Raw genomic sequence first — 56,663 nt, 5'->3', positions numbered from 1 at the left:
CACACGGTTGATATGATGCCTGCAGAACTTTCTGGTGGCATGCGCAAACGTATCGCTTTGGCACGCACCTTAATTCTCGATCCCGAAATAATGCTGTACGATGAACCGACAACCGGGCTTGATCCCATTACCGGCAAAGAAATCGGCGAACTGATGTTGAAAATGGGTGAAAAATACAATACATCGTCCATCATTATTTCACACGACATGAATTGTATTCGCATGACAGCCGACCGTATTGTGATGCTCATTGATGGCCGCTGTTATACACAAGGCACTTACACTGAGCTGGAAAAAAATGATGATCCTTTGGTTAAACAATTTTTTGAACAATGGCAAAGCAAACAATAAACAATATTAAGCTGGGACTATTTATTATAGCTGGTTTACTTCTCGTCATCATTGGTTTATATTTGATTGGGAGAGACAGCAATCTTTTCAGCAAGAACTATGTGTTGAAAGCAAGATTTGAACATGTGCAAGGATTAACACCAGGTAATAATATTCGTTACGCAGGTATACAGGTAGGTACAGTAAAAAAAGTAGCCATCATCAATGATTCGTCTATTGAAGTAACCATGCTCATTGAAGAATCCATGAAAAAATTTATTCGCATGAATGATGTGGTAAGTATTTCAACTGATGGTTTGATGGGGAATAAGTTATTACAGATAACGCCTTCAAAAGACGGTTCCGCTTTTGCTGTAAACGGCGATGTATTGCGTACAAAAAAACTGATCAACACCGAGGAAATGCTGGAATTATTAAACCGCACTAACCAAAACGTTGCTGTTATATCTGAAGGTTTGAAAAATACAGTGCATCGAATCAACAACAGTGCGGCGCTGTGGGCTATTCTCGACAATAAGACTTTGCCGCAGAACATTCTTGCTTCCGTCAACAACATTCGCTCTGCAACTGTAAAAGCTGATGGAATGGTGAAGGATCTGCAAACCATCATTGCTGATGTTAAGCAGGGCAAAGGCTCGCTTGGAAAAATTGTAACGGATACTGCTATTGCTTTTCAATTGAACGAAGCCATTGAAAAAATAAGAATGGTGGGTAGCCATGCCGATTCACTGGCGGCCGACTTACATAAATTTACCTTGTCGGTGCAAGACGATGTAAACAATGGCAAAGGCAGCGTTCATACCTTGTTGAAAGATTCTTTACTGGTGAAAAAACTGAATAACAGTTTACAGAATATTGAAAAAGGAACAGATGGCTTTAAACAGAATATGGAGGCATTAAAACATAACTTCCTGTTTAGAGGTTATTTCAGAAGGCAAGAGAAGCAGAAAATGAAATGAATATCTTGAATACAAAAAAAATTTGCCACCTAAACCGCCCACTTGCCTTTTAGTTGCCAGGTCAGCAACAAAATCATTAACCCAATACCGAGATACACAAATTGCAGCCAGTGCGAAACTCCAATGAGAAACATTTGAACAACTGTCCATCCAATAAGCACAATACCCCCTGCAATGGTCGCATTGAAACGCAACGGATGTGATCGTAAATTAAACACAAGTGCTACAAGATTAGAACCACCGACGAGGATGCAGAGTATAAGTCCGGGGATAAGAAAACTACTAAATGGTGTTGATTTTAGTATAACGGTTGACATGTGAAACAACGAACCGTCGGGAGAAGCAACGAGCAAAGCTCCGGATACAATGGATGTAAGTGCCACAAACGCAAGGAGCAGATTTAAAAACAGTTTCATAATCAGCTTATCATTTTATTGCACGAGGTGAACCACAATCATCGTTCCAAAACACTTAATTCCACACAACAAAAGCAATGAGTTTTATCATAAACTGTATGATAGTGATCATAGGAAACTGTACTGTAGTATACTAAATTGGGAGACGATAAAAACTTGTCATATGAAAGAAGAACTTACTATCATCACAACGCTGCATCACCTGCTCGATCATGAAGCAAGTAAATTCTCAAGCGCCGAAATGCAATTAAATAACGCATTACCACAATGGATCAGCAAAGCAAATTCGGTTAAATTAAAAACAGTGTTGCAGAAATATAAAGATGACATTACTGAGCACCTGCAACAGCTTGAAGATTTTGTAAATGCTGAGCAGCTCACTTCACTACCGCTTACTAACCGCATCATGAATGCATATATACTTGACACAAACGAAAAACTTGTTGTTTGCGCCGATGCTGAAGTAACCGATGCATGCCTGTTAGCAAGCGTGCAAATGATCAATCATTACAAGATCAGCGCTTATGGAACAGCCGCAGCGTTTGCCAATACATTAGGCATGGACAATGCGGCAGGCTTTTTCCATAAAGCAGAAGTTCATGAAAAACAAATCGACGACCGCTTAACACAACTGGCACAATATGAAATAAACTTCAGGGCAAAATCTCCCATTGTACTTCCGGGATAAACTGCTCTGAGCCTGAATAATGATCCGTCTTTTGAAAATTATGTACCTGTAATGGTTACAATAAAATCGATACATATATGGAACATTATTCATCAACCCGCAACATGCACTACATATACCCTGGGGAGTACACGCCTCTGCCCGAACTTGAAGAGTTAGCTACAGAACTGAAGCTGCATAAAGAAGGCATTGCGTTACAACCGTTGGTAAATGTTTGCGACAGAGCAGAAAGCTTTACAGTTGAAGTGGCTATACCCGGCGTAAAGCAGGAAAACTTTTTAATTGAAGTGAAGGATCGTATTTTATCCATAGCCTTATTTGTAAAAAAGAATTCGGGTCATATCAGCGGAAATTTTCACCTGCACGAATTCAATTACGAATGCTTTGAGCGACGAATTTATATTCCCGACAATGTTAACCCCGAACTGGCATCCGCCTTTTACAAGGATGGCCTGTTGCAGATTTATATTCCAAAAGAAGCTATTCCGGTACAGACAGGCGCTCTACGCATTGTTGTTTATTAACTACAGCACTTATCGTTAAAGGAGAAACAGTTGGTACTATTCATGCTGTTTGGGCAACTACTGCACACCCATCACTTCGTAAAACAAAAGGTAGCAGGATGAAAAGCACAGCTTTAATCCTGCTACCTTTTTATTGAGCTCCCGTAATTAATAGTAATTGATCAACACTATTTTTTCGAATTGTTCCAGCACAGCTTCGTCCACAAATTCCACATCGCCTCCGTTTTCCAATACTTTTTCAATTACATCATCCACTGCATCTTTTATATAAGAAAACCTGTTGTAAGGTTCCTCCAATTTATCGATCTCATCAACGGAAGCTCCTTGCTGCGCTGCATACATATAATTTTTTTCCACCACCAGCAGTTGTCCTTTTTTCTGCATGGCATCGTGCCAAACACTTTTAATGCCCACTGCCAGTTTTTTTCTTCCTGCCGCTTCATCAATCTGGTTGAGCAGATTTTTTTCTTTCACTTTTTTCCAATCATTAATATAAGGCTGTAACAATTCTTTCAATTGCACAATAGAACAATCTTCGTAATTACCATGTATGATCTCCACAATGGCTTTCTCATGTCGTGTAATTTGTTTGAAATGCCCAAGCATCCTGTCAGTTGCAATTACAAACAAAGGAAGATGGTAAGCATTCAAAACAATATCAAGCGAGTGATCAATATGGTATAGAAATTTTTTTATCATCACCTGCTTTCGATCCGATATATCTGAAAAATTAGCCACCCGTTCAGGTACTTCGTTTACGTAAGCTTCTATCTGCTCGGGTCTGTCGGAAATAATACGCACAAGTTCACCACTGTTACCCAGGTACATCCTGCTTTCCTTTCCGCTCAGCAACAGTACAAGGTATTTGTGCAACTGTTTTTTACTGTACACCAAATCCCTGATCTCAAACGACTCATCAATAATTATTTTTTCTTCAACAGGCACATCGAGATATAATATTTTTTCAAACACGGGAGATACAAATAAGGCGATGCTCTTTTTGTAGGTATTAAAATTCAGATTTCTTACAATTGTTTTAAGCTTTGTCATTACAAGCGTTGCAATTTCAGCCGGATATTGCGCCTGTAGCTCCTCTTCTACTTTCTTCACTGCCATTTTAAGCGAATACATTATTTCCGCTTTTAAATTCATTTTCGGTTCAAACGGGAGTATGATTGAAACGGAAGGTCTGTAACGAAGTGCTTCCATTACTTCCCGGATTTCAGGAGCGATGTTGACATTCATATCGTTTGATTTAGATACTCAAGCTATTTCAATTGACATCAACATCCAATGACAGCTATCACGAAAGGCTTTGATGCTACTCATAAAAGCCCCTGCAAAAATGAAAGGGAAAAATTGGTGCTTAACAACGCTTTGTACACAGCCAGGCAAAATTTTACCCGCACTTATGCAACCGTAAGAACTGGCAGGTAGTTTGAGGCAACTTAGTGATAGAATAACCGTCAACTCATTAAACAAAAAAAGCATATGACTCAAATCAGCCCGTTGGCTACTGCGAGTCATTCTTTACTCCTCGCCAATCCTTGATCTTTAACCTTCAAAATCATTCATCATGAAAAAGATTCTGCTGGCATTCGACGGAACTCATTTTTCTAATGGTGCATTTGAATTTGCCCGTCAACTGAATGAGTTAGAACCCGTTTTAGTAACCGGCGCCTTTTTGCCACAGGCACAAGCCGCCAACTTATGGAGCTATGCCGATGGCATGAGCGGCCCAATGTTCGTTCCTTTAGTTGAAGAGCGTAACACGGATGTGATGAAAGAAAATATGACAAAGTTTGAAACGCTTTGTCGTAAACACAGCATGGAATACCGTGTGCACGAAGACCTGTATGATTTTGCATTGCCCGAACTGAAAGCAGAAACAAGATTTGCGGATGTATTGGTGATAGGCAGTGAAGTGTTTTATGAAAATCTCGGTGGAAAGCTGAATGAGTATCTCCAGGATGTATTGCATCGTTCAGAATGTCCTGTAGTGGTTGTGCCCGAGCAGTATAATTTTCCTAAGACAAACATTCTTTGTTACGATGGCACAGAATCATCTGTATACGCCATTAAACAGTTTGCATACCTGTTTCCTGAATTAACCAAACAACCTACACTGCTGGTGTATGTTCATGATGATGGAAAGAATGAGTTTCCGCAACAGGTAAATATTGAAGAACTCGTATCAAGACATTTCAGCGATCTCACATTGATGAAGCTCGATATGAGTCCTGAAAAACATTTCAGCACCTGGATGAATAACCGTGAAAGTGCTTTGATCGTGTCAGGTGCATTTGGACGTTCTGTTATTTCACAACTCATTAGAAGAAGTTTGGTGAAGGATGTGATTGCAGAACATAAGTTACCCGTATTTATCGCACACAGATAGATAGCAATTTGGTTGGTGATTGTTTCGGGGCCGATATCCATCGGCCCCTCTCTTTTTCTGACAACTATCACCACCTATGGCTTCACACATCATTCTTTAATTGCAGTTTGTTCTACATCTTGTAGGTGATCATTTATATCTCTCAACAAACAAACTAAACAAATGAAAAAGAATTTGGGTAATGTAGATCGCATCATCAGGCTTTGCCTTGCCGGCATTCTTGCGTTGTTGTGGTTTCAAAATATTCTCCCAAGCCCATGGGGTATTATTGCGCTATCAGTTGCAGCTGTATTTGCAGTAACCGGTTTTGTTAGCTGGTGTCCTATTTATGCGATGTTTGGTTTAAGGAGTACTGCTAAAAATCAGCCGCAATAAAAACAAAGCCTTGCTGCTTTTATTAAAACAACATCCCACTTTCACGGATGTTAAACCTGTGCGTATGAAACTCAACAAAGAATGGCATATTAAACATCCAATGCCTAAGAATCCAACGCTTGACGAGCGGATTGCCTGGCATATTGAGCACGCAAAAAATTGCCGCTGCCGGGAAATGCCCGAAAGTATTAAGATAGCGATAAGCAAAGCAAGGAAAAAGTGATCTCTGCATATTTTTCTACCGAACATTATTGAAGAAGTAAAATGAACAAAGCCGTGCCCAAAAAAATGGCAGGTTACTTGTACTGAAGAGAGTTCAAATAACTTGAAATTACCAACATTCAGTTTACTTTCACCACATAAACAACAGCATGGATTCAATTACGCACATTGCTCTGGGCGCTTGTATTGGTGAAGCATTTTTTGAAAAAGGCTTTGGTAAAAAAGCAATGCTGTGGGGCGCTTTGGCGCAAAGTATTCCTGATATCGATTTTGTTGCTTCTTTCTGGATGAGTACCGCAGATGATCTGTTGGCACATCGTGGCTTTACACATTCGCTCTTGTTCGCAATACTCATTGTACCGGTGATGGCATTGATTGCCGAACGGGTTCATCGGCCGCATGATATCTCGTACAAAAAGTGGTTCCTGTTTTTTTTAGTGGAAGTATTAATGCATTTGTTTCTTGATGCATTTAATAATTATGGCATCGGTTGGCTGATACCTTTTAACGACCACCGGTTTTCATTTAACACCTTGTATGTGGCCGATTTTTTATTTTCTATCTGGCCGGGTATTGCATTTGCAGCACTTATCATACTTAATCGCTTTCATCCTCGTCGTCCATTCTGGTGGAAGCTGGGCATATTTGTACCGATGGTGTACCTCATCTATTGTGTGTCGAACAAAGTAAGTATCGATAGTGAAGTAAAAAGAGCAATGGTTGCGCAAAACATACCTCATGAGCGATATTTCACCACACCAACTCCGCTAAATAACTGGCTATGGTATGTGGTGGCTGGCAACGATAGTGGTTATTATATTGGTTATCGCTCGGTGTTTGATAAAAAGCCCGGCATGGATTTTAATTTCTTTCCCCGCAATGATTCATTATTAAATCCTGTTGATCAGTTTGAGGACATGCAAAAACTTGTGCGATTTTCGCAACAGTTTTACACCTTGGCAAAATGGGGCGATACATTGGTGTTTAACGATCTTCGGTTCGGACAAATACTTGGCTGGCATAATCCAAAAGAAAAATTTGTGTTTCACTATTTCCTCCAATATCCAAACGAAAACAAACTGGTGGTGCAGCGGGGCCGCTTTACCGGCTGGAACAAAACCGAAATAAAAATATTGTTACGAAGAATGTGGGGTGATTAATCTCTTTGTTTGAAATAAAAGGTGAAGAGAAAAAAGATAAGTCTTATTATTTCGTAACAGAAGCGTTGCCACAGCCGCTTGATAAATGTGTTGTGACGCTCAAACTCTTTTTCTGTTATACGTATGCAATCAGTTCTCATGATCCCGTCAAGGGTTTGCTCCACGCTTTCAGCAAATTGTTTGTTTTGAATATCGATGTTCAACTCAATACTAGCATAAGCGCTTATATTATTTACGTTGTATGAACCAACGGTTACAAACTTACCGTCGCAGGTGCTCAACTTACCGTGTAATACGTTGGGCTGGTATTCATACAATTCAATTTCATTTTTCAGCAACCAGCGATACAGGTAACGTTCAGCGTGTTTCACCATAGATATATCGCTGATGCCTGCAGCAATTACTTTTATCTTTATACCTCGTCGTGCTGCCAATGTCATATTTCGCCTGAAAGCACGGCCCGGTAAAAAATAACTCGACATAATGCAGATATGTGAATTGGCTTTACGGAACATTTCCAGGTAACTCCGGCTGATCTGGTTTTTGCGGTTCACCCAATCGTTTCTACGCACACGCACTAGGCATTCTTCGCCATCATAATTTGTAACCGCTTCTCTTTTTATTCGTTGATTTTTCTTTTTACCCCAACCCGATTTATTCCACACATCTGCACATAAATTATACAGTTCGCCACTCACTTCGCCTTTGCTGTATAAGGCCCAATCGAGCCATGCTGCTGAATCGGGCATATCGTTATAGCGGTTAGAAATATTTACGCCTCCTACTAAACTATGCAAAGCATCAACCACAACAATTTTGTGATGCATTCGTCTGCCAAAATAAAAATACCGGCTTCTGAAAACCGGTTCGAACCAGCGGAACTGAACGCCGCTTTCTTTCAAATCAGTAATAAATTTATCGGGTAAGTTTTGCGAAGCATAACCATCGAGCAACAGATAAACCTTCACGCCTCTTTTTGCAGCTTTCATTAAAGCAGTAGCCACTTCGCTACCCGTTTCATCATCATCAAAAATGTAAATCTGTAAATGAACGCTGTGCTTTGCTTCTTCCAGTAACCTAAAAAGAATGGCAAAAAAATCCCGACCACCTCTAACCAGCTCCACGTGGTTGTGTGTACTATATGTAGAAGAAACTGGAAATTGTTTTCGGGGCGCCATGTATGGCAAATTACTATTAATCTTTTTTCATCCTGCTTGTTTTTTATTCATCATTATAACATGAAATGGTCTGTTTATTGATACAGGTAAGAAGGATGATGAATGTCAAATACAATATTGACTATTCTCATTGAAAAATGTATTAACAGAATGTAGCTTTAGTCATGAACAACTTCGAGTCACATATATACGGAAGTAAACCGGTGGTTGTTGATTTTTTTGCAGAATGGTGTGGACCATGCAAGTTAATGACGCCGGTGCTGCAGCAAGTAAAAGATGCTGTGGGCGACCGTGTGACGGTTCTGAAAATGGATATTGATAAAAATCCGGGTTTTACTCACCACTATGCTGTGCAGGCGGTACCTACCCTTATCATCTTTAAAGATGGCCACGTACTGTGGCGGAAAAGCGGAGTGGTTCCTGCCCATGAAATTTTAGAGCACCTCAATACAGTGATGAGCTGAATTACTTCCGAACCAAGTTGTGATGGCCGGGCTTTATGCCCGGCTTTTTTGTATGAAATATGTATCTTGACTTTATGGGAATTTCATTTGATATATGGAAGATACTTGCCGGCGTTGCTATTTTTTTGTTAGGGATGAATATGCTGGAAGAAGCATTGCAACAACTGGCTGGCCGACCATTCAAATTATTTCTCCGAAAACATACACAGCATAAATTAAAAGCCATTGGTGCCGGTGCAGTTGTTACAGCTTTATTGCAAAGCAGCAGCATTGTAAATTTGATGTTGCTTGCATTTGTAGGTAGTGGCATTATTCAAATGCAAAACGGGCTGGCCATGATGTTGGGCAGCAATATTGGCACCACTTTCACCAGCTGGATCGTTGCAACAGTGGGCTTCGAATTTAATATTGAAAATTTTGCATTGCCGGTAACCGGAATTGCAGGTATTACAATGGTACTGCTGAACAAAAACAGCAAATGGTTTCAGCTGAGTAAATTCTTTCTGGGTTTCAGCTTTTTGTTTGTTGGCTTAAATTTTATGAAAACAGCTGTTGAAGCAATGGTGCAGCAAACAGATTTAAGTCGATTCAATGATTATCCTTTGCTCTTGTTTTTATTGATCGGTATGCTCATCACTGCTTTAATACAGGCAAGTTCGGCTACCATTGCGTTGGTATTGTCGGCATTGAATGCTAATGCGATTGGCCTTGAACCCGCCATGGCCATTGTATTAGGCGCCGAAGTTGGTACCACTATTAAATTATTACTTGCATCAGCAAAAGGTATCCCGGCAAAAAAGCAAGTGGCATTGGGCAACTTCCTGATGAATGTTATTATCTCGTTGTTGCTGGTGTTTTTCCTGGGTCCGCTCTCGTGGTTTATCAATGAAATATTGGGTGTTAAAAATCATGTGCTGGCACTGGTGGTGTTTCAAACGATGGTGAACATTATCAGTATTATTATTTTCTATCCTTTTTTAAACCCTTTTGGAAAATTCTTAGCTGGCCGGTTTACTAAGGAAAGTGATGAAACCTTGTTCATCCATAAAATAAAACCCGCAGAAACAGAGCTGGCATTGCAAGCCATGCAAAAAGAAACTGATCATTTTCTGCAACTCATCATTACTTACACGAAACATATTTTTGAACTGCACACTCACCAAAAAAACGGGACCGAATTTGAAAAGAAAAACCGTGAAGAAAAATACGAGTTCATTAAACATTTGCACGGAGATATCCTTGCATTTTATGTAAAGATGCAGGCCAACCCTGCACAACCGGAAGAAGCTGCCAGGTTTCAACGCTTTATTTCCTCAGTACGTAATGGCATGTATGCTTCCAAGAGTTTGAAAGATGCCTGGCATGATGTGTTGATACTTAAAAACTCATCGAACGATAAGAAGTTTGCTTATTATGAAGAAAGCCGGAAACGTACAGAACATTTCATCAACACCATCAGTGAATTACTTAATAAGAAAGATTCTGCTACCACAACTGCGGGCAAACTAGTAAAGCTTTATCATGATGTCATCACGGGTTATACCGATGAGTTAAGTCATTTGTACAAACAAGGTACAATTGATCATTTAAATGAAACAGAAATATCAACCATCATTAATTACAACCGTGAATTATACACGGCTTACAAATCACTTATACTCGCAGCAAAAGATCTCTTACTCAGCGAAAAAGAAGCGGTTGCTTTTGAAGAGTTGCCCGGCTTTATCCGATAAATGTGAGCAGCATCAAAACAGGTGCTGATAAACATCATCGTTATTATTGTGCTATACAAATATTTTTGATAGCCGTTAATGGTTTGCCATGCTTGGTTCATTAAATACATCCGAAATTGAAGACCTGCTTTACCAATGCAATCTTGGGCGTATTGGCTGCAGTTACCATGGTAAGGTTTATGTAGTGCCGGTTAACTATATCTATGATGGCAGGTCGGTAATTGCACATTCAGTAGAAGGGTTGAAAATTCGCATCATGCGGAACAACCCTTCTGTTTGTTTTGAAGTGGATGAAGTGGAAACCAATAAGAAATGGAAAAGTGTAATTGCCCAGGGCATTTACCAGGAAATAGTTGGTGAGCGTGAACGTTACGAAGCCATGAAATTATTTGTGGATCGCATGTTGAAATTAAAAGTAAGCACCACAGCACATCCGCCCGAAATGCAACCCGATCGTTTACATCATACACATACAAGTGTAAAACCTGTTATCTATCGAATTCTGCTCCTGGAAAAATCCGGTCGTTACGAAAAAGAATAACCTACTCTCATACTCTACCATGATGCACATCATTGGAATGGCTTTGTGGAAATACTATCTTAGAAACGTTCAATTAATTATTGTTCACCTATAAATTTTTCACATGAACACATTAGCTAAGATCGCAGTTGCTGCTGGCACAGGCTTAGTAGCCGGAGCCGTTTTGGGCGTTTTGTTTGCACCCGACAAAGGAGAAAACACCCGCAAAAAAATTGCTGATAGTGGAAAAAAAATCAGCGATAATGTAAAAGAAAAAATGAGCAACCTAAAGGTTAACATTAAAGGAAAAACTGAAACTGTGAAAGAAGGAATTGAAGAATTTGTATAACCCCGAAACAGCCGGCATGGAAGATACATTTGCCAAAGCAGAACAATTGGCCGAACATGTTAGAGAGTATATCAACAACCGCATGGATGCGGTGAAGTTGAATACAGCTGAAAAAAGTTCGAAACTTGCAGCAACAGTGATTGCGTCTGTTGTTGTGGGCATATTCTTTTTCAGCTTCCTGTTCTTTGCCAGTACTGCTTTGGCATTTGTTTTTTCACGACTCACCGGTGAGTTGTGGTTAGGATTTTTAATTGTAGCGGCTATCTACTTACTGATGGGAATTATAGTTTGGCTATTGAGAGATCGTTTGCTCCAATTGCCCATTATGAATTCGTTACTGCAGCAATTATTTACTGACGAAGATGCGGACGACGATGAATAAGATCAGATCTATAAAACAATTAAAAGCCCTGCAAAAAAAACTCGAGCAGCGAAAAACAGAGCTTGAAAAAGCAATACGTTACGATTGGCGTGATGTAAAAGAAACAATGAAACCAAAGAATGTCGCAAGCCAGGTATTTGCACAATTCTTCAGTAAGCAACAGCAAGAAGAAGGTTCATCGTTAGCCAACACTTTGTCGCAATTAGCCGCTGTAGCTATCAAAATGGCAGTTGAAAAGGCAGAGGAAAAAATGACAGAATGGATGGCAAATAAAAAATAGCACAAAAATTGTGTACCATTTTTTGAAACAAATAATTCTTTAGTGGGCAGAGAAATGGTAGTTAATGACAGGCTATAATTTTTTGAAAGGATCATTTGTTGATTGCAGATTTTTAACCTCCGACGAACGTTATGTTCAAATGCGTTCATTTTCTACCAGCAGTTAAAGGGAGCACATTCCTTCTGTTAAAATGCAATAATGTCTCCCATTTATTACTGACAACTCTCACCACTTTATTTGATGCAGGTTCTTGAAATCCGACGTTGTGGAAGCTATATTTAGTATAGAAAATTATTCACTCATTATAAAACAAGGAGGTGTATATGTCAACAAGAGCGCTTTCAAAACCCGGCATGCTGCCTACGGTATTTAATGATTTTTTCAAACCCTGGAACGAATGGTTTGATAATGGCGGCACTTACACAGGCAACACAATGACAATGCCTGCAGTAAACATTGTTGAAACTAAAGAAGAATACAAAGTTTCTTTAGCAGTACCCGGCATGAAAAAAGAAGACTTCAATATTGATGTGGAAGGCAATATGCTTACCATCAGCTGCGAAAAAGAAATGAACAAAGAAGAAAAAGAACTACAATATACAAGGAGAGAGTATAGCTATTCTTCTTTCAGCCGCAGCTTTACTTTACCAGAAGAGGTAAACAAAGAAAAAATTGAAGCTAAATATGAAGAAGGTGTGTTGAAACTCATGCTTCCAAAAAGAGAGGAAGCTAAAAAGCTCGCAGCGGGCAAACATATCGCTGTAAAATAGTCCTGCCAATGGCGGGATTGTAACCCGGGCCCTGCCGCAATCGATTTGTGGCGGGGCTTTTTGTGCAGATGAGCATCGTCAGTTCGTTTTCTGATATTGGTCAGAAAGCAGCCAGCAGTCCAGTTTTAATTTGCACCCTGTTATGAACACGACTGTAAAGAACGCAGTAAAATGCTATCACTGTGGTGATGAATGCATCAACGAAACAATACAACTCGCCGACAAAAACTTTTGTTGCCAGGGTTGTAAAACCGTGTACCAGGTGCTTAACCAAAGCGATCTCTGCGATTACTATGAGTTAAATAAAAATCCCGGCACCAGCCAGCGCATTACAGTTCGTAAAGACAAGTTTTCGTTTCTGGATGACGATAAGATAGAGCAGCAGCTCATCTCCTTTCGTGATACGGAACAAACGCATGTAACATTTTATTTACCGCAGATCCATTGTAGTTCCTGCTTGTGGCTGCTGGAAAACCTGCACCGCTTAAATACAGCAGTTATTTCCTCACGTGTAAACTTTACGAGGAAAGAAGTAGCCATTGTTTTTGACCAGCAGAAAACATCGCTTCGGTCAATTGCAGAATTGCTAACCAGTATTGGTTACGAGCCCTACATCAGTTTGCAAAATCTTCAACAGGCCAAGCCAAGAATTCAACGCAGTCTTATTTATCAACTGGGTGTGGCTGGTTTTTGTTTCGCCAACATTATGCTCATGAGTTTTCCTGAGTACCTCGGTTTGGAAGGAGCAGAAAAAAGTATGCAATCGCTGTTCAGGTATTTCAACCTCATATTAGCTATTCCTGTTTTCCTGTATAGTTCTCTCCCCTTTTACAAAAGTGCATGGGGAAGTTTAAAGCATAGATATCTCAATATCGATGCGCCTATTGCCCTGGCCATCATTATGACGTTTGGCAGAAGTTTATACGAAGTGCTAAGCAATACCGGTGGTGGTTATTTCGATTCAATGAGTGGCATTGTTTTCTTTATGTTGGTTGGCCGTGTGTTGCAGGAAAAAACTTACCAGCAATTATCGTTCGAACGTGATTACACGTCCTATTTTCCTATTGCTGTAACGGTGTTAAAAGACAAACAGGAAATTCCAACTGCTTTACCCGATATCAAAAGTGGCGACACCATTCTTATTCATAATGAAGAATTAATTCCTGTTGATGGTTTACTCACAAGAGGAAAAGCATTTATTGATTATAGTTTTGTTACGGGTGAATCGCTACCTGTTTTAAAAGACATGGGCGAATTGCTGTATGCAGGTGGAAAACAAACCGGCGGAAATATCGAATTGCTGGTGATGAAAGAAGTATCACAAAGCTACCTCACCCGTTTATGGAACAACGATGATAAAGCAAAGCCACAAAAAATATCTTTTGTGGATGGACTCAGCCGTTACTTCACATGGGTTGTGTTTGCATTGGCGGCTATTGGTGCTTTATATTGGAGTTTTTATGACGGAGGCAAAGCATGGAATGTGGTAACCACGATATTGATCGTTGCCTGCCCTTGCGCTTTATTACTCAGCAACAGTTTCACGAATGGAAATGTGTTACGCATTCTTAGCAAAAACAAATTGTATTTGCGCAATGCACAAACCATTGAAGAAATGGCAAATGCAAATCACCTGGTATTTGATAAAACCGGTACACTTACCACAACAGAAGAACAGGATATTACTTACACTGGTGAAAATTTTAATGATGAAATTGCAGGAAGCATAGCAGCAGTTGCTGCGCAAAGCACCCATCCGTTAAGCAAACTGCTTGCAAGAGAATTGCGTAACGATACAGCGTACGAAGTAAGACAGTTTAGTGAAACCACAGGTCGTGGAATCAGCGGTATTGTTAACCATCGCATTATCACACTTGGCTCTGCCGAGTTTGTTACGGGCGAAGAAGTAACCGTATTCAACGGCAGTTCAGTTTACGTTTCTGTTGATGGTGTATTGCTTGGTCACTTTCATATCCGTAATCATTATCGTCCTTCCATTTTTAACCAGGTAAGACAGTTGAGCAAACAATACCGCATTTCTGTTCTTTCAGGCGATAATGAAGGTGAACGACTAAACCTGCAGCAGGAACTTGGCATGGATGTAAAATTATTTTTCAACCAACAACCACATGACAAGCTCAATTATATTAAAGAGCTGCAGGAAAAAGGTCAGAAAGTCATCATGATTGGCGATGGATTAAATGATGCAGGCGCCTTAAAACAAAGCGATGCCGGTATTGCCGTAACTGAAAGCACCAACAATTTTACCCCTGCCAGCGATGGAATACTGGAAGCCGATCGGCTCAGCCAGCTTTCAAACTATCTCCACTTTACCAAAGCCAACAAGCAAGTGGTGATCGCCAGCTTTATACTATCGATCGTTTATAATATTATCGGTCTCACATTCGCTTTACAGGGAATATTATCACCCCTGGTGGCAGCTATTTTAATGCCTTCCAGTTCATTAAGCATCATCCTGCTCACCTTTGGAGCTTCTTCGCTCTACTCACGTTTTCTCAGGCTGAATTAGAAAAAAACTGATGGCCATCATGCTGCATTTGATCAGAGTCAACCATTTGTCTGATCATGGTCAGTCCTCATCCCCTGCACTAAAAATAGTTTTACACCCGAAAATAAGAGCATATGAGTGTCATCATTTTATTATTGATCGCCAGTATATCGGTAGCCGCCATTTTTCTCGGGGCATTTTTATGGAGCGTGAAAAACGGGCAGTACGACGATGAGACTTCGCCACCCATGCGCATTTTATTTGACAATAACACACCTGCAAAATCTGAAACGCAGGCCACGCAAACAACGAACAACTCAAAACAATAGTAAACTGAAATTATGCAACTAGAAAAATTTTACTACGACAACAAGATCGTAAAATACTTTGCCAATGCAACGGCCATTTGGGGAGTAGTGGGTATGCTCGGTGGTTTGTGGGCAGCTATCCAGATCTATTATCCTGCAGCATCGCTTGATATTGCCGGAACTACATTTGGCCGTCTTCGTCCCATTCATACCAATGCTATCATTTTTGCATTTGTTGGCAACTGTATGTTTACCGGTATTTATTATTCGCTGCAACGTTTGTGTAAGGCAAGAATGTTCAGCGATAAATTAAGTTGGATACATTTCTGGGGCTGGCAATTAATTATTGTTGCCGCAGCTATCACTTTGTTTTTTGGTTTTACTACAGGTAAAGAATATGCCGAACTCGAGTGGCCCATTGATATTATGATCACGTTGGTGTGGGTTGTGTTTGGTGTAAATATGTTCGGTACCATTTTTAAAAGAAGAGAAAGTCATTTATATGTTGCCATCTGGTTTTACATCGCCACATGGATAACAGTTGCCATGCTACATATTGTAAACTCATTTGAAATTCCGGTTTCAATGTTTAAAAGTTACAGTTGGTATGCAGGTGTGCAGGATGCGTTAGTGCAATGGTGGTATGGTCATAATGCCGTTGCGTTCTTTTTAACAACGCCCATTCTTGGTTTGATGTATTACTTTCTTCCTAAAGCTGCAAACAGACCCGTTTACTCATATCGTTTATCCATTATCCACTTCTGGGCGCTCATTTTTATTTACATCTGGGCGGGCCCTCACCATTTGCTGTATACCGCCCTGCCAGACTGGGCACAATCATTAGGTGTTGTGTTTAGTGTTATGTTGATTGCTCCTAGTTGGGGCGGTATGCTCAATGGTTTATTTACTTTAAGAGGTGCATGGGATAAAGTGCGTGAAGAACCGGTGCTGAAATTCTTTGTTGTGGCTGTTACCTGTTATGGTATGGCAACTTTTGAAGGCCCTATGCTGAGTTTAAAAAGTGTGAACGCTATTGCACACTTTACCGATTGGATCGTTGGTCACGTGCATATTGGTGGTTTAGGCTGGAATGGTTTTATGGCCTTTGGTATGCTTTACTGGCTTGTTCCAAAAATGTGGGGCACTAATCTTTACTCAAAAAAATTAGCCAACAACCATTTCTGGTTAGGCACTATCGGTATTGTTATTTACGCAGTGCCTTTATACTGGGCAGGTTTTGCACAGGCAGAAATGTGGAAGACGTTTACTGAATCAGGTCAGTTGAAATTTCAGTTCCTTGAAACTGTTACCAACATTATTCCCATGTACATCACACGGAGCGTAGGTGGATCAATTTACCTCGTTGGTGCAATCATGATGGTGTACAACTTATACAAAACGGCAAAGCAAGGTTCATTCATTGCAAATGAAGAAGCAGAAGCAGCTCCATTAGTAAAACATACATCACATACAAAAGAACACTGGCATCGTTGGATCGAAAGAAGACCAGCAACATTATTAGTATTTAGTTTGATTGTTGTGGCTATTGGTGGTATTCTTGAAATTGTTCCAACATTCCTTATTAAATCAAACGTGCCCACTATCACCAGTGTAAAACCTTACACTGCATTGGAATTGCAAGGCCGTGATATTTACATACGTGAAGGTTGCTATACCTGTCACTCTCAAATGGTGCGTCCTTTCCGTGATGAAGTAGCACGTTATGGTGAATATTCAAAAGCAGGTGAATTTATATACGACCATCCATTCCAGTGGGGAAGTAAACGTACGGGACCAGATCTTGCACGTGTGGGCGGAAAGTATCCTGATAGCTGGCATTACAATCACATGATGGAGCCATCATTGATGTCGCCTGGTTCTATTATGCCACGTTATAGTTGGTTACTTGATAACAATCTTGATACAGCTTCAACACCTGCTAAGATCAGAGCCATGCAAACTTTGGGTGTTCCTTATCCTAAAGGTTACGATCAACAGGCAAATAAAGATCTTATGACCCAGGCCAACAGTATTCGCATCAGTTTAAAAATGGATAAGATTGAAACGCCTGCAAACAAAGAGATTGTTGCTCTAATATCTTACCTGCAACGGTTAGGAAAAGATATTAAAGCAGAGAAGAAAACTGAAACAGCATCAGCTGAATAACTCAAACACGTAAAGACAGTAAAATGAAATTTATCAACTACCTCGAAAAAATCAGCAACGTAAGTTTTTACGGGTTGACCTCTTTTCTCATCTTCTTCATTTTTTTCTGCGCCGTATTTATTTATGTAGTTCGTGCAAGCAAAAAAGATATGAATGAATGCAGTCGAATTCCATTAGACTAACTACAAAACTTAAAGCCATGTTCACATACAGATCAACTAATATTCCATCATTTCTACGAAAGCTGCTGTTAATGCTGCCGCTGCTGGCAACAACTATTGCTGCAACAGCGCAAACAACAAGCAGCGCTCCTGCTCCTTCTATTTGGGATAACCCTCTTGCATTAACTATGCTGGCCATCATCTTTGTTTTACTATTGGTGATTGCTTTATTGGCAAATGTGATGTTAGGAACCGCCCGTCTTTTCCTAGATAAACAAAAGAAGAAAAATAATGCGGCGCAAACTATAACTGCTCTTGCCTTATTCCTGTTGCCTATGATGGCAACAGCGCAGGAAACAGCAGAAGCTGCCGCACCTGCAGGGCCAACATCAATTGGCGGTTTGTCTGCAACAACGTTTTGGTTACTCTCCACAGTTATTACAGTAGAATTATTGGTGATTATTGTGATGGGTTTATTTGTAAAACGTTTCCTGGCGAAAGAAAAAGTAATGCAGGTTGTTACTGAAGAAACTGTTGCTGCAAAACCATCATCAATTAAAGTTTGGTGGGATAAGCTTAACAGCTTTAAGCCCATTGAAAAGGAAACGGATATTATGCTCGATCATAATTACGATGGTATACGTGAGCTTGATAACCGTATGCCGCCATGGTGGCTCTATGGTTTTTATGTTACCATTATTGTTGCCGGAGTTTATATATGGCGATACCATATTGCAGAAACAGCTCCGCTCAGCAAACAGGAATTTGAAATCGCTATGCAACATGCTGAAGAAGAAAAAGCAGCTTATTTGGCAAAAGCAGCAAATAATATTGATGAAAACACAGTAACCCTCATTACAGAGGCAGCGGCTATTGAGGCGGGAAAAAATTCATTTGTCCAAATGTGTGCAGCCTGTCATGGTAAAGCAGGTGAAGGGCTTGTAGGACCAAACCTTACAGATGAATACTGGTTACATGGCGGCGGTGTAAAAGATATTTTCAAAACAATCAAATACGGCTGGCCTGAAAAAGGTATGAAAGCATGGCAGGATGATTTTTCACCTGTACAAATTGCCCAGATCAGCAGCTATATTAAATCGTTAAGCGGAACAAATCCTCCTAACGCAAAAGAAAAACAAGGCGATCTCTATAAAGAAAATGCTGCTCCGGCGCAGGATACAGCAACAGCGAAGAAAGATGTAGCAACCAATTGATGAAAAACATACATGAACACAGGTATCAACATACAAACACAATCAAACAAAGAATCTTTTCGTGATAGCCTTGCAACAGTAGATGCACAGGGAAAACGGAAATGGATCTTTGCGCAAAAGCCAAAAGGTAAATTCTACAACGTCCGTACTTATGTAAGTTTCTTTTTCTTTTTGCTGTTTGTTGCTCTACCGTTTATTAAAATGAACGGCAGACCATTGTTCCTGTTCAATATTCTGGAAGCAAAATTTATCCTGTTTGGAAAAGTTTTCTGGCCACAGGATTTTTTCATCTTTGGTATTATCATGATCACATTTATTGTGTTCATTATCTTGTTTACCTCTGCTTTTGGCCGTTTGTTCTGTGGCTGGGTGTGTCCACAAACCATTTTCATGGAAATGTTGTTCCGCAAACTGGAATACGCTATTGAGGGAAGTGCCTCACATCAAAAGTTATTAGCTGCCGGTTCGTGGACCACTGAAAAAATCGTTCGCAAAACAAGCAAGCATGTAGTGTTTTATTTACTGGCTTTTGTCATTGCTAATTTCTTTCTTGCTTACATCATTGGTGTAGATGAGTTGTGGGCCATGATGAAACATCCTGCAGAGAATGTGGGCACGCTCGCAGCACTGATTGTTTTCGCTTCAGTATTCTACGCCGTATATGCATTTTTTCGTGAGCAGGCTTGCACAGTGGTTTGTCCTTACGGTCGATTGCAGGGTGTGCTGCTTGATAAGAACTCGATGGTGGTAGCTTATGATTACAAACGTGGCGAAGAGCGGAAGAAATTTAATAAGAAAGAAGAACGCACTGCAGGTGATTGTATTGATTGTTTTCAATGTGTAAAGGTTTGCCCTACTGGTATTGACATTCGCAATGGTACCCAAATGGAATGTGTGGGTTGCACAGCTTGTATTGATGCATGCGATCATATGATGGAAAGCGTTGGCTTTAAAAAAGGACTGATCCGTTATGCGAGTGAAAATGGAATTGCCAATCATGAAAAGCTGCATTACACACGCCGGATGAAAATGTATACAGGTCTGCTGGCGGTATTGATCATTTTGCTCACTACCCTACTCGTATCGCAAAAAGATGTGAAAGCAACAGTAATGCGCACACCGGGTTTGTTGTACCAGGAGAAAGGACAAGACAGTGTATCGAACCTGTACAATATTAAAGTAGTAAACAAAACCATGAATGATATTCCGCTTACCGTAAAACTGGAAGATGGCAACGGCAGCGTGCAGGTGGTAGGCAAAAATATTCATGTAGAAAAAGAAGGACAAGGTTCAGGATCCTTTTTTATTACTATTCCCAAGTCAAGAATTCAGCAACGTAAAACGGTATTGAATGTTGGCTTGTATCATGGTAACGAAAAGATATCGGTTGTAAAAACAAGTTTCCTCGGACCACTTTATTCAAACAATTAAACTAACAATAATGACACTTAATTGGGGACATAAATTAACACTCGCCTTTTGCGCTTTTGTTGTGTTCATGTTTGTGATGGTATACAAAAGCATGAAAACAGATTTCCAGTTGGTGACAAAAGAATATTATAAAGAAGAACTGGCTTATCAACAAGTGATCGATGGCACCAACAGGGCAAACAACCTGGCAAGCGCTGTAGAGGTAAAGCAAGCCAATAACGAACTTGTTATTCAATTGCCAACAGAAATGAAAGGCAAAACAGTTAGCGGCAACATCTGGCTTTATTGTTCGTCTGATGATAAAAAAGATCGCAGGCTTGAGTTAACTGTTGATGAAAACGGAAAACAGGTAATCAACGGTAACAACATTCTACCGGCAAACTATGTAGTGAAGATCAACTGGAAGGCCGATGAACTGAATTATTATAACGAACAGCGCATTACAATAAAATGATAACAGAAGCAATTACAGGTGGTTTGATTTTAGGCGCATTCAGCAGCCTGCACTGCATTGGCATGTGTGGACCGCTGGCTCTTGCCCTGCCTGTACAACATTTACCATTGTGGCAACAACGTGTTGCCGCATTGATGTATAATGTTGGCCGTATCGTTACCTATTCGATGTTTGGTTTGTTGTTCGGTATTGCAGGACGCAGTTTGTACCTCGCAGGATTTCAGCAATGGTTATCCATCATCAGTGGTGTAGTTATCCTTGCCTTTATTATTAATTATTATTTGTTGAAAAAAGCATGGCAGCCCAAATGGACACTCCGTTTGCATACTGCGGTGCAACAACTCATGATCAAAGCACTACGTACCGATCGTAAAGAAGCTTATCTTTTTTTAGGAATGATCAATGGATTACTTCCTTGCGGTATGGTGTATGTAGCGTTGGCCGCAGCGTTAAATTTTAGTGAGGTGCAGCAGAGTGTATTATTCATGAGTGGATTTGGAGCAGGCACTATTCCGTTAATGTTATTGTTAAGCATAGCAGGGAGCAGTTTTTCTTTTTCAATACGTGCACGTATTAAAAGAGTTGTTCCTTATTTAATGACCGTGATGGCGGTATTGTTAATAGCACGTGGTATGAACCTTGGCATTCCGTTTATAAGCCCGGTAATGGCAAGCGAACCAGCTGCTGCAATACCTTGCCACTAAATGCCCAACCGAATGATTTGTATCAGCAGGCCAATTGATAGCAGTTATTTACAAGGGCGGAGGCAAAAATTAGCTTTGCTAAACAGTGTAACTCAATTGTTCACTTTGAAATACAATGATCACAATCGTTATGACGCATAATAAAAAATTCACCCAGTTCCGGCACGAGAGTGATACGTGGAAACGGTACCTGCAATTTATTCAGCAGGAGAATAATCATTTAAAGACCCGCCTTTCGCAGGTTCTTCAACATGATACTGATGAACAGTTTCTTGAACGTGCTGAATATTTTCAAAGCAAATTCATTGCAGAAGATGACACAGTAAATATGTTGCGCCAGGATATTCATGAGCTTGACAATATGCTCTCGAAAGATATTCCGGAAGATGCAAACACCGTAAAAGAATTGCAAAAGAAATTAAAGAAGATGCATAAGGATATGGAAATTGTTGAGCGCCAATTCAGCAAACTGAAATCAGATTTCAATCTTTATCTTACCGAAAGTTTGTAGCAAGCAATAACAAACTAAAACAGCATCTGCTGCATTATGCAACCAGATGCTGTTTCGTTTTATAGACTCTCTAAACTATTAATTGATCAGGTTCTCTAATTTCTTTTCATTCAGTATCACAATATTTCCTTCTTTGATCTCAATGAGTTTCTCCGAACGGAAATCGCCTAATGTACGAATGAGTGATTCAGTTGCAGTGCCTGCTATACTTGCCAGGTTTTCACGACTAATATTAATGGAGAAATGTCCTTCGCCTGATTGGTATTTTTTCTGCAGGCTGATCAATGCATCAGCTACTTTTTTACGCAATGAATTATAAGCAAGCCCCAGCAGGTGTTCTTCTTTATCGGCCACATTTCTTGCAAGCAGCTGAATAAATTTTTGCGCCACCTGGCTGTTACTGTTCATCAATTCATCAAAATCAGCTTTGGGAATAATCGCCAGCTCACTGTCTTCCATTGCTTCAGCAGTTTCTTTGTATGATCCACCTTCGAGCAATGCTACATATCCCACAAAATCACCTTCATTATATAAACCAACTACCAGCTCTTTGCCATCGTCGTTGGTTTTAAATGTCTTTACTTTTCCTTTCACGATATAGAACAAACGTGCAGCACGGTTGCCTTCGTTATAAACTGTTTGTTTCTTTTTGTATTTGTTAATGTCACGGTCTGTGGTAAGTGAATCGAGTGCATCTTTTGATCCCGAAGCAGCCAACAGTTTGTTTACGCCTTCAAGTCCTGATGAATATTCTTCTTTCAGTAAATCCGCTTTTTTCAAACGTCCTTCAATCGCATTCAGCAATTCAGTTCCGCTGAAAGGTTTGGTGATATAATCATCAGCTCCCAGTTCCATTCCCCGACGCAGATCACTGCGTTCGGTTTTTGCCGTTAAGAAGATGAAGGGAATATTTTTTACCGTTTCGTTTTTATGCAAAGCATGTAACACGCCATAGCCATCAAGCACAGGCATCATAATATCGCAAACAATGAGGTCGGGTTGTTCTGCCAATGCAGTTTCAATACCTAGTTTACCGTTGGCTGCCGTAACCACTTTGTAATTGGCGAGCTCAAGTATTTCGGCCGTATTCTCCCTGATGTCGTCATTGTCTTCAATTAACAGAATTTTCTTCATCTGTAGCATGTATTAGTAATTAAGTTTTCGATGCAGTGACGTTAACTTGGTTTTTGAAAGGTAATTGTAAATTCAGTGCCCTGGTCGGTTTCGCTTTTGCATCTGATGTATCCGTTCATTAATTCCGCATATTTCGATACGATATGCAAACCTAAACCTGTGCCTTGTATATTAATGGCATTCGCTGCCCTGAAAAAACGTTCAAACAAATGTTCCTGGTCTTCTTTTGAAATACCAATACCACTGTCTTTAATCTTCATTTCAATTTCAGCAGGAGTAACTGTTGTACTGATCGATATCACCGAATTTTCAGGTGAAAACTTTATAGCGTTCGACAGCAAATTTAAACTGATATGTTTAAACATGCCAGGGTCAAGTTCAACTTGTGTGCTGCCGGTATGCTGGTAGGCTATTTGCTGACCTTTCTTACATACGTTCTGCATCTCCGCAATTGTTTCAGTAATATTCTTTTCAATATCAAACAAACTGAAACGTGCCTGTATGCGTCCCTCTTCTATTTTGCCAACATTCAAAAAATCATTGAGAATATCTGTAAGGAGGTTTACCGAAGAAATTATACGTTGAATATGCTTTTCTCTTTTTGGTTGCTCTTCTGTATGGGTGTATTTCTGTAAAAGGTAAACGCTTGAAAGAACGGTACTCAACGGCGTGCGGAATTCATGCGATGCCACGGAAACAAATCTAGATTTCAATTCGCCCAGTTCTTTTTCCTTATTTAATGCTGCTACCAGCTCCCTGTCCTTCTCTTCGGTTTCCTGTATCTGCTCATTTAATTTTTCAACTGTTTCTCTTAATGAAACGGTGCGGTCTTCAACTTTTAACTCCAATTCTTCATTTAGTTGCACCAGCGCCTGCTCGGCCTTTTTCCTGAGCGTAATATCATTCACAAACGCCACCACAAACTTATCTTCATCAATATGGTAGTTACCCAAACTTATTTCCACCGGAAATTCCGACCCGTCTTTTTTAACAGCGTAAAGATCGAGACCAATACCCATGGGCCTGCTTTTAGGATCGTGCATGTAGCCGTTACGGTGCTTTTCATGACGATGCTGATAGCGGTTCGGAATAAGTATTTCGATTTTTTGGCCCAGGAGATCATCCTCTTCAGAATATCCAAACTGTTCCTCGGCAAACTTGTTAATAGCCACAATCTCTGCTAAGGAGTTGACAACAATGATCCCAATACTGGCGTGGTCGAAAAGGGTTTGAAAAAGTTTAGAATCTGCTTTAGACTGCATTGGTTAAAGAAATAAATATGACTTTTGGCCGATCTGTAAGTTATTGTTCCTGTAGCGGTAAAGTTACGATTTATGCTTGGGTAAATTAAGGGATATTCCTATTTTCTTTACAACGGAAGATGAGTAATTTACAAGAAAATAATCCACTTGTTGCAACGCATTATCAAAGATCCCGGCTTTTGGTTTCTTTTACTCATGAACGGCTACCTGATTTACTATTACCAGCAAAAACCCGGTGAGTTTAATACCATCATCTGTATCTATTGGGTGCAAAGCGTGTTGATCGGCTTTTTTAACTTTCTCGACCTGCAGTCAGTAAAAGATCCTGACAGCACAAGTTTATCGATCAATAACAAGCCTGTATCGAAAAACAGTATGGGTTGTGCTGCCTGGTTCTTTTTGTTTCATTATGGCTTTTTCCACTTTGTGTACGCCATTTTTTTGTTGGTGGGAAAAAGCAGCGGTGTAAATAGCAAACTTCTATTGATCACTGCCGGCATATTTTTTATAGAAAGCACCATCCAGTTCATACGTAAGAGAAATACATTGGAGCCAGGTAAAGTAAATGTGGGAAAAATGTTTTTTACGCCCTACCTGCGCATTGTGCCCATGCATTTGATGATATTGGTGCCATCATTTCTTGGCATAACAGGCAGCGTGGTATTCTTGATTTTAAAAACTGTAGCCGATGCAGGAATGTATCTGCTTACAACACAAAAAGATTTTTCGCTGATAAAATCCTTGAGCCGTTAACGTAAACTTGCAAAAAAGAAGAGCATACATGTCAACAGAAATAAAATGTCCTAACTGTGGTCACGAGTTTGAACCGAGCGACAGCATTCGTGAAGAGGTGCAAAGAGAATTACGTGCAAAAATGAGCGAGTGGCAAAAACAGCAACAACAAAAATTTGATACGTTGTTGATGGAAGAAAAAAAGAGAACACAAAAAGAAACAGAAGAATTGCTACGCAAAAATATTGTAGCCGATTTTGAAAACAAGTTGCGGTTACTGGAAGAAAATAATAAAGACAGCCAGGAAAAACTAAAGCAGGCCCGTGAAAAAGAAATTGAATTCCTGAAAAAAGAACAGGCGCTCCTGTCTAAAGAGCAGGAACTTGATCTGCAATTGCAGAAAATGTTGCTGGAAGAACGTAATAAGCTAGCTGAGGTAATAAGAAAAGAAGAGGTAGAAAAAGTGTCGCTGCGTGAAACAGAGTATCAACTAAAAAACAGGGAGCTCGAAGAAAAATTAGAAGCGCAGAAACGACTGGTGGATGAAATGAAACGCAAATCGGAACAAGGCTCCATGCAATTGCAAGGTGAGGCACAGGAGCTTGAACTGGAAGATATGCTGCGTCAATCCTTTCCGTTTGACGCTATTGAAGAAGTGGGTAAAGGTGTAAAGGGTGCCGATTGTATGCTGTTGATCCGCAATAAATTTGGACAGGAATGTGGCAAGATCATTTTTGAAAGTAAACGCACTAAAGATTTTTCGGATCAATGGATTGAAAAATTAAAAGCCGATATGCGCAGCCAGGCGGCTGATATTGCTGTCATAGTTACACAGGCGATGCCTAAGGGCTTCGATCGTTTTGGCGAAAAAGATGGTGTGTGGGTGTGCAGTTTTGCTGAAGTAAAAGCGCTCACTTATGTTTTAAGAGATAGCATTGTGCGTATTGCACAGGCCACAACCGGACAGGAAAACAAGGGCGAAAAAATGCACATGCTGTACGATTACTTAACAGGAAACGAATTTGCAGAACAGTGGAAAGCCATTCGTGAAGGTTTTATGAGTATGAAAATGTCTATTCAGCGAGAACGTGATGCGATGGAAAAATTATGGAAGCAACGGGAAAAACAATTGGAGAAAGTATTATTGAATGCGGCGCATATACGTGGATCGGTTGAAGGAATAGCAGGAACAGATGTAAACATTGCGTTACTCGAAGATTCACCTGATCAATTAACTGACGAATAAAATATGCCCAGGGATTCCGTACCAATTATATTACACTATAAAGATTCTGCTTTCACTGTTTATTCGGTGGAAGAATATAATCAATTGCCCGATTCGTTGAAGGGCAGCTTTGATCAGCAATGGTATGTTGATTCGATATTCAATTCATTGCTCACTGTTAATCCCCCTTCCAGTACTGAGGATGAAAATAATTCCGGAAGCTTTTCTTTTATCATGGTTGTCATTTGTGGCATCATTGCATTTAATATTTACCGTTTAATAAAGCAGCTCATCAAAGAACAAAAAAATCCTGTTTCTACAGCTTCATTTGAAACCGATGATGATGGAGAAGAACCGGAACCCACTGTACGTTATCTTATTTACAAAGGGGGTGAGTTGAAATTCAGTAATGATGAATTACACAACGTATGCAAAAAATACAATCCCTACTTCCAAAAACTAAGTGCCGATAAACAACCAGTGTTTATTGAAAGGGTGCAGGATTTTATTCACAGCAAAGATTTTTACATCTGCTCGCCAAAGGGGTATAAAGAAATGCCGATTCTTATTTCTGCATCTGCAGTTCAAATAACATTCGGGTTAAAAGATTTTTTGCTTCCTTATTTTTCCAACATTATTATTCACCCCGAAGAATATTTCGCTTACGATCCTTTCCGCATATTGGTTGGTAATGTACAGGGACATTCTATCTCTTTATCATGGAAACATTTTCTGCAGGATTATCAAAATGCTACCGATGGTAAGAATGTGGGCTTGCATGAAATGGCTCATGCGCTGCAGGTGCAGTATTTATTCCGTAATCCAAAACGAAGCAATCCGTTCAAAGAAGATTATGAACATTACGACCGTATTGATGATGATGTATTTAATGCAGAGAAAACAAATGCCAAACGCTTGTTTGATGAAAATGCTTTGCGGAATAAAAATGAATTCTGGGCCACGTCAGTTGAGCTGTTCTTTGAAAAACCAACAGAATTGAAAATGCAATACCCCGATCTGTACGAAAGCCTGCGCATTGTGCTTAACCAGGATACTGCTGCTATGTAAACTCAATTATTTACTGCTTTAACATTGTCTTCAAGCAGCGATATTCCATAATCATGCATCTTTGTTTCAAACAAAATTTGAATATGAAAAAAATCCTTATTGTCTCATTTGCATTTTTGCTGTTTCATTTTAATTCACATGCCCAATCTGCAAAAGCAGTATTTGTGGAAGCTGGAGGACCCGGCCTTGCCTCTTTTAATTTTGATACACGTTTCAGTGGTAAAGAAAGTGGTATTGGTGGCCGTATTGGTGTTGGCGGCTTTAGTATTGATGGCGAAGGCGCCGTGTTTGTTCCTTTGACGATCAATTATATTATTGGTAAAGATGGTTCAAACTATTTTGAATTAGGTGCAGGTGCAACGCTTGTTCCAACTTCATCAGCGGTTGAAAACGGGCCATTCAAAAACACATCGGGGCATCTCAACTTTGGTTATCGTTACCAACCGTCCAAGGGTGGCATTTTCTTCAGGGCAACCATTAACCCCATTTTTGGTGAAAACTTTTTCTGGCCTTATTACGGAGGTATTTCTTTAGGTTATAAATTTTGATACCACTTATAAAAGCAAAACGGCTTGATAATATCAAGCCGTTTTTTTATGCAGATCAATTAAAATCATCTTCATTAAAATCTTCGTCGTCTTCTTCCCTGTTTGCTTTCAGGTTGATGATACTGCCCATCAGGTCGTTAAATTCTATTCGTCCTTCCACAACTTTTTTGCTGATGACTGAATACGCTGCCAATCCATGCAACACGAATTCCATCAGTAATGCCGTTTGCTTTTCATTCGCACCTTTGAAATACTTTTTTACCAATGGGTATAAACCATCCACACTATATAATTGCTGAATCTTGTCTTCATCTTTTGTGTTCATCAGCAGCGTTAACTGGTTTCCCTTATCGAACCAATGACTAATGGACTTATACGGATTATCGGCTGATGATTCCTGTTTACGTTTCTTCAGTTGTTCCGGGTTAGGGAAATATTGAAGAAACTGTGTGCGAATAGCTTTATCCAATAAATGAAATGCTACCTGGTAAGGACCTTCCTGCTCACCTTCATACACCAGTTCAATTTTTCCTGTGATAGACGGAATAACACCAATCAAATCACTCATCCACACTTGCGTACTTTTCTCTTTGTTTTGAATGGCACGTAATTCAGCAGTGCTAACTGCATTTTCATAAGCAGAAATAGTAAGCCTTGCACTCACACCGCTTTTCTTGTCAACATACTCACTACCTCTTGCTTCAAACGCTACCTGCTCAATAATACGCTTCATCAAATCACTAATGTCAACTTTCTTCGCTTGCTCAGGATGCACAGCAGCTTCCTGTTCAGTAATAGCCAATGCTGTTTCAATAGTTTTTGGATAGTGCGTCAGTATCTGACTTTCGATACGATCTTTCAATGGGGTTACAATTGAACCACGATTCGTATAGTCTTCAGGATTTGCTGTGAACACAAACAAGATATCCAGTGGCAAACGTAATTTGAAACCACGTATCTGCACATCACCTTCTTCCAAAATGTTAAACAGCGATACCTGGATGCGTGCCTGCAGATCGGGAATTTCATTGATCACAAACACGCAACGGTTGCTTCGTGGAATAATGCCGTAATGAATCACACGCTCATCAGCAAAACTTAATTTAAGATTGGCTGCTTTAATGGGATCAATATCACCAATAAGATCAGCAACGCTTACATCAGGTGTTGCAAGTTTCTCTCCATATCGTTGTGAACGATGAACCCACTCTATTGGTGTTGCATCACCTTTCTCTGCAATCAATTCTTTTGCATAATGAGAAATAGGATTGAATGGATCGTCATTTACTTCACTACCTGCAACTACCGGAATATGTTCATCGAGCAACTCGGTCATTAATCTTGCCATTCTTGTTTTTGCTTGTCCACGCAACCCAAGAAACAAAATATTATGTCGGGACAACAATGCACGCTCCACATCAGGAATTACTGAATCTTCATAACCCAATATTCCGTGAAATACATTTTCGTTTTGCTGAAGTTTCGCAATTAAGTTCTGCCGCACTTCTTCTTTAATGCTTTTCGATTGATAGCCACTTTTCTTTAATTCAGCTAATGTCTTTATTTTATGTTCACTCATAATGCTTTTATATTTTCATTTTATAATTTTCAATTTGGCCTCACCCTCCTTCTCCCTCTCCCGTAGAGAGGGAGCGGTACTCATGTACAAATCCAAGCTCTTATTCTTCCAATTCAGCATTGCAAATTAATTCAACATGTGTAGATAAGCCAGGGCTGTGCATTGATTGCCTCCCCTATCGGGGGAGGTTGGAGGGGGCTTTAATAAACCGTCTTCCTCTTTCCGCTTTCAAAATCTTTAAAAATAAATGCACCGAGTTTGTCTAATGATGCAAAAAATGCTTTGCCATGATTTGTTTCAGTAAACTCCTGAACAAAACGTTGGAGGTAAGGATCAGTTGCAATCATGAAGGTGGTGATGGGTATCTTCAGCTTTTTACATTGTGCTGCCAGGTTAATACAACGGTTTACCACTTTCCGATCAAGTCCAAAACTGTTCTTATAATATTTCTTACCGATCTTCAAACAAGTAGGTTTACCATCGGTGATCATGAAAATTTGTTTGTTGGGATTTTTTCTGCGGCGAAGAATTTCCATCGCCAGTTCCAAACCTGCAACTGTATTAGTGTGATATGGACCAACCTGCAGATAAGGAAGATCTTTTACTTCAATGGTCCATGCATCATTCCCAAACACCACAATATCCAATGTATCTTTTGGATACTTTGTTTGAATAAGTTCACTCAATGCCATCGCCACTTTTTTTGCCGGTGTAATGCGATCTTCGCCATACAGGATCATGGAATGCGAAATATCGATCATCAACACTGTTGATGTTTGCGTTTTAAAATCTGTTTCACGAATTTCCAGGTCATCTTCACGCATCATAAAACTTTCGATGCCATGATTGATCTGTGCGTTGCGTATGGAGTTCGTGAAATCGATCTGTTCTAATGTATCACCAAACTGGAACGGTCTTGTTTCTGGATTAATTTCATCACCCATGCCCGGCTTAAACGTTTGGTGATTGCCTTGTTTTGTTTTCTTAAGCTTACCGAATATTTCTTCCAGCGATTGTTTGCGTATAGTTTGTTCTGTCTTTGCTGTAATATTAAACTGGCCTGTGAGTTGGTTTTCTTCGAGATAACCTTTCTCTTTCATTTCTTCAATAAAATCGCCCATTCCATACTCATCATTGGTGAGTTGAAATTTGCGATCGAGTTGGTTTAACCAATCCATGGCTTCAGCCACATCGCCACTTGTATAAGTCAGCAGTTGGGTAAACAGATCAAGCAACTGTTCAAACTTCGACTTATTATTTTGTGACGGATCATATTTCGAGAAAAAGTGTCCAATCATAACTATACAATTTACTTCAAAATCCAATACTTCTTTTCCGGCGAGAGAGGGAAGACAATAAGATAACAAAAACTGAACCTGAAAAGTTCTTGCCAGTTTTTCAGCTGTTTCCTTATTTTACTGCCTGAAAAAACACATGATTCATGCAAAGGCTTACCAATTTTGTCATCTTTTTCTGCCTCGTTTTATTTTTAACCAGTTCATGCAGCCACCCGAAAGCGCTGCTTAAACCTACTGCCAGCTTTGATACCCTTCATCTTCAACTCGATCTGGGCATTGTTCAGCAATTTGAATACAAGCAGGCGCTGCTGCAAAAAATGACCAAGTTCACACAGGTTTACAATACGGAAGACCATCCGTTTAAACTTGCATTGAATACAGGCTCCACAAGTAGTAACTGCAGCATACAGGTTGTACGGGTGAAATTTATTGGGAGAAAAGAAAACATTATCGGCACGGCTATTAGTGTTGTGGGAATTGGCACTGCCGCTACCTTAATTGCAACAGGATTTCCAGTGCCTGTTGGCTGGGTGTATGTCCCCAGTGCTAAAACAGGTTTACAGCCGGGATTAAGTAAAGACATTAGTGATGTCACAATCTTTCAACGTGTATCGATCAGTTCATCAGGCATGTATCGTTCCATGGATAAGCAGATCGACCGGCAAAGTACAAAAGTTGTAAAGTATGTTGTATCGGTAGTGCAGAGTGTAGAGAGAGAATACCGGAAGAATAAAAATTTACCAGAAACAAAAAACCAACCATAAAAATAAACCCCGGTGATTAGCCGGGGTTTATTTTTTTATTTCTGCGTATCAGCTGCGTTCTTTATTGTTTGTGGAAGTTCCTTATTCTGTAATGTATCAGAACCGGGTTTTATTCCCTGCACATATTCTTTTATTGCAGCATCAATACCTTGCACGAGTTGTTTTGCAACCTGGTATTCATACTCTGAAGGTGTAGTGCCTTCGCCACTTACATACGATTCATAAAATGCCATCTGTTGTTGCAAATCTTTTTTGACACTTTCCATGATGCGTTTGCCGAGTTCAATATCACCAGCCTGGAACGCCGTCATTGCAAAGTAGAAACTCTTTTCATTGTGATCATTACCATAGCGTGAAGCAAGTCCATAAGGCACGTTCTTATCTTTTATCATTTGATCGGCACGTTGCAACACTTTCTTTGCATCATCCTTGCGACCAGCAGCAATCAAATTCATTGCAAGCATAGTGTGTGCGTTGCGAATGTTCACCATGTGACGACGGTTCTCCTCATCAAAATAAACATTGTTCTTATCTGCACTGCCATACTTGAATTTGTTCATGATCTTATCAAACATCCAATCCATGTTGGCTGTACCTCTTGCATTTGCAACGGGAACAAGACGATAAGTTAAACCATCCTGGCGGAGGTAATCATCAAAACCTAATTGATATGGTTGCGTAAAATAGATCGGGCGCTTCCAGTTATTTGCGGCGATGATATTAAGAATAGCTGCATCGTTTTTAAAGAGGTAACTTTTACCTACCTGGAAACGAAGTTCATTCACCACGCTGTCTTTTGCTGTAACTGTTCCGTTCTGACGAACAACATTTGCATCAACAGGAACTTTAAAACGCTGGCTAAAGAAATAATTCAGCATTTCACCACCTTGTGAACGATACATTTTATTTTCAACATCGCTACCAACCTGGTCTTTCATCATTGTATACAGATCGTAGTAAGCAGTATCTGTTTGTGAAAGAGGAATATGATAAGCAACGTTCCGTTTTTCACCCGCAATTTGTTCTTCGTTCCAGATCACATCAATAGGATCGCTGTTATTTACTTTATAACGAAGCTGGTTAATATACCAATCGGTACCAAGTAAACTTGTGTTGATGACACGAATATCAGGACGTATACCTTTTACTTCCTGTGCATACCATAATGGATAGGTATCATTATCACCAACTGTAAACAGGATGGCATTAGGTGCACAGCTTTCGAGGTAGTTTGTTGCAAGATCAGGAGCAATTGTTTTTTTGCTACGGTCATGATCATCCCAGTTTTGAACTGCCATGAGGAAAGGAACAGCGAGGAAACAAAGTGCAGCAGCAGCATATGAACCCGCAGCGCCTTTTATTAATTTCTCTAACCATTCTTTCACCTGGAAGAAACCAAGCCCGATCCAGATAGCAAATGCATAGAAACTTCCTACATAAGCGTAATCACGCTCACGTGGCTGAGGGCCTGCCTGGTTTAGATACAATACAATTGCTAAACCTGTAAAGAAGAATAACAAGCCAACAATGAGTGCATCTTTTTTGTTCTTGTTGTATTGAAAAACAACACCAAGTATGCCGAGTATAAAAGGAAGTAAATAGTATTTATTGTTAGCAGGACTATTTTTCAAACTATCCGGCATTAATTTTTGATTACCGAGTCTGGCATTATCAAGTGGTGAGATACCACTGATCCAGTTACCATTTCTGCGTTCACCTAAACCTTGTACATCATTTTGCTTACCTGCAAAATTCCACATGAAATAACGGAAGTACATAATGTTAACCTGGTAGCCGAAGAAGAACTTAAAGTTATCTGCCATATCAGGATCACGTTCAAAAGAAATTTTTCCTGTTTGCCGATCCTGGTATTTACCGATGCCGAGGAATTGTGCGTAATAGTCTGCATGCCCTTGGTCGTTACTCGCATCCCATACACGTGGAAACATCATTGTTTGATCAGCAGGATAAACTGCTTTTCTTTTCTGACCGGTTACTTCGTAACGATCGCCTACACGTTGGTAAGCATCGCCTTCATCCGCATATTCTTCAGCTTCTGCTGTAAACTTTTGCCCTTTCAATAAAGGCACGTCGCCATATTGCTCACGGCTGAGGTAACTAACCAATGCCATTGGATTGTTTACATCATTCATATCAATGCCTGGGTTGGCATTTGCACGGATCATGGTTGTAACATAAGTAGAAAACCCAATCAGCATAAATGCGAAGCTCCACAAACCCAAACGCAAAAAGCGCCATTGATTTTGTTTTGCATAACGCAGGCCTAACCAGATAAGACCAGCTACTAATACAAAGAAGAAAATAAATCCTGAGAAGAATGGTAAGCCAAAACTGTTTACAAACAAACGATCAAACCAGCCTGCACTTGAAATACTCCACTGGATCACCGCTTTTTGTACAACACCTGTAATAATACAACCGATCAGGAAAGCAACGATACCACCTTTCAGGGTTGGTTTATAACGACGGAAATAATACACCATCACAATCGCAGGAAGCGTAAGAAGGTTCAATAAGTGAACACCAATACTTAAACCCATGATGAAGAAGATGAGCACGATCCAACGTTCGGCAAACGTGCGCTTACGGTCATCGTCACCTGCTTTTGCATCTTCATGATCCCATTTCAGGATCATCCAGAATACTACGGCTGTAAAGAAAGATGATAATGCATATACTTCACCTTCAACAGCACTAAACCAAAATGAATCGCTGAAAGTATAAGCTAATGAACCAACAACACCCCCAGCCATTACACTGAACAACTGGTTGCCTTGCAATTCTTCATTATCTTTTTGCACCAACCTGCGACCAAAGTGTGTAATGGTCCAGAACAGGAACATAATAGTGAAACCACTTGATAAAGCTGAAAGCAGGTTTACACCAATAGCGGCATCGCCGGGAGTAAAGAGTGTAAACAAACGACCCAGCATAATAAACAAAGGTGCACCCGGAGGATGAGGAATGCCTAATTTATAAGCACAGGAAATAAATTCACCTGTATCCCACAAACTACCGGTTGGTTCCATTGTTAACACGTACACAGCGCAGGATACAAGACCAATGATCCAGCCTGTAATGTTGTTGAGCTTTTGAAAATTCATATGAAGCTTTGGTTTAGAAATAGTCCCGCTTGAGCGGGGCAGGCAAAAATAAGGAGATGAGGGTATAAACCACTATTTCAACATTCTTTTAACAGGATAATTTGACGGGTAGTATTTATTCAAAATAAACCCGCACGGTTTGATAAAACAAACGGCTTTGCGTGTATTGACTAGTGCTTTTTTCAGAAAAACCCTGCAGACCGAATAGACCTGCTGCATTGCCTTTGTTGATGGCGATTTCAAGATAACCGGCAGCGTTGAACAAGGCCAGCTTCTCTCCTTCACTCACATCGGCATAAGTTTCACTGATGCGATCGATCATTTCGTCACGTTTGAATACGATTTTAAAACGTCTGCCTTTTCGTTGCGCCTCAAATTCTTCATGCGTTATGTTGACAATCACATTTTCAAAATGGTCAATGGAAATGATCTGCCCTTCAATATACTGGCTTGTTGTAATTGGTCGCAATGGGTTTCGCACCTGTATGGAAACAGATGCATCGCCCAACTCCTGTAATAATTTACCGTTGGTAAGATCGTCAATGGCTTTTGCAAACACATCGGCACATGCCAAAGTATTTCGAGTAATAAACTTGTCAAGGGGCAGTGCAATTAACTCCTGTGGTGTTTCCTCAAGTATCATGGTGATGAGCCCATTATCTGCCAGCAAATAATACTGATCATTATGTTTTACCAGCAACAAATGATCGGGCTTGTATTGAAACAGGTTTACAAGAATAATATGAAACGTACCCGGCGGAAACTGTTTGGTAGCATTACGAATGATGTAAGCTGCCTGCGGATCATTGAACGGAGAGAGCTGATGCGTGATATCAACTAATTGAAAAGATGGGTTTTGACGTAACAATACGGCTTTCACTGCCCCGGCCAGGTAATCCTGTTCTCCGATGTCTGATGTGAGGGTTAGTAAAGGCATTGATGCGTAAAAAATTGGAAGGAAAGATAAAGAATAATCAGTTGAAGAAACAAGCCGTATTAAACATGCATTTCATTATTTAATAAGCTTTCCATCCTTAAAGAAAAACTTATGAATGTACTTATCAGCAACACGTGGTAACAGTTTGCCCATCCATACAGTTGCTTTACCTGTAGCGGTGAGCACAACTGCTCGTTTATGTTTTGATATTGAATTAAAAATATGCAAGGCACATTTTTCTGCACTCATTAATTTCGATTCATCCATTGGTGTTTCCCCAATTGGTTTTCCTTCTCCATTTAATGCCACTGAACGGATATTGGTTGCAATAAAACCAGGCGACACCCACAATACATTCACTCCATGATCGATCATTTCAACCCGTAGGGATTCGAGCCAGCCTTGCATCGCATGCTTTGATGCAGAGTATGCACTGCGGCCGGGAATACCCCTGTTACCAACAATAGAAGAAATGCCAACTACAGTTCCTTTGCGTTGAATGATAAATGGCAGAGCTGCTTTTGTTGTGTAAACAGTGCCCCAGAAATTTACATCCATCAAGCGTTTATAAGCACTTGTTTCAGATTCAAGAATTAATGCCCGCATCGATAAGCCAGCATTGTTGATCAATATGTCAATACCTCCGAATGCTTTTACAGTGGTTTCAATAAAGCGGTTGCAATCACCTTCATTACTCACATCAGCAACAAAGGTGTGCAGTGGCTGACCTGCAAATTCCTGTTGCAGTGAATATAACCTGTCGGCATTTCTACCACAGGTAGCCAGCTTTGCACCCTTGCTTAAAAAAAGTTGAACCAAGGCTTTACCAATTCCATCACTGCCACCGGTAACTACCACCACTTTATTCTGAAAATCCATACTGCTGTATTTAAATGATTACAAAAGTAATGTAAACAGAAAAGCCTCCGTGTGGAGGCTTTTATTTTCTGTGATCCCGCTGGGACTCGAACCCAGGACCCCAACATTAAAAGTGTCGTGCTCTACCAACTGAGCTACGGAATCTCAAAACGTTTCCGTTTTTTTGGGAGTGCAAAAATAGGAGAATTACAATTCGCTCCCAACTTTTCAAATAAAATGTTTTTATTTTCCTGAAATAAACAATTCTGTTGAAGCAGTTTGTTTACTCTATTGCTATTTAATCCGCTTCATCTTCACTCACAAATTTCGCTTTCATTTTCTCCAACAATTTGGTCTCGATCATTTTGCTGGCAAGATGGATCATGTTCAGAAATGCTTTTGATGTTGAAATACCATGCCCAACAATCACGGGTTTATCAATGCCGAGAATTGGTGTGCCACCATATGTTTCAAAATTGAAACGTTTAAAGTAATCATCTTCATCTAAGCTGCGTGATTTTGAAATATCAAAGATCGATTCACCCAGCTTCAAGATAACATTACCTGTAAAACCATCGCAAACCATTACATCGGCTTTGCCGGTCAATATTTCACGACCTTCAATATTGCCGATAAAATTAATGAGCTTGCTTTCTTTCAACAATGGATACGCTGCCTGCGCCAACAGGTTACCTTTTCCCTCTTCCTCACCAATATTAATGAGACCAACCGCAGGGTTTTCAATCTCAAGAATGTTTTGTGCATAAATGCTGCCAAGTATGGCATTCTGCAAAAGGTTTTCAGGCTTACAATCGGCCTGCATACCTACATCAAGAATTAAACCATAACCGCCTTCCACTTTTGGAATAACAGTTGAAATGGTGGGACGTTGTACCCCTTCAATAGCACGGATGGTATAAAACACACCCACCATCATGGCACCGGTATTACCAGCGCTGATGAATGCATCGATCTTTCCTTCGGCCAGCAACTGCAATCCTTTGTTCATGGATGAGTTGGGCTTATCCCTTAAAGCTTTTGTTGGAGGTTCGTGCATATCCACTACTTCTGTAGTGTGCACAAACGAAATAGAAGGAGGAACAGAAACAAAATGCCTGCGCATCATCGTTTCATCACCCAGCAGCAGTAATTCTATCCCGGGGGCAGCATCGGCTAAAAACAAATCTACGCCCAACAGCGGCTGCTGAGGGGCGTAGTCGCCACCCATCATGTCAATACCTATGACCATGCAGGTAAGTTAATTATAAAAAGCTTACGCTTTTAACGGAGCTTTCTCAGCTACTAATTTTCCTTTGTAGTACAGTTTACCTTCGCTCACGTGTGCACGGTGACGGGGATGAATTTCACCCGTTGTGCTATCCTTTGTTAAAGTAACACTCACTGCTGTGTAGTGAGTACGACGCTTTGCGCTGCGTTGCTGTGAATGTCTGCGCTTTGGATTTGGCATATCTTTTAATTTTAGTCGTTTCTGAATTTATCCAATCCTTTCCAGATTGATTTGTTTTCGTTTGGTTGTGGATTAAGCTGAGCAAGGCGTGCAAGCACTTCTTTATTGCAATGCGGTCCGCCCATTTCACTTTCCTTACACATTTTTTGCATAGGGATGCTGAGGATGATGAATTCGTAAATCCAGTTCTTCACGTGTAAATGACTTTCTGTGCGTGAGATGTAAAACACATCCGGACTTTCTTCTTCATCATTCATTTTTTCCGGCTCATCGGTCATTTTCACCAGCATCTCAAATTCGTCCCACAGTTCTAAAGGAAGATCATTGCCGCAGCGATCGCAAAGAACGCCAACGGTGCCACCTACCTCAAACTTCAGCATCATAAAACCGGTATTCTTTTCGAGTTGCAGTTTTACATTCGCCTTACAGTTTTTAAAGTCCTGTTTTTCGAATTCTTCAAAGAACCTTTCATCAATTTCATATTCAAACTGATGAATGCCGGGCTTTAAACCCACAAATGCTATTTCGTATTCCCGGCGGCTTGCCATATCACCCCTATTTTAAAGAGTTTGCAAAGGTAACCGAAATACGGTTTCAAGCCAAAAGGAAAAAGAGGTTTATTTTGGGAAAGGGTGGAAGGTTGAAGGTACAAGGTTTAAGATAAAAGGCAACTACTTAACATATGCTGAAAATCAAAGCCTAAGGATACCACTCTTACCCGCCTTACACCTTCAAACCTAAACCATAAACCGTCTTCCCAACCGTCTTTCACCGTAAATTTGGGCTGAATGACCTACGGACGACTTATACGGATAGCCATCTTCGGCACTCTCTTCATCCTGGCCCTGTTTATCTTTTTCATATCAGGTAACCATGAGTGGATCGAAAAAAACTATGCCACTTCATTTTATCCCCGACTGGCCACTACCCTGCGCCTGCTTTTTGGCTGGTTTCCTTTTAGCTTGGGCGACATCATTTACTCCATTATGACCGTAAGTGTACTTTGGCAGATTGGAAAATTTGTGGTGAGGTTGTTTCACAAAACTGATAGCTGGCGAAAAAAGTTGACACCATTGCTTACCGCGGGGCTTATTCTTTTGGCCGTGTACGTTTACTTCTATTTGTTTTGGGGGTTAAATTATTATCGCAACGGCATTGAACAGCAACTGGGATTAAAAAATGTGAAGTTTGAAAAAGAGCAATTGATCGATCTCAACAGTTATTTGCTTACTGAGCTTAATAAACGAAAGGATATTTGTCTGCAGAAAAAAGATACCTTCATGAGTCGTGAACGTATGTTTGAATCGGCCCGGGATGGTTACAGTAAACTGGAAGATCAGTTTTCGTATATGCGTTACCGCTATTCTTCGTTAAAACCTTCAATGTTTGGAAAGGTGGGTAACTACATTGGCTTCCAGGGATACTATAATCCTTTCACAGGCGAGGGACAAGTGAACACTGCTATCCCCAATTTTTTACAGCCATACGTCACCTGTCATGAAATGGCACACCAGGTGGGTTATGCCAGTGAAAGTGAAGCAAATTTTGTGGGCTTTCTTGCAGCCACCCACTCTAGTGATACACTCATGCAATACTCATCTTATCTCGATATGTTCCTGTATGCGTGGGGAAATTTAAGAGCTGTTGATTCAACTGCTGCAAAAGATTTTGGATCTAAGTTGCACGATGGCATAAAAAGGGATCTGAAAACGTACAGGGATTATGTGAAAGCACATCGTACGTTCATCAGCGACTGGACCGATCTGTTATATGATTATTACCTGAAGAAAAACCGTCAACGAAAAGGGATTGAAAGTTATGGAGAAGTGACTGGCTGGTTGATCGCTTACAGGAAAAAATATCAACCTACATCTCCCTAAAGAAAGAGTTGCTATCCATCAATTCCATTGTTCAGACTGATATTATTCTCAACAAATAAAAATGCTCAGCAATTTTTGCTGAGCATTTTATAATGATGGCATTATCTTTTACTTAAAAGTGCTTTTTTAGAGGCGGAGTTTAAAACTTATTCTTCCACATCATACTCTCCACAGGCTTGTTGTGCTGGCCGCTGTATTTCGCATTTTTCTTTTGATTGTATTTCACTTCAATTTCTCCATCCACAGGAAAATAAATAAGCTGGCCAATGGGCATGCCTTTATAAATTTTCACCGGCTGTTTTACGGATATTTCCAATGTCCAGTTACCGCAAAAACCAACATCGCCTTTACCTGCAGTTGCGTGTATATCGATACCCAGCCGACCGGTTGATGATTTACCTTCAAGAAAAGGAACATGCGCATGTGTCTCGGTGTATTCAAGCGTTACACCCAAATAAAATATATGCGGATATAATACAAAACCTTCATCAGGAATATCAATGTACTCGATCTCGTTATGCTTTTTTGCATCAATCATATGATCCTTGTAAATAGCCAGTGTGCCACCCAGGTGTACATCATAACTATTACTACCCAAACACTCACGATCGTATGGTTCAACTTTAATCGTCCCTTTTTCTATTTCCTCTAAAATACGCTTGTCACTTAAAATCATTTTGTTCTCTTTAGCTTTGTGCGAAAGTATAACCTTGAACCCGATAGCGATCGGGTCTGCAATCTAAAATCTTAAATCTTAATTTGCCGCTCGTTTATCAACATACTATCAACAGCAGTACAAAGGCTGGGCTTTGGCGTATTGACGAGCCCGAAGATTTTTTCCTTGATAGAGTGCCATTGAAAAGAGATGTGTCGCATCCACATAAACGCTTGCAACATCTTGCCGGCCGTTATCTCCTGCCAACTTTGTTTGAAGATTTTCCGTTGGAAGAAATATTGATTGCTGATACACGAAAACCTTTTTTGCCCGACGAGAAATATCATTTTTCTATTTCACATTGTGGCAACTATGCCGCAGCAATAGTAAGCAGTAAACAACGAGTGGGAGTAGATATTGAGCAGCCGAATGACAAGATCTTACGCATCGCTCATAAATTTTTAACGCAGCAGGAATACATGTTTCTTGATGAACAAATGAGTACAGCCCAGCTATTGCAACTGGCCACTTTACTCTGGAGTACCAAAGAATCGATGTTTAAATGGTTTGGTGAGGGTGGTGTTGATTTTCGTGAGCACATGCATATTAAAAACATAGAAGGCGATGATGAGGAAGGCAGACTCATTTGTAGTTTCCAAAAAAATGAAGCACTTGCCTTAACAGTACAATACAGGTTTATGAAAGAGTTAGTGATGAGTTGGGTCGTAAGTTGAAGGAAGCCGATAGTAGCTTTTTTCTAAACAATATTTACTTCTCTTTCCAGCTCCACTCCAAACTTTTGCTTAACACTCTGCAATATCTCATCGCTCAAATCATAAATCTCTTTTCCACTCGCAGTACCATAATTAACTAATACCAATGCCTGTTTTGCGTGGCACCCAGCGTCACCTTTGCGATAACCCTTCCAACCACATTGCTCGATCAACCAACCTGCAGCAAGTTTCATTGTTCCATCAGGATTTGTAAACGCCACCAACGAAGGAAATTCATTTTTCAAGTGGTCAAATTGTTCTTTACTCACCGATGGATTTTTAAAAAAACTTCCCGCATTACCAATCACTTTCGGATCAGGCAACTTCGATGAACGTATATTGATCACTGCCTGCGATATAGCTGCCACGCTCAATTCTTTCACACCCATTTTCTCCAGTTCCTGGTTAATAGCTCCGTAACTTGTATTGAACAAAGGTTTTTTTCTAAGCTTATAGGTAACTGAAATAATTACAAATTGATCTTTATACTTATGCTTAAACACACTTTCACGATAACCAAACGCACACTCATCCGCTGAAAATTTCACGATGGTTTTATCGTTGAGATGATAAGCTTCCAGCTCTTCAAACACATCTTTGATCTCAACGCCATACGCACCAATGTTCTGCATGGGGCTTGCACCTGCATTGCCCGGTATTAAACTTAAATTTTCAACCCCTCCCCAACCTTGCTGCACACAATGTTGCACCAGGCTGTGCCAGTTAACACCTGCACCCACCTGCACATATACAAATTCATCAGTTTGCTTCACTACATTGATGCCGGGCACAGCATTTTTCAACAACAATGCATTTACATCAGCAGTAAAAAGAAGATTGCTGCCACCTCCGAGAATAAGTTTATTGATGCGTGGCGCTAACTGATGCATGTAAAGCAATATGTCCTGCAGTTGTGAAGCCGATGAAAAGTCAGCAAAGTATTTTGCCTTTACATCGATACCAAACGTATTGTATTGCTTTAGTGAAAGATTTTCGTGAATTTGCATTACCTGCAAAATAAAGAATTTATGAACGGACAAACAGCAGTTGTTCTGGGCGCCACCGGATTAATTGGCTCATCGCTCGTTGAACAATTATTGAAAGATGATACATTTTCCAAAGTGAGGGTATTGGTGCGCCGACCAATTTCATTGACGCATCCAAAGCTTGAAGTAGTTATAACTGATTTTTCTGATTACGAACAGTACCGGAAAAATATTGGTACAGGTGATTGTTTATTTTCCTGCATCGGTACAACCAATGCAAATGTAAAAGGCGATAAATTATTATATCGCTCTATTGATTTTGATATTCCGGTTAATGCTGCACGTTTTGGAAAGGAAGCCGGGTTTAAACAATTTTTACTGGTATCGGCAATTGGTGCCGATGCCCGTTCCCGTTTTTTTTACACGAGGTTAAAAGGCGAAGTAGAAGAAATGATCGCCGGATATAAATTTAATGGCCTGCATATTTTCCGCCCCTCATTTCTCATGGGACGAAAACAAAATGAGCGTACCGGTGAAGTAGTACTAACAACGTTGTTTCGCATTTCTTCGTTACTTATACCTTCGAAATACAAAGCCATTCGTGCATCAGCTGTTGCAACAGCAATGTTAAAAGCTGCGAAAGAAGGAAAAAACGGGCTACATATTTATTATTACAAGGAAATGTTTGATTAAGAATCAACATACTTTGCTAAGCGTTAAAATTTATCAAACAAGGAAAATTCATGGGTTGAAATAGCCGACAAAAGCCCTTGCATACTTACCTTTGCAGAGTGAAAAAAGTTAACGGTTGATGAAGTATTTTCTCTCCATATTCTTGATACTGCTTTTTGCATTAAACAGTGTTTCCGTAATATTGCCATACACTGATCTGTTTACAGATGTTGAGTTATCAATCAATTTGGAAAACAAATCGGAACAAGAGCAACGTGAAGAAAGGACCGATTCTGAATCAAAAGAAAAATTTCAATCCTTCTCCATTCTGCATTATAACATCGCCTTAGATACAAACGGACAGAAGAACAAAACAGCACTTTCCAATTCTGCCTTTATAGAAGAGGTGAATATTAAGAAGCCAACTCCCCCTCCAAAGCAAGCATAATTTTTCTTGCAGCTGGTCATCATCTGTTGTACTATCCGTTTGGATGTGTACGATGATTTTATTTTAAACAATTAATTATTATTCTCATGTTCACTTCTATTAAACATATCGCATTTATTACATTAGGTTTATTTATTACAAGCGTTTCAACAGCTCAAACTATTAATGATGAGCAAACAAAACTGAACGTCGCAACCATTAACAACCCTGTAGAAAGGTTAGCCATGCTTAAACCTATCAGTTTTGAATACAACACCAGGCAATACAAATTCCTGAACCTGCAAGCGGGTAAGCAGTACGGTTTTTTATCAGATAATATCCAGGCTGTGTTTCCTGAACTGGTGAAAGAAAAGCGTGTAACATACATGCAAGGCAAGAACAATTATAAAAATGCAAGCATTGCAAGTATTAACGAAACAAGTTTAATTCCTGTATTAGTTGCATCAATTGTGGAGCAACAAAAACAGATCGATCAACTAAAATCGGAAATTGATGCATTGAAGAAAAGAGGAGCAACAGCAATGCAGTAACTGTAATCAAAATAAAATGAGGAGTGCAGCAAAAGCTGCACTTTCTTTTTTATACGACATCGTAATTTAACTACGATTTTCTGGTAATATGAATTGTTAGTTATTAAATACAGCCAAAAACGGGAAAAGACCCCGCTGAATTGGATTGGAACCGGCTGAAATATGACTTAAACTGACTATCTTGAGTGCGAAATCAACAGATTAATTAGCTTTACAAAAATTAAAACAATGAACTTATTTGTAGCCGGTTTACCCTATGATGTAGATGATGCCGAATTGGAAGAAATCTTCGAGAAGTTTGGCAAAGTCGTTTCTGCTAAAATATCTATCGACCGTGAAACCGGTAAAAGCCGTGGTTTTGGTTTTGTGACTATGGCAGAAGAACAAGATGGCAAAGATGCAATTGAATTGCTAAACGATATTACGTTAGGCCGCAGCAAAAAACCATTAGTAGTAAAACAAGCGGAAGATCGACCAGGTGGTGGCGGTGGTAGCAGAGGTGGTGGTGGCTACGGCGGCGGCGGTGGTAACAGAGGTGGTGGTGGCTACGGCGGTGGCGGTGGCAACAGAGGTGGTGGTGGTTATGGTGGTGGCAGCGGCGGATACGGCGGTGGCGGAGGCGGTGGCCGACGTTATTAATCTCATACAAATACAATATTCAAATCCCTCTTCTTAAGAGGGATTTTTTATTGCCCATATTCGCAACACCTGATCATTAAATTTAATAAGTCGTAAAACCACGATGAGATTTTCCGAATAAAAATCGGTCAAATGTACCCATGCATCCATTCAAAATAATTTAGAGATTTACATCAGTAAATAAGAATCCAATTCCTGATAGAAAAATCCGTACTCTATAAGACTAACAGAAAATTTTAATCCTTTGAAAACTAAACAGAATTCGTATCCATGAAACCGATGATCCATCAACCCTATTAAAAACAGAAACAAGAGACACATTTTACTTAATTGATGGAAAAATCTTACAGATCCCTCCGCTAAAACGGGGGGATTTGTTTTTTTGTATACAAGCAGGCAATTGCTAAGCATATGTCAAAAGCAATTCTACCGTTCAATAATTCAAGATCACATTCGTTTGCCTTGCATGAAGAACGTAAAACGAATACTGCTTGTCCCGTTCATTATTCTCCTTGCCGGATTTGTTATTCCTGAAAAGTTTTCGATGCCGGTAAAAGGTGCTGGTAAAACAAGTTACAATCAACAATCATTTTGGGCGTATCCATGGGGCACTTCTGTTACACATAAGGGCGTTGATATTTTTGCAAAGCAGGGAACAGATGTTGTTGCATCTACCGGCGGACTCGTGCTTTACACCGGAACAATTAAGAAAGGAGGAAATATTGTTTTATTGCTGGGACCAAAATGGCGATTACACTACCATGCACATCTGAAGGAAATTAAAACGTCAACGTTTAGCTGGGCAAGTCGCAATGAAACCATTGGCACAGTTGGAACAACAGGCAATGCAATTGGCAAAGCGCCTCACTTACATTACACGATCAAATCAATTATACCTATTCCTTGGAGAAAAGATGATGCAATACAAGGTTGGAGGAAGATGTTTTATTTGAATCCGGTTGAATATTTAAATGCGGCATTGAATTGAGTATGACTATTACTGAAGTATTGTTTTACATCGCATCCACATCAGCAATCAACACCACACTCTTAAAATTAGGATGATTATGCAGCATCACCACCTGGTTATGGATCATTTCTTTGCATTGATGAATTAGCTGTGCATCCTTTGGCAATTTTAACACCAGCTCCATGATGTACTGGTTGCGGATGCGGTTCACTACAGGTTCTGCCGGACCAACCATGTAATTTGCAAACAATGGTCGCATGTTCTCGCCCACCAGTTGTGCTGCTGCTTCTACCGTTTCTTTTTGTTTGTGCTTCAACGTGATCTGTATAATGCGTGTGAACGGCGGATAATAAAACTGTCGTCTTGCCTGCAACTCAACAGCAAAAAACAATTTGTAATCATGTGCCTTTATAAACTGCAGCACAGGGTGATTGGTATTGGCCACCTGTATCATTACATGACCATCGGCATCTTTTCGTCCGGCACGGCCACTCACCTGCTCCATCAATTGAAAAGCACGTTCGTTCACTCGAAAATCAGCGAAGCTTAATAAACTATCAGCATCAAGAATACCCACAAGATTTACTTTTTCAAAATCCAAACCTTTCACCACCATTTGTGTACCTACTAAAATATCAATGCGGTGTTGTTCGAATTGCTGAATGAGTTGATCATGCGCCGTCTTTCCACTCACCGTATCGTAATCCATCCGTGCAATCTTTGCTTTGGGAAACAATTCCTGCAACTGCTCTTCCACTTTTTCTGTTCCGAAGTTGTGTTGCATAAAATCGTGATTGCCGCATGCTTCACAAGTGCTGACAGTTGGATAAACAGTACCACAATAATGGCACTGCAGTTTATGCTTGAACTTGTGATAGGTTAAACTCACATCGCAATAACGGCAATGCGGAATCCAGCCACAGGCTTTACAGACCTGGTGTGGTGTGTAACCTCGTCTATTCTGAAAAAGTATTACCTGCTTATCTTTCGCTAATGATTTTTCTATTGCTTCCTGCAACGCAGGAGCAATCATTACTTTCTCTTTCGTTTGTTTGAACAGTGGTTTAGTATCAATCAATTCAATCGTTGGCAATGCTCCTTCACCGAAACGCTCCATCAACTCTACCAAACCATATTTTTCTGTTTGCGTGTTGTAATACGTTTCAACCGACGGCGTACCGCTTCCCATCAACACTTTTGCACCAAACAGTGTTGCATAATACGCAGCTGCATCACGTGCATTGTAACGTGGCGCAGGTTGTTGCTGTTTGTAACTGGGATCGTGCTCTTCATCACACACAATTAAACCCAGATCTGCAAACGGAAGAAACAACGAACTTCTTGCACCCAGTACTGCTTTCATTTCACCACTCTTGATCTTATTCCAGATTTCAATACGTTCGTTCTGGTTAAACTTGCTGTGATAAATTCCAATATAGCCGCCAAAATGTTTTTGCAAACGGCGAATGATCTGCGCAGTCAATGCAATCTCCGGCAACAGGTACAAAACTTGCTTTCCCTTGCGGATATATTCTTCAATGAGTTTAATGTAGAGTTGTGTCTTACCACTTCCTGTAACACCATGCAATAAACAAACTGGTTTTGTTTCAAACGAAGTTCTGATCTCCTGCAATGAAGTTTGCTGTGCAGGCGTTAATTCAAAATCAATCGAAATATTTCTTGGCATGTTAAGTAAACGATCAACTGCACGTTTTTCCAGAAATAAAATCCCTTTGTCTACCAACCCTTTCAACTGTGCATCACTGGCATTACTTTTTTTCAACAAGGCTGTTTTACTTACTTCACCTTCTGTTTTTATTAAATGCAGGTAGCTCAACAACAGCTCCATCTGCTTGGGTGCACGGCTCCAGTTATTGAGCAACTCGCTCAACTGGTCTTCGTTATCGTATTGCGGATTGAGCAAGACAAATGTTTCTTTCTTTGCCGAGTAAGTTTCCTTCAATGATTCCCACACAAAACATACACGCTTTTCAATCAATCGTTTTACTACAGGATATACATGCGATGTATCCAATATCTGTTGCACTTCGGGCAACTTTAATTCTTTTCGTATCAGTAATGCTTCTGCCAGCAAATATTCATCATGATCGAGTGTAGAAAAATCTTCACCGATCTCTTCGTTGTATAACAAAATAGTTTCACTGCTGAGCTTGAAATGCGCAGGCAGTGCAGCAGCCATCACTTCGCCTTCGGTACACAAATAATAATTAGCAATCCATTCCCACAACTTCAACTGCTGTTCGTGAATAATGGGTTCCACATCCAGCACATTCAAAATAAATTTGGGATCGAATGCCGCAGGCTTTTCGTCGTGTAATGTTTTGATAACACCTGCATATCGCTTCTTGCGTAGCTCCACTTCCACCCGCACACCCACACGCACCTGTTCAAGCAAACGATCGGGAATGCTCCAGGTATAATTCTTTGGAAGAGCGAGTGGTATAATAATTTCAGCGAACACGGCGAATGGTCAATAGTGAATGGTGAATACGCAATTTAACGAGTAAGACCTGAATGTAACGGTAAAATTATCCGATGTCTAATCACCACTCCTTATCCAGCTTGCCTTATATTCTTTCAATTTGGCTTCCATCAAATCGTACACTTTCTGTTTGAATGCAGGAACATCAAACGGGGTTAATCCTTCGGGTGAAATTTCTTCGAGATAAACAGTTCTTAATTTACCGGGAGTTATTGAAAAAACATTTCGCCAGTGCATCCGATCAACTCCATCTAAAAACAACATCGGTTTGATAGGAGTTTGCGTTTCGATGGCCAAACGAAAAGCACCATCGTAAAAATCGATCAAAGGTTTATCTGTCATGTTGAATGTGCCTTCCGGAGCAATGTAAATGGAGATTTCTTTGCTTAAAACCGAACGAAGAATTTTTACACTCTTTACACGATTTTCTGCACTCCCTCTTAAAACCGGCACAACTGCTGCATTATAGATGATACCAAAAACCGGAACCTTTCCCATTTCTGCTTTACCTAAAATACGCAATGGTTGACGGATCGCTTTCAGCATTTGCGGAATATCCATGTACGAATTGTGATTGCTGACAAAGATGTAAGATTGATGTGCCCTGATCTCCTGCTCAACAATTCGTTTATGATAAATCCCGATCATGAATAACCATGCATCAGCCCACCAATTCACAATACGCATCACTGCATTCCCCCCTTTGATCTTGCCGAAGAAAGATGCAACGAGAACGAATGGCACAACAATCAACATCATGATCAGAAAAAGTATCATGGTATAAATGACGTAGATGATTTGTAGTGGTTTGAGTACTAATTTCATATTCAGAATCTGTCATGTCACCTTCGTCGACATCTGTTTGGCTATGTACAATGATCGTTAGATCCCTCCTTCGTCGGGATGACAGCTCACTACTTACAACTCGGGCAATCCCACTCTTTTTCCAGATCGATCACGGTTACAATGGTTAAATGCCGTTGCTTCGGTGCAACAATGATACGTACATGTTGATTATCTTTCGATGTAATTCCTTCCAACGCATACTTCGGGCCTTGTGCTGCATCCAACTCACTCTTTTTGTAATTCACTTCTGCTTTCCGCACAATTTCTTTTACTTCTTCCTGTGTGATATGACGGCACTTCATTCTGCAACGGGCATGCTTCGTGAAATAGAACTCTGACGAAGGATCACGAAACACATCAAGATTTGATTTCTGATTATCTGTTTTCGCTTCTTCACGTTTGGTATCTTCTGTCCGTTCTTTTGTTTTTTGATTGTCGCTGCTGTTATCGGTATTGTTGCAGCGTTTGATGAGCAATGCTGCTACCAGCAATAAAACGAGTAAGAGATAAGGAAGTGCTTTTTTCATTTTTGTATTTGCCCTACAATAATATTGTTTTTCGGCGAAATGGCGGGGTGGCTCACCCTCTGTCGTTTTAGGATGAGTCACCCACTTCAACGTTTATTCCAACAAATACTTAATATCATCCAACGTTAAACTCTTTACAAATCCTTCTTCGGCTGTTATCAGATCTTCGGCTAATTTCTTTTTACCTGCTGCCATCTTCATGATCTTTTCTTCAATACTATCTTTACAGATCATACGGTAAGCAAACACCTGCGATTGCTGACCGATACGATGCGTACGATCGATGGCTTGGTTTTCAACAGCTGTATTCCACCATGGATCAAAGAGGAATACATAATCAGCAGCTGTTAATGTAAGACCGGCATTGCCTGCTTTCAAACTCAACAGGAACACAGCCACATCACTTTCATCATTCTGAAATTCCGAAACCAGTTCCTGCCGTTCTGCAATTTTTGTTTGCCCATCGAGACGAATGTATTTGATGTCTTCTTTCTGCAGATCACGTTCCAGCAAGTCGAGCATAGAAGTAAACTGGCTAAACACCAATGCACGGTGTTGCGGTATGATGGTCTTCAGTTCATCAATGAGCACTTTAGTTTTAATACTGTCGTACGCAAACACATCTTCATCATTCACCAATTCACAACTGTTGCAGATCTGCCGCAGTTTTGTTAAACCTGCCAGCACACTCATCTTTCCTTTGTTCAATCCATTTTCACTGATGTCCATCAGGATATTACCACGCACATTTTCTTTTATGCTTTCGTAAACTGCACGTTGGTCGCTCTCCATTTCGCACCAGAGAATCGATTCTGTTTTTGCAGGAAGATCAGGCGCTGCCTGTTCTTTCGTTCTGCGCAACACAAAGGGACGAATCAACTTTTGTAAAGCCGCTGCTTTTTCTGCGTCACCCTTTTGCTCAATCGGAATAGCATATTCTCTTCTGAAAAATTCATTACTGCCCAGCAAGCCCGGTAAGAGAAAATGCATCTGGCTGAACAGATCACCTGTTCCATTCATTACCGGTGTACCGCTTAATGCAATTTTTGTTTTTGCAATAAGCTGCCATGCAGCTTTTGTTATTTGTGCAGATGGATTTTTAATATTCTGACTTTCATCTACCACTACTGTATTCCAGGGAATGGTTTGCAGCAATTCAACATCCTGTCGTAATGTTCCATAGCTGGTAATGATGATGTGGTTGCTTTCATCTTTCAATTCCTCTTCATCTCTTCCTGCTCCATGAAACACAACGGCTTTTACATCGGGCGCAAATTTTTCCAATTCCTTCTGCCAGTTATACAACAAACTTGCAGGTGCTACAACCAAATGCTGATCGGTTGGTTGCTCTTCAATTTTATGTAAGAGAAATGTGATCGTTTGTAATGTTTTACCCAAACCCATATCATCAGCCAGACAACCACTGCCACCGATTTCCGATAACAAACGCAACCACTCATATCCTTTCTGTTGATAAGGACGTAACTGTTCAACAGTCAATCCTTTGGGCAATGCATACAATGCATCTTCTTGTTTTTCCCATTGCTTCCATTTGCTGTACCAGGTTGCGCTGATATCTGTTTTAATGGATGCATCTGCATCTGTTTCGCCTGTTGCTTCACTCATCAGCAACCATTTCGGCACCAGCAATTCTTCTTTACGCACTTTACCGTGGCGAATCATCATGCCGTATTGCTTCAACCATTCTTCTCCCAGCACACCCAAACTTCCATCTTTCAGCATCACTGCTTTCTGTCCATTCATTAAACTCTTTTGCAAGTAGTTTAATGGAATGGGTTCCTTGCCAAACTTCACTGTCATTGCTACACAGATCCAGTTGCCTTCCACCTCCTGTTTATTGATGACCGTTTCTGCAATGTGCGGCGAGTAACGGAAATGCTTCATCAGATCAATACCAAGCAGATAGATATTCAGCTCAAGCAATTTGTGATATACTTTCAGAAACCATCCTTTCTTTTGCGCCTCTGCAAAATTGAGATAGAAAAATCCATTGCTTTGATTCGTAAACTTTTCATGCAGCGAACGAAGAAACTCAACCAACTCTTCTTCTTTCTGTTTATGACGAACAATCGAAATAACTTTATCAGCGGATTGTTGTTTTGTTATTTCCTCAAACGGACCATCCACCACATAACCATCATACACAAAACGTGGTTCGAGTTTTAAGAATGTATTATTGAGTTCACTCAACATTACCTGCGGCTGCGGTTCTGCAATCAGCTCTTCGCCTTTTGCAATTACCGATGCATCCACTTTCAATTCCCACTCTCTTAGTTTATTGAGTACCTGTTCAAATGCAGCAGGATCATTCGTCGTCCACGTTGTTGCATCCTGTTGCTGTAACCATTCAATAGCATCATGACTTTTTGAAGTGAGTTGATAATAACAGGATTCTGTTTCTACTAAAAAATGATAACGTTTGAATTCAGTCAACGGCATGCGTTCTTTTCCTTTCACCACATATACTTCAAGATGATAGCGATCCTCTTCTGCTGTTGCGTGAAAAGCGAGTTCAACCGGATATGAATAAAAAACACATTTCACCGTTTGTGCTGCGGGATGATAAAACTCTACACCCTGCAATTGCCGTACTGCGCTCATCATCGATTGCAGTTTGCGTGTCATCGCTTTTTTCTGCATCAACGATCGTTCCTTTTCATCTTTGATGTATTGCGATTGACCTACAATATCAGCTTCTGTTTTCTGCCATTCCCATTTTGAAAAACTCAGCAAGGTTTTCATTCCTTCATCAGTTAGGTTGGGAAAGAAAATTTTTAGCTGTGAACGATTAAGCGGTTGTTCACCCGGAGTAACTCCTGATGGAGTTTTGATCAGTTGCCTGATCTCCAGCATCGGACGTTTGGTAAACAGATGTTTCGGCTGAAAGAGTAAATATGTTTTGGTATTGCGGTTGTCCATAGAAAAAGAAGGGGAGCAAAAATAAGGGTTTGAGGTTAGACCTATGAGGTTTGCAGCGCAGCAATCAGCCCGGCAAACCTCATAGGTCTAAGCATTCTTTTCTTACCTTTGCTGCCCTTTATGGCAGCAGCAAAATCAGTCGCATTTCACACACTCGGTTGTAAACTCAACTACTCCGAAACTTCCACACTCAGCCGGCAGCTTGAGAGTGAGGGTTTTGAGAAGAAAGAGTTTGATGACCTGGCGGATGTATATGTGATCAACACCTGTTCGGTAACTGATAATGCTGATAAAGAATGTCGTCAGCTGGTGCGCCGCATTCAACGCAAGTCTCCTGAAAGTTTAGTGGTGATCACCGGTTGTTATGCACAGCTGAAGCCAAAAGAAATTGCAGAGATACCGGGTGTCGATTTAGTGCTCGGCGCTGCAGAAAAATTCAATATTGTTTCGCACATTAAAGAACTGGCGAAAGGTGATAGTGCAAAGATCAGCAGTTGCGAAATTGAAGATGTGAGCGGTTTCAATGCATCGTATTCCATCAACGACCGTACACGTACGTTTTTAAAAGTACAGGACGGTTGCGATTATACCTGTTCGTTCTGCACCATTCCGCAGGCACGTGGCAAAAGCAGAAGCGATAATGTGGCGAATGTGCTTGCCAACGCCAAAGAAATTGCAGCAGGTGGCAGTAAAGAAATTGTATTGACAGGTGTGAACCTTGGTGATTTTGGTAAAGGTGCCGATGGCAATGGTTCGCTTTCGATTTATAACCGGGATGAAAATTTCTTTGATCTCATTCAGCAGTTAGATGTAGTGGAAGGCATCGAACGTTACCGCATTTCATCGATTGAACCGAACCTGCTCACCAACGAGATCATTGAATTTGTAAGCAAGAGCAAAAAGTTCATGCCACATTTTCATATTCCACTGCAGAGCGGAAGCAATACAGTGTTGGGTATGATGCGTCGCCGTTACAAACGTGAACTGTATGCTGAACGTGTAGCGCTCATTAAAGAACTGATGCCGCATTGCTGTATAGGTGTAGATGTGATCGTTGGATTCCCCGGCGAAACAGATGAACTCTTCCAGGAAACATTCGACTTCTTACATGCACTCGATGTTTCTTACCTGCATGTGTTCACTTATTCTGAACGTGACAACACACATGCCTTAACGCTTGGACCGGTAGTGCCAATGACTGTACGTTATGAACGTAACAAGACACTCCGCAACCTTTCTTACATGAAGATGCAATACTTCACCCAGCAACATAGCGGCGAAACAAGACCCGTATTGTTTGAAGGACATAGTAAGAATGGTATGATGGAAGGCTATACCGATAACTATATTAAGATCACTGCTCCGGAGAAGAAAGAATGGGTGAATGAGATTGTGGAGTGGAAGATATAAAAGAAAAAGGCTTTCAGATTTGAAAGCCTTTTTTAATAGTATAATTTTATTGCTACTTCAATAATTCCTCCACATTCCGCTGCATGATCGCTTCCAGCTTCAGCTCTACTTCTTTTTCATTTACCATCAAATCTTTCAGCGTTAATTTATTGAGGAGATTATCGAGTGTAAACTGGATCATTTTCCAAAGCGAACGGGTGCTGCAATCAACCGAGTTGGTACACAGGCGACCAATGCCTGTATGCGCATCGCAAAACTGCTGATCGAATAATGTTCCGCCCAATGCTTTCAACACATCGTTGATGACAATGGCATCAGCAGGTTTCGCCAACACATAACCACCTTTATAACCGGGTGTGCTGTTAATGAACCCTTCCATACGCAAGGTGCGACAGATCTTTGCAACATGCGGCTCAGTGAGTTTTTCTGCTTCACTCAATTGCGGAATACTCAAACCTTCAACGGGATTAGCCGATGCAATGCGGATGAGGATCCTGATACCGTACTCTTCTGAAGAAGTAATTTTCATGTGAGATGGTTTATTCTTGTGTTGCTAAAGGATCTACCTGGTATAAATTTTTAAAATAGCTTCTTAACTCTTCACGCTCTGTTTCCGTTGTTTGCTTTGTGCAATGCTCATTGTAAGCAGTGATCAATGCATCTGCAATAGTACCGGCATCGGTTGTTTCGATCTGGTGACGTTGCAAATGCAACAACACTTTTCCATCTTTCAACAAAAGCACATTGGGTGAAGAAGGTGTTATACCGTTTAAATATTTCTCACGAAAATGCACCACGGCTTCTTTTTCCATACCTGCAAACAACGTTGCTTTTACATCGGGCACTACATGATTAAAAAAGCTGAGCAATGCACCGGGCCTGCTCACTCTTGCACTGCAGCCACATACACTGTTCAGTACAACCAAAATTGTTTTGCCGGGATTACCTGCAAGCACATTCTCCACATCTTCTACTGTCATCATTTGCTCAAAGCCTGCATCAACTAGCTCCTTACGGTATGGAGCTGCAATTTGTTCGGGATAGCTGGGACCTTGATTGCCCATTAAACTATCTAATGAGATCATTGCCATATTTTAAATTTTGCTCACAGATTTCACTGATGTACACAGATGAAATCTGATTGGGTGATTGTTATTTTTATTCTCCTGCCTGAAGGAAGGAGGAAGTCTTACATAAATCCTAATTCCAATGCTGCCACTTCACTCATCATACTTTTCTCCCACTTCGGTGTCCAGGTGATCATCACATTCACATCTGTTACACCTTCCACTTCTCTTGTTTTTTGATCTACTTCCACAGGCAACGATTGTGCTGCAGGGCAACTTGGTGCTGTCAACGTCATCGTAATGTTGGCATAACCTTTATCGTTGATGTCGATATTGTAGATCAATCCAAGATCATAGATATTCACCGGCAACTCGGGGTCAAATACCGTTTGCAGCTTTTCGATGATCTTTTCTTTCAGTGCTTCTTTGTCCATCACAAATCATTTTACTTCTCCTTAATTCATTCCGGCCTTTGCCTGGTAAACAGTTGCATCCAGTTTCATCTGTTTCACCATGCTCAGCAAACCATTGCTTCTTGTTTGTGCAAGGTGTTGCTTCATGCCGATCTTATCAATAAACTCCAGCTTTGCATCAATGATCTCCTGTGGTGAATGTCCGCTCAATACACGAATGAGCATACTCACCAATCCTTTTACGATCACCGCATCACTCTCTGCACGATAGTACACTTTTCCATCCTTCAATTCACTCACCATCCATACTGTACTCTGGCAACCTTTGATCTTGTTTTCGTCTTTCTTATGCTCGTCTTCCAGTGGCTTCAGTTTCTTTCCCATGTCGATGATGTATTCATACTTCTCATCCCATGAATCGAACAACGAAAACTCATCAACGATTTCTTCTTCTATTTCTGCTATTGATTTTACTTCGCTCATCTTAATAACTTAATTGCTTTATGCAAACCTGCAATCATCACATCAATTTCTTCTTTGGTATTGTACATCGCAAAACTTGCTCTTGTTGTACCGGGTATACCAAAACGATTCATCAATGGTTGCGTACAATGGTGACCAGTACGAACAGCTACCCCTTGATTATCCAACAGAATACCCAAATCCTGCGGATGCACACCTTCCACTACATACGATGCCACACTCACTTTCTGTTTTGCTGTCCCCACCAAACGAATGCCATCGATTGATTGCAATTGCTCAGTAGCATATTTCAATAACGCATCTTCATGTTTGCGGATAACAGCTTTACCAATACCACTTACAAAATCCAATGCAGCTTTTAATGCAACGGTATCAGCGATATTGGGTGTACCTGCTTCAAACTTGTAAGGGAGATCGTTCCAGGTAGTTTTCTCAAACGTTACATCTTTGATCATTTCACCACCACCCATAAACGGCGGCATCGCTTCGAGCAATGAACGTTTTCCGTACAACACACCGATACCAGTCGGGCCATGTACTTTGTGCGAACTGATGGCGAAGAAATCACAATCGAGTTCCTGCACATCAATATCTAAATGCACGGTTGATTGCGCCCCATCGAGCATTACAACTGCACCAACTTTATGCACTGCATCAATAATTTCTTTTACAGGGTTGATAGTACCCAGCGAATTT

General features: G+C 40.4%; 61 protein-coding genes, 1 tRNA gene and 1 pseudogene (1 of these 63 running past the window's edge). 37 read left to right on the top strand and 26 right to left on the bottom strand.

All coding sequences use genetic code 11. The features are described from left to right. Together ACO1QW_RS00315 and ACO1QW_RS00310 are read left to right on the top strand one after the other, a co-directional pair. Positions 1-351, top strand: the final stretch of a protein-coding gene (locus ACO1QW_RS00315; RefSeq protein ID WP_486254619.1) for an ABC transporter ATP-binding protein. Its footprint begins 441 nt before the window's first position; 351 of the gene's 792 nt are visible here — the last part of the coding sequence; its start codon lies beyond the left edge, outside the window; it ends in the stop codon at positions 349-351. After that, on the top strand, positions 333-1,310 hold the full coding sequence (locus tag ACO1QW_RS00310) for an MlaD family protein (RefSeq protein WP_486254617.1): 978 nt from the start codon (positions 333-335) through the stop codon (positions 1,308-1,310). Before ACO1QW_RS00315 ends, ACO1QW_RS00310 begins: the two co-directional genes overlap by 19 nt. 29 nt (positions 1,311-1,339) lie before the next feature. Here the strand turns inward: ACO1QW_RS00310 and ACO1QW_RS00305 are convergent, their stop codons facing one another. Continuing rightward, positions 1,340-1,726 (bottom strand): hypothetical protein, encoded by a 387-nt coding sequence (locus tag ACO1QW_RS00305; RefSeq protein WP_486254615.1) that lies wholly within the window; start codon positions 1,724-1,726, stop codon positions 1,340-1,342. A 163-nt stretch (positions 1,727-1,889) separates the two neighbouring features. Here ACO1QW_RS00305 and ACO1QW_RS00300 point away from each other — a divergent pair, with 163 nt between their 5' ends. Both ACO1QW_RS00300 and ACO1QW_RS00295 read left to right on the top strand, forming a co-directional pair. After that, the gene (locus ACO1QW_RS00300) at positions 1,890-2,414 is read left to right on the top strand and encodes a YciE/YciF ferroxidase family protein (RefSeq protein ID WP_486254613.1); all 525 of its coding nucleotides are present in this window, start codon (positions 1,890-1,892) and stop codon (positions 2,412-2,414) included. A gap of 104 nt (positions 2,415-2,518) precedes the next feature. Continuing rightward, complete coding sequence (locus ACO1QW_RS00295; protein ID WP_486254611.1) at positions 2,519-2,938, top strand: Hsp20/alpha crystallin family protein; 420 nt, start codon at positions 2,519-2,521, stop codon at positions 2,936-2,938. 147 nt (positions 2,939-3,085) lie between these two features. Here ACO1QW_RS00295 and ACO1QW_RS00290 read toward each other — a convergent pair whose 3' ends face one another. Further along, a complete protein-coding gene (locus ACO1QW_RS00290) occupies positions 3,086-4,183 on the bottom strand; it encodes a baeRF3 domain-containing protein (protein WP_486254609.1) in 1,098 nt (365 codons plus the stop codon). Positions 4,184-4,514: 331 nt separating this feature from the next. Here ACO1QW_RS00290 and ACO1QW_RS00285 point away from each other — a divergent pair, with 331 nt between their 5' ends. From ACO1QW_RS00285 to ACO1QW_RS00270, 4 genes are all read left to right on the top strand, one after another. Next, positions 4,515-5,336 (top strand): universal stress protein, encoded by an 822-nt coding sequence (locus ACO1QW_RS00285; RefSeq protein ID WP_486254607.1) that lies wholly within the window; start codon positions 4,515-4,517, stop codon positions 5,334-5,336. A 162-nt stretch (positions 5,337-5,498) separates the two neighbouring features. After that, positions 5,499-5,711 (top strand): YgaP family membrane protein, encoded by a 213-nt coding sequence (locus ACO1QW_RS00280; protein WP_486254606.1) that lies wholly within the window; start codon positions 5,499-5,501, stop codon positions 5,709-5,711. 64 nt (positions 5,712-5,775) lie between these two features. Further along, a complete protein-coding gene (locus ACO1QW_RS00275) occupies positions 5,776-5,934 on the top strand; it encodes a hypothetical protein (RefSeq protein ID WP_486254605.1) in 159 nt (52 codons plus the stop codon). A 148-nt stretch (positions 5,935-6,082) separates the two neighbouring features. Further along, positions 6,083-7,093 (top strand): metal-dependent hydrolase, encoded by a 1,011-nt coding sequence (locus ACO1QW_RS00270; RefSeq protein ID WP_486254603.1) that lies wholly within the window; start codon positions 6,083-6,085, stop codon positions 7,091-7,093. Here ACO1QW_RS00270 and ACO1QW_RS00265 read toward each other — a convergent pair. Then, the gene (locus tag ACO1QW_RS00265) at positions 7,090-8,271 is read right to left on the bottom strand and encodes a phospholipase D-like domain-containing protein (protein WP_486254601.1); all 1,182 of its coding nucleotides are present in this window, start codon (positions 8,269-8,271) and stop codon (positions 7,090-7,092) included. The genes ACO1QW_RS00270 and ACO1QW_RS00265 overlap by 4 nt on opposite strands. A 164-nt stretch (positions 8,272-8,435) precedes the next feature. Between ACO1QW_RS00265 and trxA the strand changes: the two genes are divergently transcribed. The 7 genes from trxA (at position 8,436) to ACO1QW_RS00230 (ending at position 12,769) form a co-directional block, all read left to right on the top strand. Then, complete coding sequence (gene trxA, locus ACO1QW_RS00260) at positions 8,436-8,735, top strand: thioredoxin (protein WP_486254599.1); 300 nt, start codon at positions 8,436-8,438, stop codon at positions 8,733-8,735. A 74-nt stretch (positions 8,736-8,809) separates the two neighbouring features. After that, on the top strand, positions 8,810-10,468 hold the full coding sequence (locus ACO1QW_RS00255) for a Na/Pi cotransporter family protein (RefSeq protein ID WP_486254597.1): 1,659 nt from the start codon (positions 8,810-8,812) through the stop codon (positions 10,466-10,468). An 88-nt stretch (positions 10,469-10,556) separates the two neighbouring features. Continuing rightward, positions 10,557-11,009, top strand: coding sequence for a pyridoxamine 5'-phosphate oxidase family protein (locus tag ACO1QW_RS00250; protein WP_486254595.1), 453 nt, complete (start codon positions 10,557-10,559; stop codon positions 11,007-11,009). Between the two features lie 103 nt (positions 11,010-11,112). Continuing rightward, positions 11,113-11,337: a YtxH domain-containing protein gene (locus tag ACO1QW_RS00245; RefSeq protein WP_486254593.1), complete on the top strand. Its 225-nt coding sequence runs from the start codon at positions 11,113-11,115 to the stop codon at positions 11,335-11,337. Between the two features lie 16 nt (positions 11,338-11,353). Continuing rightward, positions 11,354-11,719 carry a phage holin family protein gene (locus tag ACO1QW_RS00240; RefSeq protein ID WP_486254591.1) on the top strand — a complete coding sequence of 122 codons (366 nt, stop codon included), beginning with the start codon at positions 11,354-11,356 and terminating at the stop codon, positions 11,717-11,719. Further along, a complete protein-coding gene (locus tag ACO1QW_RS00235; protein WP_486254589.1) occupies positions 11,712-11,999 on the top strand; it encodes a hypothetical protein in 288 nt (95 codons plus the stop codon). Before ACO1QW_RS00240 ends, ACO1QW_RS00235 begins: the two co-directional genes overlap by 8 nt. 323 nt (positions 12,000-12,322) lie before the next feature. After that, complete coding sequence (locus ACO1QW_RS00230) at positions 12,323-12,769, top strand: Hsp20/alpha crystallin family protein (protein WP_486254587.1); 447 nt, start codon at positions 12,323-12,325, stop codon at positions 12,767-12,769. Between the two features lie 100 nt (positions 12,770-12,869). On the opposite strand, the gene ACO1QW_RS00225 is transcribed toward ACO1QW_RS00230, so the two are convergent. Beyond that, positions 12,870-13,010: a hypothetical protein gene (locus ACO1QW_RS00225; RefSeq protein WP_486254628.1), complete on the bottom strand. Its 141-nt coding sequence runs from the start codon at positions 13,008-13,010 to the stop codon at positions 12,870-12,872. Between ACO1QW_RS00225 and ACO1QW_RS00220 the strand changes: the two are divergent. The 9 genes and pseudogenes from ACO1QW_RS00220 to ACO1QW_RS00180 form a co-directional block, all read left to right on the top strand. Then, positions 12,951-13,154, top strand: a pseudogene (locus tag ACO1QW_RS00220) (heavy metal translocating P-type ATPase metal-binding domain-containing protein); the annotation flags it as partial. The gene ACO1QW_RS00225 and the pseudogene ACO1QW_RS00220 sit on opposite strands and share 60 nt — an antisense overlap. A 321-nt stretch (positions 13,155-13,475) precedes the next feature. Next, positions 13,476-15,299: a heavy metal translocating P-type ATPase gene (locus ACO1QW_RS00215; protein WP_486254626.1), complete on the top strand. Its 1,824-nt coding sequence runs from the start codon at positions 13,476-13,478 to the stop codon at positions 15,297-15,299. 113 nt (positions 15,300-15,412) lie between these two features. Beyond that, on the top strand, positions 15,413-15,607 hold the full coding sequence (gene ccoS, locus ACO1QW_RS00210) for a cbb3-type cytochrome oxidase assembly protein CcoS (protein WP_486254585.1): 195 nt from the start codon (positions 15,413-15,415) through the stop codon (positions 15,605-15,607). Between the two features lie 12 nt (positions 15,608-15,619). Further along, positions 15,620-17,752: a cytochrome-c oxidase, cbb3-type subunit I gene (ccoN, locus tag ACO1QW_RS00205; RefSeq protein WP_486254583.1), complete on the top strand. Its 2,133-nt coding sequence runs from the start codon at positions 15,620-15,622 to the stop codon at positions 17,750-17,752. A 199-nt stretch (positions 17,753-17,951) separates the two neighbouring features. Further along, on the top strand, positions 17,952-19,127 hold the full coding sequence (locus ACO1QW_RS00200; protein ID WP_486254582.1) for a cbb3-type cytochrome c oxidase N-terminal domain-containing protein: 1,176 nt from the start codon (positions 17,952-17,954) through the stop codon (positions 19,125-19,127). A gap of 12 nt (positions 19,128-19,139) precedes the next feature. Continuing rightward, positions 19,140-20,558, top strand: coding sequence for a cytochrome c oxidase accessory protein CcoG (gene ccoG / locus ACO1QW_RS00195; RefSeq protein ID WP_486254580.1), 1,419 nt, complete (start codon positions 19,140-19,142; stop codon positions 20,556-20,558). Between the two features lie 10 nt (positions 20,559-20,568). Beyond that, positions 20,569-21,012 (top strand): FixH family protein, encoded by a 444-nt coding sequence (locus tag ACO1QW_RS00190; RefSeq protein ID WP_486254578.1) that lies wholly within the window; start codon positions 20,569-20,571, stop codon positions 21,010-21,012. Next, positions 21,009-21,716, top strand: coding sequence for a sulfite exporter TauE/SafE family protein (locus ACO1QW_RS00185; RefSeq protein WP_486254577.1), 708 nt, complete (start codon positions 21,009-21,011; stop codon positions 21,714-21,716). The genes ACO1QW_RS00190 and ACO1QW_RS00185 overlap by 4 nt, the downstream gene beginning before the upstream one ends. Positions 21,717-21,831: 115 nt before the next feature. Continuing rightward, positions 21,832-22,227, top strand: a complete 396-nt coding sequence (locus ACO1QW_RS00180; RefSeq protein ID WP_486254576.1) for a hypothetical protein — start codon at positions 21,832-21,834, stop codon at positions 22,225-22,227. A gap of 78 nt (positions 22,228-22,305) precedes the next feature. On the opposite strand, the gene ACO1QW_RS00175 is transcribed toward ACO1QW_RS00180, so the two are convergent. Continuing rightward, positions 22,306-23,361, bottom strand: coding sequence for a response regulator (locus tag ACO1QW_RS00175; RefSeq protein WP_486254574.1), 1,056 nt, complete (start codon positions 23,359-23,361; stop codon positions 22,306-22,308). A 41-nt stretch (positions 23,362-23,402) separates the two neighbouring features. Beyond that, positions 23,403-24,623 carry a PAS domain-containing sensor histidine kinase gene (locus ACO1QW_RS00170; protein ID WP_486254572.1) on the bottom strand — a complete coding sequence of 407 codons (1,221 nt, stop codon included), beginning with the start codon at positions 24,621-24,623 and terminating at the stop codon, positions 23,403-23,405. Between the two features lie 147 nt (positions 24,624-24,770). On the opposite strand from ACO1QW_RS00170, the gene ACO1QW_RS00165 reads away from it, so the two are divergent. The 4 genes from ACO1QW_RS00165 to ACO1QW_RS00150 all read left to right on the top strand — a co-directional run bounded on the left by ACO1QW_RS00165 (position 24,771) and on the right by ACO1QW_RS00150 (position 28,196). Then, the gene (locus tag ACO1QW_RS00165) at positions 24,771-25,376 is read left to right on the top strand and encodes a DUF6498-containing protein (protein WP_486254570.1); all 606 of its coding nucleotides are present in this window, start codon (positions 24,771-24,773) and stop codon (positions 25,374-25,376) included. Between the two features lie 28 nt (positions 25,377-25,404). Then, complete coding sequence (locus tag ACO1QW_RS00160; RefSeq protein WP_486254569.1) at positions 25,405-26,601, top strand: DUF2130 domain-containing protein; 1,197 nt, start codon at positions 25,405-25,407, stop codon at positions 26,599-26,601. A 3-nt stretch (positions 26,602-26,604) separates the two neighbouring features. Continuing rightward, positions 26,605-27,648 (top strand): zinc-dependent peptidase, encoded by a 1,044-nt coding sequence (locus ACO1QW_RS00155; protein ID WP_486254567.1) that lies wholly within the window; start codon positions 26,605-26,607, stop codon positions 27,646-27,648. 83 nt (positions 27,649-27,731) lie between these two features. After that, positions 27,732-28,196: a hypothetical protein gene (locus ACO1QW_RS00150; RefSeq protein ID WP_486254565.1), complete on the top strand. Its 465-nt coding sequence runs from the start codon at positions 27,732-27,734 to the stop codon at positions 28,194-28,196. A gap of 55 nt (positions 28,197-28,251) precedes the next feature. Here the strand turns inward: ACO1QW_RS00150 and ACO1QW_RS00145 are convergent, their stop codons facing one another. Together ACO1QW_RS00145 and ACO1QW_RS00140 are read right to left on the bottom strand one after the other, a co-directional pair. Beyond that, complete coding sequence (locus ACO1QW_RS00145) at positions 28,252-29,775, bottom strand: magnesium chelatase ATPase subunit I (protein ID WP_486254563.1); 1,524 nt, start codon at positions 29,773-29,775, stop codon at positions 28,252-28,254. A 200-nt stretch (positions 29,776-29,975) separates the two neighbouring features. Next, entirely contained in the window at positions 29,976-31,073 is a 1,098-nt protein-coding gene (locus ACO1QW_RS00140; RefSeq protein ID WP_486254561.1) for a vWA domain-containing protein, read from the bottom strand. A gap of 143 nt (positions 31,074-31,216) precedes the next feature. Between ACO1QW_RS00140 and ACO1QW_RS00135 the strand changes: the two genes are divergently transcribed. Next, complete coding sequence (locus ACO1QW_RS00135; RefSeq protein ID WP_486254559.1) at positions 31,217-31,837, top strand: hypothetical protein; 621 nt, start codon at positions 31,217-31,219, stop codon at positions 31,835-31,837. A gap of 35 nt (positions 31,838-31,872) precedes the next feature. On the opposite strand, the gene ACO1QW_RS00130 is transcribed toward ACO1QW_RS00135, so the two are convergent. The 7 genes from ACO1QW_RS00130 to ACO1QW_RS00100 form a co-directional block, all read right to left on the bottom strand. After that, positions 31,873-34,962 (bottom strand): glycosyltransferase family 117 protein, encoded by a 3,090-nt coding sequence (locus ACO1QW_RS00130; RefSeq protein WP_486254557.1) that lies wholly within the window; start codon positions 34,960-34,962, stop codon positions 31,873-31,875. A gap of 115 nt (positions 34,963-35,077) precedes the next feature. Continuing rightward, complete coding sequence (locus ACO1QW_RS00125; RefSeq protein ID WP_486254555.1) at positions 35,078-35,899, bottom strand: SAM hydrolase/SAM-dependent halogenase family protein; 822 nt, start codon at positions 35,897-35,899, stop codon at positions 35,078-35,080. Between the two features lie 75 nt (positions 35,900-35,974). After that, positions 35,975-36,778, bottom strand: a complete 804-nt coding sequence (locus tag ACO1QW_RS00120; protein ID WP_486254553.1) for an SDR family oxidoreductase — start codon at positions 36,776-36,778, stop codon at positions 35,975-35,977. 71 nt (positions 36,779-36,849) lie between these two features. After that, a tRNA-Lys gene (locus ACO1QW_RS00115) sits at positions 36,850-36,922 on the bottom strand. A gap of 133 nt (positions 36,923-37,055) precedes the next feature. Beyond that, positions 37,056-38,006, bottom strand: a complete 951-nt coding sequence (gene plsX, locus ACO1QW_RS00110; protein ID WP_486254551.1) for a phosphate acyltransferase PlsX — start codon at positions 38,004-38,006, stop codon at positions 37,056-37,058. A 24-nt stretch (positions 38,007-38,030) separates the two neighbouring features. Beyond that, positions 38,031-38,225, bottom strand: coding sequence for a 50S ribosomal protein L32 (rpmF, locus tag ACO1QW_RS00105; protein WP_340436141.1), 195 nt, complete (start codon positions 38,223-38,225; stop codon positions 38,031-38,033). An 11-nt stretch (positions 38,226-38,236) separates the two neighbouring features. Beyond that, positions 38,237-38,773: a YceD family protein gene (locus ACO1QW_RS00100; protein WP_486254548.1), complete on the bottom strand. Its 537-nt coding sequence runs from the start codon at positions 38,771-38,773 to the stop codon at positions 38,237-38,239. 240 nt (positions 38,774-39,013) lie between these two features. On the opposite strand from ACO1QW_RS00100, the gene ACO1QW_RS00095 reads away from it, so the two are divergent. Then, positions 39,014-40,105 (top strand): DUF3810 domain-containing protein, encoded by a 1,092-nt coding sequence (locus tag ACO1QW_RS00095; protein WP_486254546.1) that lies wholly within the window; start codon positions 39,014-39,016, stop codon positions 40,103-40,105. 139 nt (positions 40,106-40,244) lie between these two features. Here ACO1QW_RS00095 and dcd read toward each other — a convergent pair whose 3' ends face one another. Continuing rightward, complete coding sequence (dcd, locus tag ACO1QW_RS00090) at positions 40,245-40,781, bottom strand: dCTP deaminase (RefSeq protein ID WP_486254544.1); 537 nt, start codon at positions 40,779-40,781, stop codon at positions 40,245-40,247. Positions 40,782-40,864: 83 nt separating this feature from the next. Here dcd and ACO1QW_RS00085 point away from each other — a divergent pair, with 83 nt between their 5' ends. Further along, positions 40,865-41,494: a 4'-phosphopantetheinyl transferase family protein gene (locus ACO1QW_RS00085; RefSeq protein WP_486254542.1), complete on the top strand. Its 630-nt coding sequence runs from the start codon at positions 40,865-40,867 to the stop codon at positions 41,492-41,494. Between the two features lie 23 nt (positions 41,495-41,517). On the opposite strand, the gene murB is transcribed toward ACO1QW_RS00085, so the two are convergent. Further along, positions 41,518-42,540: a UDP-N-acetylmuramate dehydrogenase gene (gene murB / locus ACO1QW_RS00080; RefSeq protein WP_486254541.1), complete on the bottom strand. Its 1,023-nt coding sequence runs from the start codon at positions 42,538-42,540 to the stop codon at positions 41,518-41,520. 21 nt (positions 42,541-42,561) lie between these two features. On the opposite strand from murB, the gene ACO1QW_RS00075 reads away from it, so the two are divergent. The 5 genes from ACO1QW_RS00075 (at position 42,562) to ACO1QW_RS00055 (ending at position 45,796) form a co-directional block, all read left to right on the top strand. Next, the gene (locus ACO1QW_RS00075) at positions 42,562-43,212 is read left to right on the top strand and encodes an NAD(P)H-binding protein (protein WP_486254539.1); all 651 of its coding nucleotides are present in this window, start codon (positions 42,562-42,564) and stop codon (positions 43,210-43,212) included. 118 nt (positions 43,213-43,330) lie between these two features. Then, the gene (locus ACO1QW_RS00070) at positions 43,331-43,639 is read left to right on the top strand and encodes a hypothetical protein (RefSeq protein WP_486254537.1); all 309 of its coding nucleotides are present in this window, start codon (positions 43,331-43,333) and stop codon (positions 43,637-43,639) included. An 86-nt stretch (positions 43,640-43,725) separates the two neighbouring features. Continuing rightward, positions 43,726-44,169, top strand: coding sequence for a tail fiber domain-containing protein (locus ACO1QW_RS00065; protein ID WP_486254535.1), 444 nt, complete (start codon positions 43,726-43,728; stop codon positions 44,167-44,169). Positions 44,170-44,397: 228 nt separating this feature from the next. Further along, entirely contained in the window at positions 44,398-44,808 is a 411-nt protein-coding gene (locus ACO1QW_RS00060; protein ID WP_486254533.1) for an RNA recognition motif domain-containing protein, read from the top strand. Between the two features lie 466 nt (positions 44,809-45,274). Next, complete coding sequence (locus tag ACO1QW_RS00055; protein WP_486254532.1) at positions 45,275-45,796, top strand: M23 family metallopeptidase; 522 nt, start codon at positions 45,275-45,277, stop codon at positions 45,794-45,796. A gap of 25 nt (positions 45,797-45,821) precedes the next feature. Here ACO1QW_RS00055 and priA read toward each other — a convergent pair whose 3' ends face one another. From priA to ACO1QW_RS00035, 4 genes are all read right to left on the bottom strand, one after another. Then, positions 45,822-48,260, bottom strand: coding sequence for a replication restart helicase PriA (gene priA / locus ACO1QW_RS00050; protein WP_486254529.1), 2,439 nt, complete (start codon positions 48,258-48,260; stop codon positions 45,822-45,824). A 78-nt stretch (positions 48,261-48,338) separates the two neighbouring features. Further along, the gene (locus tag ACO1QW_RS00045; RefSeq protein WP_486254527.1) at positions 48,339-49,106 is read right to left on the bottom strand and encodes a lysophospholipid acyltransferase family protein; all 768 of its coding nucleotides are present in this window, start codon (positions 49,104-49,106) and stop codon (positions 48,339-48,341) included. 89 nt (positions 49,107-49,195) lie between these two features. Next, positions 49,196-49,654 (bottom strand): DUF4258 domain-containing protein, encoded by a 459-nt coding sequence (locus ACO1QW_RS00040; protein ID WP_486254526.1) that lies wholly within the window; start codon positions 49,652-49,654, stop codon positions 49,196-49,198. Positions 49,655-49,747: 93 nt separating this feature from the next. Continuing rightward, positions 49,748-52,594, bottom strand: coding sequence for a DEAD/DEAH box helicase (locus ACO1QW_RS00035; protein ID WP_486254524.1), 2,847 nt, complete (start codon positions 52,592-52,594; stop codon positions 49,748-49,750). Positions 52,595-52,714: 120 nt separating this feature from the next. On the opposite strand from ACO1QW_RS00035, the gene mtaB reads away from it, so the two are divergent. Continuing rightward, positions 52,715-54,004, top strand: a complete 1,290-nt coding sequence (mtaB, locus tag ACO1QW_RS00030) for a tRNA (N(6)-L-threonylcarbamoyladenosine(37)-C(2))-methylthiotransferase MtaB (protein WP_486254523.1) — start codon at positions 52,715-52,717, stop codon at positions 54,002-54,004. A 52-nt stretch (positions 54,005-54,056) separates the two neighbouring features. Here mtaB and ACO1QW_RS00025 read toward each other — a convergent pair whose 3' ends face one another. The 5 genes from ACO1QW_RS00025 to ACO1QW_RS00005 form a co-directional block, all read right to left on the bottom strand. Then, a complete protein-coding gene (locus ACO1QW_RS00025; RefSeq protein WP_486254521.1) occupies positions 54,057-54,533 on the bottom strand; it encodes an RrF2 family transcriptional regulator in 477 nt (158 codons plus the stop codon). 10 nt (positions 54,534-54,543) lie between these two features. After that, a complete protein-coding gene (locus ACO1QW_RS00020) occupies positions 54,544-55,095 on the bottom strand; it encodes a BrxA/BrxB family bacilliredoxin (protein ID WP_486254519.1) in 552 nt (183 codons plus the stop codon). Positions 55,096-55,193: 98 nt separating this feature from the next. Further along, positions 55,194-55,505, bottom strand: a complete 312-nt coding sequence (locus ACO1QW_RS00015; RefSeq protein WP_486254517.1) for a DUF59 domain-containing protein — start codon at positions 55,503-55,505, stop codon at positions 55,194-55,196. Positions 55,506-55,526: 21 nt separating this feature from the next. Then, the gene (locus tag ACO1QW_RS00010; RefSeq protein ID WP_486254515.1) at positions 55,527-55,967 is read right to left on the bottom strand and encodes a SufE family protein; all 441 of its coding nucleotides are present in this window, start codon (positions 55,965-55,967) and stop codon (positions 55,527-55,529) included. Then, a partial coding sequence (locus ACO1QW_RS00005; protein ID WP_486254513.1) for an aminotransferase class V-fold PLP-dependent enzyme occupies positions 55,964-56,663 on the bottom strand: 700 nt, incomplete at its 5' end. The genes ACO1QW_RS00010 and ACO1QW_RS00005, both read right to left, overlap by 4 nt.

The sequence above is a fragment of the Lacibacter sp. genome, assembly GCF_057361365.1.
Note: the sequence above shows the minus strand (reverse complement) of the source record. Positions and strands in the feature narration are given on the sequence as shown.

What these genes read in the sequence shown, in the direction of transcription:
- ACO1QW_RS00310 (WP_486254617.1), top strand. Translation starts at nt 333, where the DNA reads ATGGCAAAGCAAACAATAAACAATATTAAGCTGGGACTATTTATTATA.
- ACO1QW_RS00305 (WP_486254615.1), bottom strand. Translation starts at nt 1,726, where the DNA reads ATGAAACTGTTTTTAAATCTGCTCCTTGCGTTTGTGGCACTTACATCC.
- ACO1QW_RS00300 (WP_486254613.1), top strand. Translation starts at nt 1,890, where the DNA reads ATGAAAGAAGAACTTACTATCATCACAACGCTGCATCACCTGCTCGAT.
- ACO1QW_RS00295 (WP_486254611.1), top strand. Translation starts at nt 2,519, where the DNA reads ATGCACTACATATACCCTGGGGAGTACACGCCTCTGCCCGAACTTGAA.
- ACO1QW_RS00290 (WP_486254609.1), bottom strand. Translation starts at nt 4,183, where the DNA reads ATGAATGTCAACATCGCTCCTGAAATCCGGGAAGTAATGGAAGCACTT.
- ACO1QW_RS00285 (WP_486254607.1), top strand. Translation starts at nt 4,515, where the DNA reads ATGAAAAAGATTCTGCTGGCATTCGACGGAACTCATTTTTCTAATGGT.
- ACO1QW_RS00280 (WP_486254606.1), top strand. Translation starts at nt 5,499, where the DNA reads ATGAAAAAGAATTTGGGTAATGTAGATCGCATCATCAGGCTTTGCCTT.
- ACO1QW_RS00275 (WP_486254605.1), top strand. Translation starts at nt 5,776, where the DNA reads ATGAAACTCAACAAAGAATGGCATATTAAACATCCAATGCCTAAGAAT.
- ACO1QW_RS00270 (WP_486254603.1), top strand. Translation starts at nt 6,083, where the DNA reads ATGGATTCAATTACGCACATTGCTCTGGGCGCTTGTATTGGTGAAGCA.
- ACO1QW_RS00265 (WP_486254601.1), bottom strand. Translation starts at nt 8,271, where the DNA reads ATGGCGCCCCGAAAACAATTTCCAGTTTCTTCTACATATAGTACACAC.
- trxA (WP_486254599.1), top strand. Translation starts at nt 8,436, where the DNA reads ATGAACAACTTCGAGTCACATATATACGGAAGTAAACCGGTGGTTGTT.
- ACO1QW_RS00255 (WP_486254597.1), top strand. Translation starts at nt 8,810, where the DNA reads ATGGGAATTTCATTTGATATATGGAAGATACTTGCCGGCGTTGCTATT.
- ACO1QW_RS00250 (WP_486254595.1), top strand. Translation starts at nt 10,557, where the DNA reads ATGCTTGGTTCATTAAATACATCCGAAATTGAAGACCTGCTTTACCAA.
- ACO1QW_RS00245 (WP_486254593.1), top strand. Translation starts at nt 11,113, where the DNA reads ATGAACACATTAGCTAAGATCGCAGTTGCTGCTGGCACAGGCTTAGTA.
- ACO1QW_RS00240 (WP_486254591.1), top strand. Translation starts at nt 11,354, where the DNA reads ATGGAAGATACATTTGCCAAAGCAGAACAATTGGCCGAACATGTTAGA.
- ACO1QW_RS00235 (WP_486254589.1), top strand. Translation starts at nt 11,712, where the DNA reads ATGAATAAGATCAGATCTATAAAACAATTAAAAGCCCTGCAAAAAAAA.
- ACO1QW_RS00230 (WP_486254587.1), top strand. Translation starts at nt 12,323, where the DNA reads ATGTCAACAAGAGCGCTTTCAAAACCCGGCATGCTGCCTACGGTATTT.
- ACO1QW_RS00215 (WP_486254626.1), top strand. Translation starts at nt 13,476, where the DNA reads ATGCTCATGAGTTTTCCTGAGTACCTCGGTTTGGAAGGAGCAGAAAAA.
- ccoS (WP_486254585.1), top strand. Translation starts at nt 15,413, where the DNA reads ATGAGTGTCATCATTTTATTATTGATCGCCAGTATATCGGTAGCCGCC.
- ccoN (WP_486254583.1), top strand. Translation starts at nt 15,620, where the DNA reads ATGCAACTAGAAAAATTTTACTACGACAACAAGATCGTAAAATACTTT.
- ACO1QW_RS00200 (WP_486254582.1), top strand. Translation starts at nt 17,952, where the DNA reads ATGTTCACATACAGATCAACTAATATTCCATCATTTCTACGAAAGCTG.
- ccoG (WP_486254580.1), top strand. Translation starts at nt 19,140, where the DNA reads ATGAACACAGGTATCAACATACAAACACAATCAAACAAAGAATCTTTT.
- ACO1QW_RS00190 (WP_486254578.1), top strand. Translation starts at nt 20,569, where the DNA reads ATGACACTTAATTGGGGACATAAATTAACACTCGCCTTTTGCGCTTTT.
- ACO1QW_RS00185 (WP_486254577.1), top strand. Translation starts at nt 21,009, where the DNA reads ATGATAACAGAAGCAATTACAGGTGGTTTGATTTTAGGCGCATTCAGC.
- ACO1QW_RS00180 (WP_486254576.1), top strand. Translation starts at nt 21,832, where the DNA reads ATGATCACAATCGTTATGACGCATAATAAAAAATTCACCCAGTTCCGG.
- ACO1QW_RS00175 (WP_486254574.1), bottom strand. Translation starts at nt 23,361, where the DNA reads ATGAAGAAAATTCTGTTAATTGAAGACAATGACGACATCAGGGAGAAT.
- ACO1QW_RS00170 (WP_486254572.1), bottom strand. Translation starts at nt 24,623, where the DNA reads ATGCAGTCTAAAGCAGATTCTAAACTTTTTCAAACCCTTTTCGACCAC.
- ACO1QW_RS00160 (WP_486254569.1), top strand. Translation starts at nt 25,405, where the DNA reads ATGTCAACAGAAATAAAATGTCCTAACTGTGGTCACGAGTTTGAACCG.
- ACO1QW_RS00155 (WP_486254567.1), top strand. Translation starts at nt 26,605, where the DNA reads ATGCCCAGGGATTCCGTACCAATTATATTACACTATAAAGATTCTGCT.
- ACO1QW_RS00150 (WP_486254565.1), top strand. Translation starts at nt 27,732, where the DNA reads ATGAAAAAAATCCTTATTGTCTCATTTGCATTTTTGCTGTTTCATTTT.
- ACO1QW_RS00145 (WP_486254563.1), bottom strand. Translation starts at nt 29,775, where the DNA reads ATGAGTGAACATAAAATAAAGACATTAGCTGAATTAAAGAAAAGTGGC.
- ACO1QW_RS00140 (WP_486254561.1), bottom strand. Translation starts at nt 31,073, where the DNA reads ATGATTGGACACTTTTTCTCGAAATATGATCCGTCACAAAATAATAAG.
- ACO1QW_RS00135 (WP_486254559.1), top strand. Translation starts at nt 31,217, where the DNA reads ATGCAAAGGCTTACCAATTTTGTCATCTTTTTCTGCCTCGTTTTATTT.
- ACO1QW_RS00130 (WP_486254557.1), bottom strand. Translation starts at nt 34,962, where the DNA reads ATGAATTTTCAAAAGCTCAACAACATTACAGGCTGGATCATTGGTCTT.
- ACO1QW_RS00125 (WP_486254555.1), bottom strand. Translation starts at nt 35,899, where the DNA reads ATGCCTTTACTAACCCTCACATCAGACATCGGAGAACAGGATTACCTG.
- ACO1QW_RS00120 (WP_486254553.1), bottom strand. Translation starts at nt 36,778, where the DNA reads ATGGATTTTCAGAATAAAGTGGTGGTAGTTACCGGTGGCAGTGATGGA.
- plsX (WP_486254551.1), bottom strand. Translation starts at nt 38,006, where the DNA reads ATGGTCATAGGTATTGACATGATGGGTGGCGACTACGCCCCTCAGCAG.
- rpmF (WP_340436141.1), bottom strand. Translation starts at nt 38,225, where the DNA reads ATGCCAAATCCAAAGCGCAGACATTCACAGCAACGCAGCGCAAAGCGT.
- ACO1QW_RS00100 (WP_486254548.1), bottom strand. Translation starts at nt 38,773, where the DNA reads ATGGCAAGCCGCCGGGAATACGAAATAGCATTTGTGGGTTTAAAGCCC.
- ACO1QW_RS00095 (WP_486254546.1), top strand. Translation starts at nt 39,014, where the DNA reads ATGACCTACGGACGACTTATACGGATAGCCATCTTCGGCACTCTCTTC.
- dcd (WP_486254544.1), bottom strand. Translation starts at nt 40,781, where the DNA reads ATGATTTTAAGTGACAAGCGTATTTTAGAGGAAATAGAAAAAGGGACG.
- murB (WP_486254541.1), bottom strand. Translation starts at nt 42,540, where the DNA reads ATGCAAATTCACGAAAATCTTTCACTAAAGCAATACAATACGTTTGGT.
- ACO1QW_RS00075 (WP_486254539.1), top strand. Translation starts at nt 42,562, where the DNA reads ATGAACGGACAAACAGCAGTTGTTCTGGGCGCCACCGGATTAATTGGC.
- ACO1QW_RS00070 (WP_486254537.1), top strand. Translation starts at nt 43,331, where the DNA reads ATGAAGTATTTTCTCTCCATATTCTTGATACTGCTTTTTGCATTAAAC.
- ACO1QW_RS00065 (WP_486254535.1), top strand. Translation starts at nt 43,726, where the DNA reads ATGTTCACTTCTATTAAACATATCGCATTTATTACATTAGGTTTATTT.
- ACO1QW_RS00060 (WP_486254533.1), top strand. Translation starts at nt 44,398, where the DNA reads ATGAACTTATTTGTAGCCGGTTTACCCTATGATGTAGATGATGCCGAA.
- ACO1QW_RS00055 (WP_486254532.1), top strand. Translation starts at nt 45,275, where the DNA reads ATGAAGAACGTAAAACGAATACTGCTTGTCCCGTTCATTATTCTCCTT.
- ACO1QW_RS00045 (WP_486254527.1), bottom strand. Translation starts at nt 49,106, where the DNA reads ATGAAATTAGTACTCAAACCACTACAAATCATCTACGTCATTTATACC.
- ACO1QW_RS00040 (WP_486254526.1), bottom strand. Translation starts at nt 49,654, where the DNA reads ATGAAAAAAGCACTTCCTTATCTCTTACTCGTTTTATTGCTGGTAGCA.
- ACO1QW_RS00035 (WP_486254524.1), bottom strand. Translation starts at nt 52,594, where the DNA reads ATGGACAACCGCAATACCAAAACATATTTACTCTTTCAGCCGAAACAT.
- mtaB (WP_486254523.1), top strand. Translation starts at nt 52,715, where the DNA reads ATGGCAGCAGCAAAATCAGTCGCATTTCACACACTCGGTTGTAAACTC.
- ACO1QW_RS00025 (WP_486254521.1), bottom strand. Translation starts at nt 54,533, where the DNA reads ATGAAAATTACTTCTTCAGAAGAGTACGGTATCAGGATCCTCATCCGC.
- ACO1QW_RS00020 (WP_486254519.1), bottom strand. Translation starts at nt 55,095, where the DNA reads ATGGCAATGATCTCATTAGATAGTTTAATGGGCAATCAAGGTCCCAGC.
- ACO1QW_RS00015 (WP_486254517.1), bottom strand. Translation starts at nt 55,505, where the DNA reads ATGGACAAAGAAGCACTGAAAGAAAAGATCATCGAAAAGCTGCAAACG.
- ACO1QW_RS00010 (WP_486254515.1), bottom strand. Translation starts at nt 55,967, where the DNA reads ATGAGCGAAGTAAAATCAATAGCAGAAATAGAAGAAGAAATCGTTGAT.